Here is a 56433-nt window from a genome sequence, read left to right as displayed (position 1 = left end):
CATTCCGTGGTGTCGGTCGAGCGGGCACGCCGCATCGGCGCCATGATGCTGACCTGCGGCCACTATGACGGCTCCGGTGATTTTGCCTTCCGCGTCGGCATTCCGGGCAAGAGCGGCGTCGGCGGCGGCATATTGGGCATCGTGCCCGGCGTCGCCTCGCTCGCCGTCTGGTCGCCCGGCCTCAACGCCAACGGCAATTCCAAGCTGGGCTCGATCGCCCTGGAAAAGCTTGCCAGGATGATGAACTGGTCGATCTTCGCGCCGTAACGTTCCGGCAAACCGGATATGAAAATCCCGCGCCGTCTTTCGACCGGCGCGGGATTTTTTTTATTCAGGAAGTCAGTTCAAAGGGCTGAAATCTCAGAAGAAACCTTTCCGCTGCCACCAGCCGGCGCGCTTCGGCTTCTCTTCGGTCTTGGTTTCCGGCTCTTCGGCGACGGTCGAGGAAACCACCGGCACGATCGGCGCATCGATGGCCGCCGGCTTGCGTCGTGACGGACGGGCCTTCGGTGTTTCCTCGGCGGTCGCTGCCGCCGCCTCGTCCGATGCCGTGGCTGGCGTCTCGGCGGGTGCCGGAACGGCCAGTTCAGCGATCGGCTCCTCGGCGACAGCCTCGGCGGCTGCCTTCTTCGGCTTGGCTGCGCGCCGCGGCTTCTTGGGCTTCTCGGCGGTCGTCGCCTCGTCGCTCACTGGAGCCACCGGCTCTTCCGCAGCCACGACGGTTACCGGCTCGATCGCAGGCTCGCTTTCGGAAGCATCGACCCCGGAAGGTTCGGTCGCTTCATCGGCGCTTGCCTCGGCCTCGCCTTCGCCGTCCTCGCGCCGGTTGCGTTTGCCGCCGCGCTTGCCGCGGCGACGCTTCTTGCCCTGGCCCTCGTCGGATGCTTCCGCCGTTTCGGCAGTTCCGGCCGCGGGGACCGGAGCCTCGTCGCCGGCTTCCGCCTCGTCACGGCTCACCGGGCTTTCCGATGTGGACAACTCGTCGGCCTGCGCCGACACGGAAGCACCGTCGGTGTGGCCATGTTCTCGATCGCGATCCTTGCCGCCGCGGCGTCTGCGACGCTTGCGGCGCTTGCGGTCGCGGCCTTCGCCCTCTTCGCCGGGCCTCTGCTGGTGCTGACCTTGCTGCGGCTGACGCGGCTGTTCGGCCTGGGCCGGTGCTTCGTCTTCCTCCTCGACGATGGTCTCATCCTCGGGCTCTTCCGGTTCGACATAGGCCGGCAGGGTGCGTGCCTCGACGAAGCCTTCAGGCTTTTCGGCCAGCGCGCCGCGGAAGATCGCATAATGCTGCGAACCGACCGTGTCGTCGGCCTCGAGCGTGATGGTCAGGCCGAAGCGGCTTTCCAGTTCCACCAGCGTGCCGCGCTTGTGGTTGAGCACATAGAGCGCGGTCGCCGCGGGCGTGCGAACCGTGATGTGGCTGCGCGAATCCTTGAGCAGGAACTCCTCGATCGCCCTGACCACCATCAGCGCGACAGACGAATCGGAGCGCACATGGCCGGTGCCGCCGCAATGCGGGCAAGGCTTCATGGTCGATTCCAGCACGCTGGCGCGGATGCGCTGGCGCGACATCTCCATCAGGCCGAAATGCGAGATGCGGCCGACCTGGATGCGCGCGCGGTCGTTCTTGAGATGATCCTTCAACCGCTTCTCGACGGCACGGTTGTTGCGGTTCTCCTCCATGTCGATGAAGTCGATGACGATCAGGCCGGCAAGGTCGCGCAGCCTGAGCTGGCGGGCGACTTCCTCCGCCGCTTCCAGATTGGTGTGGAGCGCGGTGTCCTCGATCGAGTGCTCCTTGGTCGAGCGGCCCGAATTGACGTCGATGGCGACCAGCGCCTCGGTCTGGTTGATGATGATGTAGCCGCCGCTCTTCAGCGTCACTTGCGGCTGCAGCATGCGGTCAAGCTGCGCCTCGATGCCATTGCGCACGAAGATCGGCGTCGTATCGCGGAACGGCTGAACCACCTTCGCGTGGCTCGGCATCAGCATGCGCATGAAGTCCTTGGCCTCGCGGTAGCCCTCTTCGCCGGAGACGAGGATCTCGTCGATGTCCTTGTTATAGAGGTCGCGCACCGAACGCTTGATCAGGCTGCCTTCCTCGTAGACGAGGGCAGGGGCCGTGGACTGGAGCGTGAGATTGCGCACGTTCTCCCAAAGCCGCATCAGATATTCGTAATCGCGCTTGATCTCGGCCTTGGTGCGGCTCTCGCCTGCGGTGCGCAGGATGACGCCCATGCCTTGCGGCACTTCGAGATCGGCGACCACTTCCTTGAGGCGCTTGCGGTCCACAGCACTGGTGATCTTGCGCGAAATTCCGCCGCCGCGCGCCGTGTTCGGCATCAGCACGGAATAGCGGCCGGCAAGCGACAGATAGGTGGTGAGCGCTGCGCCCTTGTTGCCGCGCTCTTCCTTGACAACCTGCACCAGCAGGATCTGGCGGCGCTTGATCACTTCCTGGATCTTGTACTGGCGGCGCATCGGCTTACGGCGGTTGCGCGCTTCCTCCAGGGCATCCTCGGCGCCGACCGATTCGACCTCGTGATCGTCCGGATGCGAAGACTGAACCTCTTCCAGCATGCCGCGATCATCGTCGCTGGATTCACTGCCCTGTTCCGTCAGCGGGACGGGTTCGGAAATCACATCGGCGTCGACGGAGGCGGCGATCGACGTCGGGCCGCCCTCGCGGGTCTCGCCTTCGTCCTGCCCAGAAGATTCGTCGCCCTGCTCGGGGGAGGCTTCGCCACGATTGGATGCATCCGCGGCCTGTTCCGGGATATCGGCCGCATGTTCGATGGTTTCCGAACCGTGGGAAGTGTTCTCCGAGACGGCGTCATTGCCATTGTCGGCGTCGCCTGCCTCGCCGGCCGTTTCGGTTGCCTCGTCGGCATCGGCCCTGCTCGCATCGCGCTTGTGTTCTGCGCGGTCGCGGCCCTTGCCGCCGCGCCGGCGCCCGCGCCGGCCGCGATCGCGGCTCTGGCGGTCGTCGCCTTCGCCGTCCTCATCGTCCTCGTCCTCGGCTTCCTGCGCTTCGGCGCGCAGCAGCGCCTGACGGTCGGCGACGGGGATCTGGTAGTAGTCGGGGTGTATTTCACTGAAGGCGAGGAAACCGTGACGGTTGCCGCCATATTCGACAAAGGCTGCCTGAAGGGAGGGTTCGACGCGCGTTACGCGGGCGAGATAGATGTTTCCTTTGAGCTGCTTCTTGTCCTGTGATTCAAAGTCGAATTCTTCGATACGATTACCGCGTACGACGACAACGCGTGTTTCCTCCGGGTGGGAGGCGTCTATCAGCATTTTGTTGGGCATTATTTCGTTTCCCCCCGGCAGCCGTCAGCCGCAGCTTGCGGCGCAAGGGCCGCTGCTGTGTGTCTGGATGAATGTGGGTGCCGGATGTCTGAATGTCCGCCGGACGGTGCCTGCGCGCCATGGCGGTGCCGCCCGCAGCCATATTGGCGCGGTTTGATGCGGACCTTTCCATGATTGCGCTTGAAGCCATCGTCACCAGCAGAACCTTTTGAACCAAAGCCCGGAAACCGGACCAGCTTGTTTGCTCATACAGAGCCGGCGCGGGACAAACCCGGCCGTTTTCCTCACGCAGGCGATTCCCCCGCCACGGGCGCACACCTGCGAAATTCGTCGCGATCACCTGAACCCTTCTCGCATGGAGCGAAAGGAGCCGCCTTTCGTCTCACCTGTAGCGGGAAGCTGCGGAGGAGGGCGGTTCCAGGATTGCAGTGATCCACTATCGCTTTTATGATTTGGCGGGTTGGAAGGCAACCCCGATTTCCGACGCCGGCAAAAGCGGTTCCGCCACGTAAGCACGGGTCCGGGCCTCGCGTGAAAAGGCTTGGTTAACCTTCTCTGGATACCAATCGTTAATCGAGTTCGCGGCCTAACCGGCACTTCGACTACATGACCGGGCGCCTTGGCGCCAAACCGGGAGCGACTGCAAAGAGATGGGACTGGCAGGCTTCACAGACAAGGGCAGTCGTGCCGGCGGCCGTTTGCTCGCGATCTTCTGCCTCCTGCTGTCGATGACCATCTCGTTGGTCGCCAACGCCGCCGATGCCCCGCTCACGGCAACCGGTTACAAGATGGCGGGCGATGCCACCAAGATGCGCATCGTCATGGATTTCGACCGCGAGCCCGACGTCAAATGGTTCCTTTTGCGCGGGCCCAATCGTCTGGTCATCGATCTGGCGAATACGAAGTTAGCCATCGATGCCAAGGATTTGAAGCCTCGCGGGCTGGTCAAGGGCGTGCGCCTGGGTGAGTTGGAGGCAGGCGTGTCGCGGCTGGTTCTCACCGGGAAGGGGCCGTTCGCGGTCGACAAGCTCGATGTTCTCAAGAACGAGGACGGCGCGGGCTACCGCATCGCCATCGACATGTCGGCGGCCTCCGAACGCGAGTTCGACACTGCCCTTGCCAATCAGGCGCTGACCACCGGTTCCACGGTTTCGACCGACAAGGGCGGGCGGGTCGGCACCGGGCCGGTCTCCAATCCGGGCCATCGCTTCACCGTCGTCATCGATCCGGGCCATGGCGGCGTCGATGGCGGTGCCGAGGGCCTGAACGGCACCGTCGAAAAGAACGTCACGCTGGCTTTCGCCACGGAACTGCGCGACAAGCTCGCCGCCGTCGGCAGATACGATGTCTTCATGACGCGCGACACCGACGAATATTTGCGGCTGGACGACCGCGTGCGCATCGCTCGCCAGCATGAGGCCGACCTGCTCATCTCCATTCATGCCGACACCATCAGCCTCAAGGGCATCCGTGGCGCGACCGTCTATACCGTTTCCGACAAGGCTTCGGATCCGGAAGCGCAGGCGCTTGCCGACCGTGAAAATCTCTCGGACCAGTTCGCCGGCATGGTGATCAAGGACGACAACAAGGAAGTCACCGATATCCTGATCGACCTGATCCGCCGCGAGACCCACACCTTTTCGATGAGTTTCGCCCACACGCTGGTCGGCCAGTTGTCGACCAGCGTCGGCCTCATCAACAATCCGCAGCGTTCCGCGGGATTCAAGGTGCTGAAAGCGCCTGACGTCCCCTCCGTGCTGGTCGAACTAGGCTATCTCTCGAATGCCAAGGACGAGGCGCAACTGCTCGACGCCGACTGGCGCGGCAAGGCGGCGCAAAGCATCACCAACGCCGTCGCGCTGTTCGCTTCCGCGCGTGCCGGAACGGGAACCGGGGGCTGAAATGCCTGACGACGCCTGCAACCACAGGCAGCGTTGCGCGGCGACAACACCCGACGCTTTTATTTCCGACTCACGGCCGCGAAATCCGGCCTTGCCGTATTTTGCCCACATGGTAGCGACATGGGTTTTCGATTACGGGTTGGGACCGGCTCGAATGCTTGCGCGGAAGGCGGCTTCGTTTAGGAAATTCCCGAACCAAGGACTGGAGCGGGCATGATTCGTCTCATTGGCTATTTCTTCGGTATTGGCACGACGCTGGCCCTGCTGGTCGCGGCGGGGGTTGCCATCTATATCGGGCATTTGTCCAAGGATCTGCCCGACTATGAGGTGCTGGCCAAGTACGAGCCGCCGGTGACCACCCGAATCCATGCCTCGGACGGCGCGCTGATGGCCGAGTACGCGCGCGAACGGCGCCTGTATTTGCCGATCCAGGCCATCCCCGACCGCGTCAAGGCGGCCTTCCTGTCGGCCGAGGACAAGAATTTCTACAACCACCCCGGCATTGACGTGACCGGCCTGGGCCGCGCTATCATCGTCAACCTGCAGAATTTCGGCTCGGGCAGGCGTCAGGTTGGCGCCTCGACGATCACCCAGCAGGTGGCGAAGAATTTTCTGCTGACCTCGGACCAGACCTACGAGCGCAAGATCAAGGAAATGATCCTCGCCTTCCGCATCGAGCAGGCCTATTCCAAGGACCGCATTCTCGAACTCTACCTCAACGAAATCTTCTTCGGTTTCGGCGCCTATGGCGTGGCGGGTGCCGCGCTCACTTATTTCGACAAGTCGGTGAACGAGCTGACCGTGGCCGAGGCCGCCTATCTGGCCTCGCTGCCCAAGGGGCCGAACAATTATCACCCCTTCAAGCATGCCGACCGCGCGCTTGAGCGCCGCAACTGGGTCATCGACCAGATGGTCGAGAACGGCTACGTTACGCGCGAGGAAGGCGACAAGGCCAAGGCGGAGCCCCTCGGCGTCACACCGCGCCGCAACGGCACCTATCTGTTCGCCGGCGAATACTTCACCGAGGAGGTGCGCCGCCAGATCATCGCCCGCTACGGCGAGAACGCGCTCTATGAAGGCGGCCTGTCCGTCCGCACCACGCTCGACCCGAAGATCCAGCTCATCGCCCGCAAGGCGATGCAGAACGGCTTGATCAAATACGACACGCTGCGCGGCTACCGCGGGCCGCTAAAGACGATCGACGTGTCCGGCGACTGGGGTGTGCCGCTGGGCAATGTGAAGGGACTGGAAGACGTTCCCGAATGGAAGCTCGCAGTCGTGCTCGACAGTTCGGCATCCGGCCTGTCGATTGGCTTGCAGCCGGCACGCCAGGCGTCGGGCGACATCGTCAAGGAGCGCGTCGAAGGCACCGTCAGCAAGGAAGACATGGGCTTTGCCATGCGCCATGTGGTCGGCGGCAAGACGGTCAGGGCCAAGTCGCCGGCCGATGTGCTCAAGCCGGGCGACGTCGTCTTCGTCCAGAAGAACGAAGGCTCCGACGACGCCTACAGCCTGCGCCAGGTCCCCGAAGTGGAAGGCGGCCTGATCGCCATGGATCCACACACCGGCCGCGTGCTGGCCATGGTCGGCGGCTTCTCCTACGCGCAGTCGGAGTTCAACCGCGCCACCCAGGCCATGCGCCAGCCCGGCTCTTCGTTCAAGCCGATCGTCTATTCCGCGGCGCTCGACAATGGCTATACGCCGGCATCGGTGATCATGGACGGGCCGATCACCATCCAGAGCGGCAACACGACCTGGACGCCGAAGAACTACGACGGCACGGTCGCCGGTCCGGCAACCCTGCGCTCCGGCATCGAAAAGTCGCGCAACCTGATGACTGTGCGCCTCGCCAACGACATGGGCATGAAGCTGGTCGTCGAATATGCCGAGCGCTTCGGCGTCTATGACCATCTGGCGCCGTATTTGCCGATGGCGCTGGGTTCCGGCGAGACGACGGTGATGCGCATGGTCTCGGCCTATTCGATCATGGCCAATGGCGGCAAATCGATCAAGCCGACATTGATCGACCGCATCCAGGACCGCTACGGCAAGACCGTCTTCAAGCAGGACGAACGCGGCTGCGAAGGCTGCAACGCGGCCGAATGGCAGAACCAGCCGGAACCGGAGCTTGTCGATAATTCCGAACAGGTTCTCGATCCGATGACCGCGTACCAGATCACCTCGATGATGGAAGGCGTCGTCCAGCGCGGCACCGGCGCCACCATCGCCGAGCTCGGACGCCACATCGCCGGCAAGACTGGCACCACCAACGACGAAAAGGACGCCTGGTTCATCGGCTACACGCCGAACCTCGTCGTCGGCCTCTATATGGGCTACGACACGCCGCGCGGCCTTGGCCATGGCGCCACCGGCGGCGGCCTCGCCGCTCCTATCTTCAAGGATTTCATGCGCGTGGCGCTGGATGGCACGCCCAATGTCGACTTCAAGGTTCCCGAAGGCATGAATCTGGTCGCCATCAACCGCAAGACCGGCATGCGGGCCAATTCGGGCGATCCCGGCACCATCATCGAGGCCTTCAAGCCGGGCACAGGCCCAGCCGACAGCTATTGGGTGATCGGCATGGGCGCCGACGGCTCCAATGCCTCCGGCGGCGCGCTGTCGCCTCAGGCCAACCAGGCCATCCAGTCGGGCGGCGGCGGCCTCTACTGACGGGTATGCATGCAGGATTGGGCCGGCCCTGGGCCGGTCCAATTTGCTTTACAGGCGGCGGCGCCGTCCCTATGTATCGCGCCGACCAGGCGTCACTTTCAGCAACAGGATAAAACACCAGGCCATGCGCGCGGAAACGCAGAATATTGTCGACGAGATCAGGCAGGCGATTACCCTGCTGAGGAGGCATCTTTGACTGGGATCAGGCCATAAAGCGGCTTGAATATCTCAACGTCCGCGCCGAGGACGCCAGCCTCTGGAACGAACCGCTGGAAGCGCAGAAGCTGATGCGCGAGCGCCAGGGCCTCGAGGAAGGCATCGCGGCGGTGAGGGGCCTGACCCAGGCGCTGGAAGACAATATCGGCCTGATCGAACTCGGCGAGGAGGAGGGCGACGAGAGCGTCGTTGCCGAGGCAGAGGCCGCGATCCGCTCGATGCAAGGCGAGGCGAAGGCCCGCCAGGTCGAGACGCTGCTGTCGGGCGAAGCCGACGCCAACGACACCTATCTCGAAATCCACGCAGGCGCCGGCGGCACCGAAAGCCAGGATTGGGCCTCGATGTTGCTGCGCATGTACACGCGCTGGGCCGAGCGCCGCCGCTTCAAGGTAGAGGTGCTGGAAGTGCATGACGGCGAAGAAGCCGGCATCAAGTCCGCGACGCTGCTGATCAAGGGCCACAATGCCTATGGCTGGCTGAAGACGGAGTCCGGCGTCCACCGGCTGGTGCGCATTTCACCTTATGACAGCAACGCGCGCCGGCACACATCCTTCGCCAGCGTCTGGGTCTATCCCGTCATCGACGATACGATCGAGATCGACGTTTCCGAATCCGACGTGCGCATCGACACCTATCGTTCGTCCGGTTCAGGCGGCCAGCACGTCAACACCACCGATTCGGCGGTGCGCATTACCCATCTCGCAACCGGCATCGCGGTCGCCTGCCAGGCCGAACGCTCGCAGCACAAAAATCGGGCAAAGGCCTGGGAGATGCTGCGCTCGCGGCTTTACGAGGAAGAGCTGAAGAAGCGCGAAGCCGTCGCCAACGCCACCGAAGCATCGAAGAGCGACATTGGATGGGGTCACCAGATCCGCTCCTACGTGCTGCAGCCCTATCAGCTGGTGAAGGATCTGCGCACAGGTGTCGAAAGCACCAGCCCGTCGAGCGTGCTCGATGGCGACCTCGATGACTTCATGGAAGCCTCGCTGTCGCAACGCATCGAGGGTGGTGCTGGGGAAGCGGTGGCGGACCTGGATTAGGGCCGGCGCCTACAGTGCCACACATTTGGATTGGATGATGGCTCGCAAGCTTGTTGGAAAGTGCTTCTGCGGCGCGGTGCACTATGCGGTCGCTGACGAGTTCCTGTACGCGGCGAATTGCCATTGCTCGAACTGCCGGCGCACGACAGGTTCGGCTTTCAAGCCCTTCGCGGGCATCGAACGCGCCAAGTTTGTCCTGACCAAGGGCCACGACATGTTGCTGGTCTTCGGCGACGACAACGGCCATGACGCGCACTGCAAGCCGTGCGGTTCGCTGCTCTATTCGGTCGTGCGCCAGGGCGCCTTCGTCCATGTCGCGATGGGAACGCTCGTCGACGACCCGAGCATCCGCCCGACCGAGCATATCTTCGTCGGTTCCAAGGCGCCGTGGTACACGATCAGCGACGGCCTGCCGCAGTATGACGAACACGTGATCACAGGACCTGCTGGCGAATAGGCCGGAACTTCTCTCGCTGAATCTCGTTATCTGCGATCCCGTCTGCTGGGCATGGTTGTGCCTGCCTATCCAATCGAGAGACGGCGCCTGTTTTCTGTTGCCGATGCGCGGCATTCAGCCTGCGACATCGGCATGCAGTGGTTTCTTGCGCCGACTCACAAATCGGCCCACCATCCATGGTCGAGGGGAGACAAAAGCATCTATGGCCGGGCGCGGCAGAAATGCCTGCTGACGATCCGGCCGCTGGGAAGACACGTTTCAGGAACGGGCAAGCGAAACGCTTGATGCTCGTCGAAAGGAGCGCTTCCATGTCTGCTGCCCCATCAAAATCGGCTCGGGCCGCGGTGGGCCGACTCATGCTCTGCCTGCTTGCAATCGCAGCGATTGCGTTGCCGATGGCGCCTGCCTTCGCCCACGACGCCAAGCCTACAGCGGCGAAGCCGCTGGGTTGGAGCTATCCATTCGCATGCTGCGCTAACTACGATTGCCGCACGGCCCATACTGGCGAGGTTTTGGAAAAACCCGAGGGTTATGTGATCGCCGGCACGGGGGAAGTTGTCCCGATGACCGACAAGCGTGTGAAGGACAGCCCGGACGGCGAATTCCACTGGTGCGCGCATCAAGCGGGTCTAGACGCCGGTAAGACGATCTGCCTGTTCGTGCCGCCGCGCTCCTACTAAGCCCGGGAGGCGCAGCGGCGACCGGCCCGGACCGCGATGTGCGGGGGCCTGCTGACGGACGGTTGCCAGGACCGCTCCTTTGTGTTGCGTTGCCTGCGGGCGGCGGACAAGGGAGAGGTGACGTCCATGATCATCAAGGGAAGCTGCCACTGCAAGGCGACGATATTCGAGGTTTCGCAAGCACCGCAGACGCTGACGCAGTGCACTTGTTCGTTCTGCTCGAAACGCGGCTCGCTTTGGGCCTACTACACTCCTGCGCAGTTCAAGCTGCTCACGCCGCAGAAGAATGTTTCCTTCTATCAGTGGGGATCGAAGACCGTTAAGCACGGTTTTTGCGACACCTGCGGCTGCGGGACCTTCACCGAAACACCGGACTGGTCGAGCGGAGAGCCGGATTTCGACAATCCCAAGATCAGCGTCAACTCGCGGTTGTTCGACGATTTCGATCTGGACAAGGTCGAAGTGGTGGCCATCGACGGCCGGAATCTCTGGTAGATTCCTGGACGCCCAATCGGGAAATCGTGCCCCGGGGAAAAGCCGTTGCCGGTGTTTTTCCCGTTCCGCTTTTCGCCGCATTTCATGGTACAAGTCGCGCGAAGGGCTGATTTGGCGCCACCGCAAGGCGTGACTTGGAGAGGGACAATCCTATGAAGAAGACCGTGCTCGTCGTCGTGGCGACGGCTGTGCTGGTGAGCGCCTGCACCACCACCGATCCGTATACCGGCGACCAGAAAATTTCCAACACGGCGGCCGGTGCCGGCCTCGGCGCCCTGGCCGGCGCCAGCCTTGGCCTGCTTGCGGGCGGCAATGATCGTCGCAACGCGCTGATCGGCGCCGGCATCGGGGCGCTGGCCGGCGGCGCCATCGGCGCCACCATGGACCAGAACGAAGCCGAACTGCGCCGGCAGTTGGAGGGCACAGGCGTCAGCGTCACCCGCTCCGGCGACCAGATCATCCTCAATATGCCGTCCGATATCACCTTCAACGTCGATCAGGATGCGGTGAAGCCCGGCTTTTACCAAGTGCTGAATTCGGTCGCGCTGGTGCTGAAGAAGTTCAAGCAGACCACGGTCGACGTGTTCGGCCATACCGATTCGACCGGCGGCGACCAGCATAATTTCGATCTGTCGCAGCGCCGCGCGCTGGCGGTCGCCAACTACCTGGCTGGCCAGGGCGTCGATTCGCGCCGCTTCGCCGTCACGGGATTCGGCAAGACCCGTCCGGTAGCGTCCAATGCCACCGCCGAGGGTCGCGCTCAAAACCGTCGCGTCGAGATCCAGCTTTCGCCGCTCACCTGAGCAGCATCGATCAGAATGCAAAAACGGCCTCGCAAGGGGCCGTTTTTGTTTGCAAAATGCGACCGACGGCCAGGCCTGCGGCCCCCGGGTTCTTCCATGATGTTACGGTGAGGTCGGCTTATCGACCGTCGCTCGTTGGGTCAGGCGCTGCCGCCGGACGACATGGGCAACGATCAGTCCATGAATGAGCAGCCCGACCGTAAGTCCAAGGATATGGAAGCCCGTTCCCGAACCGGAAAGCGTCAGGATCGACCAGATGGATGCGGGTACGAACAAGACAATTGCGGTGATGAGCCCGGGGTTGTAGCTGCGCATCCTGATGGCCTGCGCGACGTGAACCAAAGCGTTGATCAAGGTGGTGTAGGCGGCGATCAGCCCTATCCCGGCATTGACCGTGACAGCGAGGGTGAAAACCAGGGAATAGATGCCCCATACACCCGGTACGTTGATCACAAAGACATCGAAGCGGGTAAGCAGCGGCGCCCCGCCGCCGAGCATCTTGTTGACGAAAAGCCGGAACCGGTCCTCGGCATGCTCCTCGTATTGGTGGAGCATGTAAATCGGAATCAAGGAAGACGGCGAGCTCGGCTGTCTCCAATCGAGCGGCCAGCCCGATCGCCACCACGCACAGGGTGAGGCCGGCGAGCACGCCACCATAGACCCAATCTTCCACCAGACGCTTCATCACGCCATCTTCGGCGAGGCCGTGCGTCCTTGCAACACACCACGATATCAGACCTTGGCGACCATGCGTATGAAGGCCGGTGTGTCGTAGCCGAAGCCAACGGTGGCGTCGCTTGGCGATGACGGCAACAGCTTCACCGGCCGCGACCGGCCGCGCTCAGATTGAGATTGGCGTGCCAGAGAATTAGCCAGTCCTAAATAAGCGCTTTCCCGCAGCCATGGAAAGGAATAGCATCGTCGCTGTTCCGGAGGGGATGAGGCGGTACACTTGGCCGCGCAATAAGCATTTTCTTTTTCAGCCTCGGTCTTGCACGGCCAGATCAAAAAAATCTGGGAGGAATGCATGACAAGAACAGCCAGCCTCGGGCGCTGCGGCGTCTTCGCTTTAACAGGTCTTGTAAGCGCATGGTTGGGCGTCGCGGCGGCTCGAGCCGAGGATGCCAACAAAGCTGACATCGAGGCCTTGAAAAAGTCGCTCGCCAAATATGAGGACTACACCGCCGCCGTCCGCGACCTTTATCTGTCGACGGTCGGCTGCGTCTACTATAGCGGAGAAAAGATATCCGGAGCGATGTACTACCCGAAAGGCGCCATGGGCATCCATTTCGTCAACGTCCCAAGTGTCGGCCAAAAACTCGACCCGATGCGCCCCAATGTGCTGATCTACGAGCCGACGAAAAACGGTCTGCGCCTGGTCGGGGCGGAATGGCTGGTGCCGCTGACGCCGGACCTCAAAGAGCCGCCGAAGCTGTTTGGCCAAACCTTCATGGGTCCGATGGAGGGACACTATCCGCTCATCCCGAGGGAGTTCGTCCACTACGATCTTCACGCCTGGCTGGGTGATAATCCGAACGGCATGTTCAGTCCGACGAACCCGAACGTGAAATGCAACAAGGCCGAGTTTCCGATGTTGGAGAAACCGACCAAGATGATGCCTGGGCCGATGTAACGGCCAGCCCAGCCAGGAGCTTGCCGGGAGGGCAAGCCGGATGGCCGTCTTGTCTTGGAACCACTCGTCGGTCAGCCCTTGGCGACGATGCGCATGAAGGCGGGCATGTCGTCGCCGAAGCCAACGGTGGCGTCGTTTTCGTCTTCTCGGTTGCGGGCAGGGCGACGGTCATCGCGCTGGGGCCTGGTGTCGCCACGTTCCGGTGCACGTCGCTCGCTGCGCGCCGCGGAGCTCTTGCGCTCGGAATTTTCCGAGCGGATAGCGTCCTTGCGCGTGCGCCGCTCACCAGTGTCGGCGACCGTTTCCTCGGCCGCGACCGGCTGTTCCTCGCGCACGGTTTCCGGTGCCGCGTCTTCGCCATGCTTGGCCTGGCGTCCGCCTCTCTTGCGCTCGCCCCTGTCCTTGCGGTCGTCGTCCTTGCGGCCGGCACGACGCGGTGCACCGCGGCCACGGCGCGGAGCTTCGTCCTCGCCTTCGCTGGCCACCACCGTCGACAGGTCACCGTCATGCCACTCGATCTTGGTGCCGATCAGCCGTTCGATGGCGTCGATATACTTGGTGTCGGACTTGGTCGCGATGGTGAAGGATTTTCCGGAGCGCCCGGCGCGGCCGGTACGGCCGATTCGGTGGACGTAATCCTCGGCATGGATCGGGACGTCATAGTTGAAGACGTGGCTGACATCGGGAATGTCGAGGCCGCGCGCGGCCACGTCGGAGGCGACCAGATACCGCAGCTTGCCGTCGCGGAAATTGGCCAGCATCTGCATGCGCGCGCGCTGGTCCATGTCGCCATGCAGCGCGCCGGCGTCGAAGTCATATTTCAGCAGCGAGCGGAACAGCTCCGACACCTCGATCTTGCGGTTGCAGAAGATGATGGCGTTCTTCAGTTCTGCATCCTCGGCCTTGATCAGGTTGCGCAGCGTCTCGCGCTTGTCCCAGGGTTTGGAACCGGACTTCACCAACCGCTGGATGATGTTGGTCGCGGCGGAGGCGGCCTTGGAGACCTCGACACGCACCGGCGCGTGCAGGAATTTTTCGGTGAGCTTGGTGATCTCGGGCGGCATCGTCGCCGAGAAGAACAGCGTCTGCCGGGTGAAGGGGATCATCTCACAGATACGCTCGATATCGGGAATGAAGCCCATGTCGAGCATGCGATCGGCTTCGTCGATGACGAGGATCTCGACGCCGTTGAGCAAGAGCTTGCCGCGCTCGCGGTGGTCGAGCATGCGGCCGGGCGTCGCGATGAGCACGTCGGCGCCACGCTCCAGTTTCTTGTCCTGTTCGTCGAACGACACGCCGCCGATCAGCAGTGCGATGTTGAGCTTGTGGTTCTTGCCGTATTTGATGAAGTTTTCCTCGACCTGCGCCGCAAGCTCGCGGGTCGGCTCCAGGATCAGCGTGCGGGGCATGCGGGCGCGGGCGCGGCCCTTTTCCAGTCGTGTCAGCATCGGCAGCACGAAGGAGGCCGTCTTGCCGGTACCGGTCTGTGCTATGCCAAGCACATCCTTGCCCAGAAGCGCGTGCGGAATGGCGCCGGCCTGGATCGGCGTCGGCTTGAGGTAGCCGGCGTCGGTGACTGCGGAAAGGACCTTCGGCGATAGGCCGAGGTCCGCGAAAGTCAACGCTTCTTGAGCGGTCTGGGTGTCTGAGGACAAGTTCTGGCTGTCTTTGGCTGTTCGGGGAAGCGCAACGGCATCCGTCGCGGCAGGCGCCGCGCGCCCGCAAGATCATCACTGCAACTAGGCGCAAGCCCGCGATTTGTCAACACAAACGGCCGGCAATGGCTCGATTGTGAAGTCGTAACCTTAATTACTATGTCTGATCCGGCCGCTTATCCGCGCGCCGGCTCAATATCGGCTCAATAACGGAACTGTTCCGCCAGTATGCGTTCGTTCCAGGAGTGATTGGGATCGAACAGCAAAGTTGCGGTCGCCGTCGCAGATTCCCTCACCGTCACGGAAGCTACGGCCTTGACCTCCGTATGGTCGGCGGCGGCGTTCACCGGCCGCTTTTCCGCCTCTAGTATATCGAAGCGCACGGTTGCCTTGTTGGAAAGCAAAGCGCCGCGCCAGCGGCGCGGGCGAAACGGGCTGACGGGGGTAAGCGCCAGCAGCGGCGCGTCGAGCGGCAGGATGGGCCCATGCGCCGAAAGATTGTAGGCGGTGGAGCCAGCCGGCGTGGCGATCATCACGCCGTCGCAATTCAGTTCCTCGAGCCGTACCTGGTCATCTATGGTGATGCGGATCTTGGCCGTCTGATAGGACTGGCGCCATAACGCCACTTCGTTGATGGCCAGCGCCGAGACGGTTTCGCCATCCGAGGTAACGGCCTGCATCTCCAGCGGACGGATCGTTTCGGCGACCGCGGCCGCGATGCGCTCGGCGAGACCTCCGGAACGATATTCGTTCATCAGGAAGCCGATGGTGCCACGGTTCATGCCGTAGACCTTTTTGCCGGTTCCCATTGTATCGCGCAAAGTTTGCAGCAGGAAACCGTCGCCGCCCAGGGCCACGACGACATCGGCTTCCGCGACCGAATGCTGGCCATAGCGCGCCGACAGGCTTTCCAGCGCCGCTTTGGCGTCAGGCGTGCCGGACGAGACGAAGGCGATGCTGTTGGCGGCTTTGCTCATGGCTCCCCGACGGTGACCGGTTGGCGGCTGGGCCGGGGTAGCATGGGCGGGCCTGTGTGCAAAGAGAGCCCGCAGACGTGCGGTTCGAACCGGCAGTCGCGAATCATATCAGGGAACGAGCCAATGTGATGGTTAAGGCCGGGCTTAAACTCTCGTAAAGCCGCATCGATCATGTTAGCCGGCATGGTGGCGTGGGGGCGCCCACAGCGATTTTATGCCTTTCAGGATACGAAAGACGCTGTGGCACTTTTGATCGTGCGTGAATCCTTCGAGAGTCGAGCCCGATTCCGGGGACACGCGCCAGCCGGGACCAACATATTGCTGGTAACACGCCTGATCATCATCTCCGTCGTGCTGGGAAGCTTCGCGCTTGTCTTCGCCGAACTGGTGCGCCGCTCGGAAGAAACAAGCCTCAGGCCCTTGCCCACGGCCTCGCGCTGCGGCGATGCTGCCGGAATGCCTTGTCCGCAAAGGGCGCTGTAGGTCAAAACAAGCTGACTGCTAGGAGCGTGGTTGCAGATGGCAGCCGGCCTGGCGTTTCTGTGCCAGATACTCGTCGATCAGCTGGCGATAGCGCACCTTGCCGAAACTCGGGAAATGGCCGCCATGCACGACCGAGACGTCGAGGCCGCGCATGGCAAACATCGTCCCCAAATAATCACCGATATCGGAATGGTAGACGTCGTCGATCAGCGGGCCGTCATAGATGATGTCGCCGGAAAGCAGGATGCCGGTCTTCTTCTCGTACAGCGCGATGCCGCCTGGCGAATGGCCGGGCGTGTGGATCACCTCGAAGGCGCGATCGCCGAGGTCGACGATGTCGCCATGTTCGAGCAGGCGGTCCGCCGGGGCGGGCATGATGCGATAGCGCGCCGTGTCCCAACCTTCCGGCTGGCGATCGAACATCTCTTCATTGGCGTAGCGGTCAGCCACCGTCCATTTGTTGCGCGGATCGGCGAGGATTTCAGCCTCGGCCGCATGCACGCAACGTTCGGGAAATTCATGGTGGCAGCCTATATGATCGAAATGCGTGTGGCTGGCGACGCAGGTGAGCTTGCGCTCGCTGACCAGCGGCACATGGCGCCTGAGGCTGAAATGGCCAAGCCCGGTATCGAACAGCAGGTCGCGGTCGCGGCCGCGCACATGCCACATATTGCAGCGGAAGAACGGTTTGATCCATGGCTCGTGGATCAGCGTGACACCGTCGCCCATGCCGATGGTTTCGTACCAGTCAGGTGCGTCGACGACCGCAAGCATGCCCATGTTCAATCCGTCAGCAGGATGATCTTGTCTGTATCGCAGGAAACCGAGACCGTGTCGCCCGGCTGCACGACGGACGTCGCGGGCAGTTTGGCGATGAATTGCAGCGTGGCGTCTTCAGCGGAGACCGCGAGCACGCGCTTGAAGCTGCCCTGGAAAACGACATCGCTGACCTGCGCCTTGCCCAGCTTTGTGGCGCCTGAGGTCGCGCCCAGGGCAAGGTGCTCCGGCCGGATGGCCAAGGCAACCGCCGATCCCACCGGCAACGCTCCGGACGCCGAGACCGGCCCGACCTGTGTCGCGACAGTGCTTGTCCTGTCCATCATCTCCGCCACCGTTCCGCGAAGAATGGTGCTCTCGCCCATGAAAGTCGCCGAAAAGCGTGTCTTTGGGCGCGCATAGACGCGTTCGGGCGGCCCTTCGTCCTCGATGCGGCCGTCACTCATCACCACGCAGTGGTCGGCCAGCGCCATCGCTTCTTCCTGGTCGTGGGTGACATGGATGAAGGCGGTGCCGACGCGCTTTTGGATCGCTTTCAATTCGTCCTGCATCTGCCGGCGCAGTTTGAGGTCGAGCGCGCCGAGCGGCTCGTCGAGCAGCAGCACGGCGGGCTCGATCACCAGTGCGCGCGCCAGCGCTACGCGCTGCCGCTGGCCGCCGGAGAGCTGGTGCGGCTTCTTGTCGAAGGCGGCATCCAGCCCGACCAGCGCCAGCGTCTCACGCGCCCGCGCGGCGCGTGTCGCGCCATCGACGCCTTGCATGCGCAGGCCAAAACCGACATTGCCGCCGACGCTCATATGCGGAAACAGCGCATAATCCTGGAACACCGTCGTTGTCGGGCGCTTTGCCGGCGGAACGGCGGTGCAGTCCTCGCCTCGGATGAACACCTTGCCTTCGCTCGGTGTGACGAAGCCGCCCAAAATCGACAAAAGCGTCGTCTTGCCGGAGCCCGACGGTCCGAGCAGGATGGTGTAGCTACCGGGCTCTATCCGCAGCGATACGTCTTTCAGCACCGCCAGCTGGCCGAAACGGTGCGAGACCCCGCGGATGTCGACCAGGGGCGCGCTCATGCCGGCTTCCTCCGCAGCAATGTCAATTCGAACAGCACCACCAGCACGATGGAAACGGCGAACACCAGCGAGCCGACTGCGTTGGTCTTGGGGTTGAGGCCAGAGCGCAGCAGATTCCAGATTTCGACCGGCAGCGTGGTTTCGAAGCGTGTCAGCAGGAAGGAGATCACGAATTCGTCCCAGGAAAAGGTCATCGACAGGAAGAAGCCGGCGAAGATGGCCGGCGCCATGACAGGCACAGTAATCAAGAGCAGCACTTTCCATTCCGGCGCGCCGAGATCGCGCGCGGCGCGCTCGATGTTGATCTGGTGGTCGCCCATCTGGCTGTAGACGATGGCGAAGCAGAGCGGCAGGTTGATCACGACATGGCCGATGCCGGCGGCCATCAGCGATTTCGGCACGCCGGCCCAGTTGAACAGCACCAGCAGCCCCATGCCGATGATGAGATAGCTGACGGTAAGCGGTAGCGTGATCAACCCTCGCAGCAGGGCCGAACCCGGCAGCACGAAGCGCGCGAACGCCCAGGCGCTGAGGAAGCCGAGCGTGACGGCCGCGAGCGACGAAAGGACGGCCACCAGCAGCGAGTTCACCAGCGCCGAGGTCAGCCGCGTATCGGACAGGACGGCCTGGTACCAGCGCAGCGACGGGCCGGTGAAGGGCGGGATGGGGAAGGAGGTTGCCTGCAGCGAGAACAGCACGAGCACGATCACCGGCAGGAAAATGAAGGCATAGATGGCGATCGCGTAGAGACAGGAAGCGGTTCGGACGATCAGGCGCATCTCAGGCCCGCTCGATCTTCAGCCAGCGGGCGCAGGCGAGATAGGCGATGGTCACGACCGCCATCAGGATAATCGACAGGGCGGAGGCCAGCGGAAAATCGCCGCGCCGGCCGATCTGCATCATCACCAGCTGCGGCATGACCAGCTCGTTGTTGCCGCCGAGGATCTGCGGCGTGATGTAGTCGCCGATGCACAGCACGAAGGTCAGGAAGGCGCCGACCATGATGCCGGGCAAGGTCAGCGGCAGGATGACATGCAGGAAGGTGCGCACCGGCCCGGCGCCGAGATCAGCGGCGGCCTTGCGGTAGCTCGGACTGAGCTGCTTCAAATTGGCGAAGATCGTCAGCGTCAAAAGCATGACGAAGAAATGCACGAAGCCGGTCACGGTGGCGAAGCGCGTATTGGCGAGCTGCAGCGGTTCGCTGGTCAAGCCGATGCCGGTCAGCGTCCGGTTGATGACGCCGTTCTGCGCCAGCACCAGAAGCCAGGAATAGGAGCGCACGACATAGGACGTCCAGAACGGCAGCACGGCCAGCATCAGCGCCAGCCGCTGCCAGCGTTCCGGCACCTGTTCGGCCAGGATCCAGGCGAAAGGATAGGCGAGCAGCACCGAGACCACGGTGACGATCGCCGTCACCTCCAGCGAATTCACCATCGCTTGCCAATAGGCAGGATTGGTGAAGAACTGGCTGTAATTGGCTGATGTGAAGCCGCCGCCCTCATGCGACGTCAGGCTGGAAAGCCCCATGGCGATGAAAGGCAACACGAAGAACAGCAAGGTCCAGCCGAGCGCCGGCGTAACCAGCGCCCAGGGCAGGGCCTTGTTCGCGGTGCTGCTCACGACGGCCGTCTACTGCGCCTGCAGCATCTCGGTCCACATGTCCTGCATCTTCTTGTCGAGATCGGCATTCGGCGCCGGATAGGCCTGGGCGCGGGCAAGGAATTCGGGCTGCTCGTCGAAGCGCAGGATCTTCTTCTGGTCGTCGGTGAGTGCCGCCTTGCTGTTCGCCGGCATGCCCCAATAGCAGGACGAGGTGGCAAGCCGCGCCTGGCCTTCCGGGCTCATGATGTATTGGATGAATTTCAGCGCCACGTCCTTGTTCTTGGAGTCCTTGAACATGGCCAGCGACTGCGACCACAGCACCGCTCCCTCCTTGGGGATCGAGAAGTCCAGCGCCGGGTTCTCCTTGGCCAGGCCCGCCGTCACCCATTCGCCGCCGCCGACCAGAATATCGACTTCACCGGTGGCGAGCGCTGTCTGGCTGGCGGTCACCTCGCCGACCAGCTTGGCGTTGGCCTTCATCTTGAGCAGTTCGGCCTTGAGGGCGGGAAGATCGGCCTCGGTGAGTTCAGCCGTTTTCTTGCCGATGGCGAGTGCCGCCATGCCGATGACCGGCAGGTAATAATCGTAGATGGCGACCTTGCCCTTGTACTTGTCGCTTGTCAGCGACGCCAAGGATTGCATGTCGGCCGGGTCGACCTTGGTCTTGTTGAAGCCGATCGTGTTGTAGCCGAACTTTTCGGTGATGCCGTAGCGCTTGCCGCCGACCACGGTAGAGTTGTCCATCTTCACCTGCGGAAAGAGGTCGCCCAACGGCAGCTTGTCCTCCGGCAGCGGCTCGAACAGGCCTTTTTCCACGCCGCGCGGCACGTCGATGCTGTCGATCACCATCACGTCCCAGTCGCCGGGTTGCGACTGTTCGACGATGGCGAGCCCCGCGCCGGTGCCCTCGAATTCCTTGACGTTGACCTTGACGTTGTTGGCCTCTTCGAAGGGCTGCAGCAGCGCCGGGTCGGCATGATCGCACCAGATCAGGGCGTTGAGATCGGCGGCCTGGCTGGCGCCGGCTGCTGAGAGCACCAGCGCCGTGGCGCCGCAAGCGGCGCCCAGATGTCTCTTCAGGATTGAAAGCGGATTGTTGGCTGCGGATCGTGCGGACATCGAGTGTTCTCCCTTGCCTTTGTGGCTTCTTGCAAAAAGTTGAACCAATTCTAAAATTGAGTCAATTCTGTTTTTGTGGCAGACAGCCGGTATGAATGGATTGAGGGCAAGGCAAAAGGCCGACCGGCACCGCCGCATCATCGAGGCGGCGGCCGAGCTTTTCCGCGAGGCCGGCTATGAAGGCGCCAAGATCGAGGTGATCGCGGCCCAGGCCGAAGTGTCGATCGGGACGATTTACAATTACTACCAGAATAAGGGCGACATCCTCGGCGCCATCGTCTCCATGGAGGTCAACGAGGTGCTGAATGCCGGGCGAGGCGTGGTCGACAGCCCACCGGCCAATGTCGGCGATGCGCTGGACACGCTGATCGGCATCTATATCGAGCACTCCTTGCACTATCTCAGCAAGGAGATGTGGCGCCAGGCGATGGCGATCTCGACGCAACTGCCCGACAGCCCGTTCGGCCAAGCCTACACGGCGCTCGACCGCGCTCTGACGCAACAGATCCGTGCCCTGATCGCAAGGCTGCAGGAGATCGGCCTGGTGCGGCGCGACATCGACGGGCAGGCGGTGGGTGAGCTGGTCTTCAACAACATGAACATGATGTTCATCGAGTTCGTGAAGCGCGACGAGGCAAGGATAGCGGAACTGCGCGCGGCGATCCGACGGCAGAACCGGATCCTGGTGGCGGCGATCGGGGTGTGAGGATGGAAGCGACCGCGGCATGAAACCAGCTTCCGCTGCCAGTGTGACTGACGATGAGTGCCAACGGCGGCGCCCGTCTACACCGCCGGGCCCCGCGCACGGTATGGCCTAGCGGCTTGACGTTGGGGGGGATTGACAGCGTAGCCGGTGGACCTAGCGATCCCTTCGAAGCATCGACTGAAGGGAAAGCAGACGCGCGGCCGCAGTGGCGCAGGTAAAATCAGTGATCGGTCGGATCGATCTTTGTCAGGCGCTCTCGCGCTTCGGTCACGCGCCGCTGCGCGGACCTTATCCTGCTGCAGAGCGCGAGATTGATGCCGACGCCACAGTCTCCGTCCAGCATTTCTTCCGCTCGTTTGAGGGCGAGTTCCGCTCGGCCAATTCGCTGCCTGGCTCTGGCCAGTTCTATGTCCAAGAGTTCGATCATTGTTCCGCTACAGAGTTTGCGGTCCCTTCGATCGTTAACCGTCTCCGGCCGGGTTTGGTTCCGGGTTGGGGCTCGAGACTCAGGACAGCAGGAGAAAGTCGCCGCTTCGGCACCGACCTCATTGCACGCGAAGTCGCCTCTTGAGTTGAATTTGAAATCTGATACAACTTATAGGAGTGCGAAGGGGAGAGGTTAATGGGGACGTTTTCAATCTGGCATTGGGCGATCGTACTGCTGATCATCGGCGTGCCTGTTTTCTTTGCGGTTCGCTCAGCCGTGAAGCCGTCACAGGGCCCGGCGGCTCTTGTAGGATTCGGTGGCTGGCTTATGCTGCTTGCGATCGGTCAGGTTTTGTCGCCGCTGCGCACGCTCGCCGACTTGGCCAATTCGGTCGAGGGTTACCGGCAACTCTTGCCCCTGCCAAATGGGCTGCTTGCGGTGTATAGCGAGGTTGCCCTCAATCTGGCATTTCTGGCGCTTCAACTGGTTGTGCTCATTTCGATGCTGCGGCGAAGCCGACGCTTTCCACAATTGTTTCTGTTTCAGTGGATTGCGATACCGGTTGTGCTCGTCCTGGACACGATCTTGATCTCATCAACTCTAGGCGTCCCGGTGAGCCAAATCTTTGCTGGAGATGCGCTGATGACACCCGTTCTGTCGTTCATCCTCACCGGAGCCTGGGTCGCCTACGTCTACAAATCCGTCAGGGTGAAGAACATGTTCTGCGGCGAAGTGGCAGCCGGCCAGGTCGCGACGGCCGCCTAGCGAGAGTCCGCTGGGTTTCGGAGGACACTTCTTCGTTTCGCGAGATCTGGTGTTCTTATAACGGGCTCTGGGTGGCCTGCCACCCGAAGCTCGAAGAGCGAAGGGTGGTGCCCCCGGCAGGAATCGAACCCGCGACCTTCGGTTTACAAAACCGCTGCTCTACCAGCTGAGCTACAAGGGCATGCGGCACCGGTTAGCCATATTTGCGGCGCCAGTAAAGACAAATGTCGGTTTTGAGGCGCTCATGAACGCTGCCGGGCAACAGACACGGCATCCTGAAAACGGCCAATTCGCTTCCTATATCTCTGGCAGGTGCAATCGCTTGGGCGAGGCTGTCGCATGATCAGATTCGTCATCATCCTGCCGATCGTCGTCATAGCCTGGATGCTGCTGGTGAAGGTCATCAGGAACCTCAAGAACGCCAATATCGACTGGACCGGCGTCACCACCATCATCGGCTTCATCGCGCTCGCCTTCTGGCTGCGCCATGTCACGGGCATGGGGTGGTGAATAGTAGTCAGTAGTCAGTAGTCAGTAGTCAGTAGTACTCACTACTCACTACTCACGATTCATCCCATCTCCGGCCTTGCCGAAAAAAATCTCCTCCACCTTTCGAACCTTTTCCCGCGCCGCGCCGACTGATGGTCAGAGGCGAATGGGTCGCCTCGATCAAAAGATCCAGGAGATCATCATGTTCCAGCGCACTCTCGTTTCAGGCCTCGTTGCCATTTTCGTCGCCACCGGCGCGCTCGCCGGCACCGTCGGCACGTCGTCGGCCCACGGCATGCACGGCCACCATCATCACCACAACCATCACAAGAAGCACTTCAAGAAGTTTTGGTGGAAGCACCACAACCATCATCACCACAAGCACGGCAAGGTGATCATCTTTCTTTGATGGAGGGACCCAATTCTCCCGAAAGGGCGGCTTCGGCCGCCCTTTTTCGTTGGGCGAAATGGGACGGTCATCAATGTCTAGCCAGGCCCTTGCAGGCCGCCGTCAGCATGACCTCCTTGGTTCACGTTCAAAAAAGATTTGAACCTTTTTCTTGTGCCGAACGACAGATGATCAAGAGGCGGATGAGTCGCCTCTCCAAACGAAGCAAGGAGATCGTCATGTTCAAGCGCGCACTCGTTTCCGGCCTCATCGCCACCGCTGTCGCCGCCACCGCACTGGTCGGCACCGTCCAGCCCTCGGCGGCTCATTCGCATCACCACCACCATGGCATCGGCATCGGCATTGCCGCCGGCGTCGGCGGTTTTGTCCTGGGCAGCCTGCTTGCCCAGCCCCGCACCGTCTACGTCGACGAGGGCGGCGGCTCGTGGCACGTCCGCCGCTGCTTCGATCGCTATTCGAGCTACGATCCGGACTCCGACACCTACATCGGTTACGACGGCTATCGCCATTACTGCCGTCTCTGAGAGGAGGAGCACCGTTCAGCACCAGAAGAGGGGCTCAGGCGAGCCCCTTTTCTACGCTTGGATGGCGGCACACCTGTTGGATTAGCCGACTTTCACGGAGACGCCTGAACCCTCGGTCATCGGCTTTTGTCGATGCGATCGGCAATGTACAGGCATTTCCCGAAGGCCTAATCTGCTGGGCGATAATCTGCGGGCGATATGGGGGAGGGTGATCCTTGGACGAGCAGGACCCGAAAGAGGAACAGGTCGAAATCATTTTCCGCAACGGCACGGTCACGGCCGTTGGCATCCTGCTGGCGTTTTCCCTGGGCTTCATCACGCATTGGGCCGCCAATCCGATCCCGTGGCAGACCTATCATCTCGTCGCCGTGCTGCCGATCCTGGCCGGCATCGCCTTGCAGATGCGGGCATTGTCGCTTCTGCTCGACACAAAGTGCCTGCGGCTGAGCGCCTATGAACGCGCCAACCGCATCTTCATCACCGGCCTCGTCTTCACCGCCTGCGGTGTCGGCATGGCGATCCTGCTCGATTTCTTCGATCTTGCGAGCAGAAGCGCGCTGCCCGGAGCAGGTTGATCATCCGGTTTGCACGCCGCCGATCATCTTTGTGACCTCGGCCGCGGCGCTGTGCACCAGCGGGCCGATCTCGGCCAGCCGTTCAGGCGTCACCCGAACCGTCGGGCCCGACACCGAGACTCCGCCGATCGGCTCGCCGAATTCGTTGAAAATGGCTGATGCCACGCAGCGCATGCCTGGATGCCGTTCCTCGTCATCGACCGACCAGCCGCGCAGCTTGATCGTCGCGAGATCATGCGCGAGGGCAGGGATGTCGGACAGCGTCCTGTCGGTAAAGCGCTGCAGGCCGGCCTTGCGCAGGATGGCTCCGACGCGCTCCGGCTCGAGATGGGCCAGCACCGCCTTGCCGATGCCGGAGGCATGAAAAGGGCTGCGCGTCCCCGGTCGGAAGAAGGCGCGAATTGCCTGGTGCGTCTCGACCTGGCTGACGAACACCACGCAATCGTCCTCGGCGACGCCGAGATTGGCGGTCTCGCCGGTTTTCTCCATCAGCTCCTGCATGACGATGCGCGCGCGGTCGACCAGCTTGCGGCGGCGCAGGAACGCCGCGCCCATCCGATAGGTCTCGACGCCGATCGACCAAAGCTGGTCCGAACTGTCGAACTCGACCATGCCGTGGTTTTCGAGCGTCGTCAGCATGCGGTAGGCGGTAGAGGCGGCCAGACCGCTTTGCGCGGATATCTCGCTCAGCGATAGGCCGCTGCCTTCGGCAACGATGGCCAGGATGCGCAAGGCCCGGTCCAACGACTGCACCGAAGCCGCTTCCGAGGGGCCGTTGAAGGCGCGCGGCCGGCCGCGCTGGCGTTTTTCAGCGGTTTCCATTTACGCCATCATGCACGATTTTCCCGAACGGACAATGAAAAAGTTTTTCACGCGTTCTGCATTGCCACTTTTTGGAAAACAAAAAGAGAAAGGAAATCAATTGGCAACGGCAGCTTCCTAGAAATGAAAAAATATTCTGAAAAAATTGAAAAATAGCCGGCTTGCTGACATTCTCGGTCATCCAACAATCACAACCCTGTGGAGGGTCGGAACAATGGCCAGGATGCGCGCTGTCGATGCTGCGGTTCTCGTTCTCGAAAAGGAAGGCATCGCCTGCGCCTTCGGTGTGCCGGGCGCGGCGATCAATCCGCTCTACTCGGCCCTGAAGGCGAGGGGCACGATCCGCCATGTGCTGGCCCGTCATGTCGAGGGCGCGTCGCACATGGCCGAAGGTTTTACCAGGGCCAAGGCAGGCAATATCGGGCTCTGCATCGGCACGTCTGGCCCAGCCGGCACCGACATGATCACCGGGCTCTACTCGGCCGCAGCCGATTCCATCCCGATCCTCTGCATCACCGGCCAGGCGCCGCGGGCGCGGCTGAACAAGGAGGATTTCCAGGCCGTCGACATCGCCGCTATCGCGTCGCCCGTCGCCAAATGGGCGGTCACCGTCATGGAGCCTTATCTCGTGCCGATGGCGCTGCAGAAGGCATTCCACCTGATGAGGTCTTCGCGCCCGGGACCGGTGCTGATCGACCTGCCGGTCGACGTCCAATTGGCCGAGATCGAGTTCGACATCGACGCCTACGAGCCGCTGGCGCCGTTCAAGCCGGCGATGACGCGCGCCCAGGCCGAAAAGGCTCTGGCGATGCTCAACGCCGCCGAAAAGCCGCTGATCGTCGCCGGCGGCGGCATCATCAATGCCGATGCGTCGGACCTGCTGATAGAATTCGCCGAGATTACCGGCGTGCCCGTCATCCCGACGCTGATGGGCTGGGGCGCGATCCCCGACGACCATCGGCTGATGGCCGGCATGTGCGGCCTGCAGACCTCGCACCGCTATGGCAACGCGACGATGCTGGAAGCCGACTTCGTCTTCGGCATCGGCAACCGCTGGGCCAACCGCCACACCGGTTCGGTCGATGTCTACACCAAGGGAAAAAAGTTCATCCATGTCGACATCGAGCCGACGCAGATCGGCCGTGTGTTCGCCCCGGATCTCGGCGTCGTCTCGGATGCGGGGGCTGCGCTGAAGATGCTGCTCGACGTCGCCACCGAGTGGAAAACGGCCGGAATACTGCGCGACTGGTCGGGCTGGGCGAAGGAATGCCAGGACCGCAAGAAGACCATGAAGCGCAAGACGCATTTCGACCAGGTGCCGCTCAAGCCGCAGCGCGTCTATGAGGAGATGAACAAGGCGTTCGGGCGCGACGTCACCTACGTCACCACGATCGGCCTGTCGCAGATCGCCGGCGCGCAGTTCCTGCATGTCTACAAGCCCCGCAACTGGATCAATTGCGGCCAGGCCGGCCCGCTCGGCTGGACACTGCCGGCAGCCCTTGGCGTGCGCGCCGCCGATCCCGACCGCACCATCGTGGCGCTGTCGGGCGACTATGACTTCCAGTTCATGATCGAGGAACTGGCGGTCGGCGCGCAGCACAAACTGCCCTACATCCACGTCGTCGTGAACAATGCCTATCTCGGCCTGATCCGCCAGGCGCAGCGCGGCTTCTCGATGGATTACGAGGTCAGCCTTGCTTTCGAGAACATCAACCGATCGGACGATCCCGAGGCCGGCTACGGCGTCGACCACGTCGCTGTTGCCGAGGCGATGGGCTGCAAGGCGGTCAGGGTGCGCAAACCGGAAGAATTCGCCGGTGCCTTCATGGAGGCGCAGCGGCTGATGAAGGAGCATCAGGTTCCCGTAGTGCTCGAATTCATCCTCGAACGCGTCACCAATATTTCGATGGGCACCGAGATCGACAAGATCACCGAATTCGAAGACCTTGCCGAACATCAAGAGGATGCCCCGACAGCGATCGTCATGCTCGACTAGGACGGAAGAAGGACAAAAAAATGCCGCGTTTTTCAGCCAATCTTTCGATGCTCTTTGGCGAGCATGACTTCCTCGAACGTTTTGACGCAGCTGCCCGCGCGGGCTTCAAAGGCGTCGAATATATAGGCCCCTACGACCATGCCCCCGAGGTGGTGGCCGCGCGGCTGAAGAAGAACGGCCTGACACAGGTGCTGTTCAACCTGCCGGCGGGCGATTGGGGCAAGGGCGAGCGCGGTATCGCCGTTTTGCCGGACCGAGTGCCGGAATTCCGCCAGGGCATCGCCAAGGCGATCACCTACGCGCAGGCGCTCGGCTGCTCACAGGTCAATTGCCTGGCCGGCATCGCGCCCGCCGGTGTCGACCGCAAGGTGCTCGAGGATGTCTTTGCCGAGAACCTCGCCTTCGCGGCGGAGAAACTGGAGCAGGCCGGTATCAAATTGCTGATCGAGCCGATCAACACGCGCGACATTCCAGGCTTCTTCCTCAATTATTCCGACCAGGCGCTGGCGCTGATCGACCGCGTCGGCTCGAAGAACCTGTTCCTGCAATACGACATCTACCACATGCAGATCATGGAGGGGGATCTCGCCCGTACCATCGAGGCAAACCTCGGCCGCATCGCGCATATCCAGCTTGCGGACAATCCCGGCCGTCACGAGCCGGGGACGGGCGAGATCAACTATCCCTTCCTGTACGAGCATATCGACCGCATTGGTTATTCCGGCTGGGTCGGCGCGGAATACAAGCCGAAGGCCGGAACTGAGCAAGGGTTGGGGTGGTTCCGGGAACTGGCCGGGCAGGGAAGCGCGGCGGCTTAGCTGTCGAAATCGAACTCGCGTTCCTTCACGCCCTCCTCTGGCCTGTCGGCCATCTCCCCCACCAAGGGCGGAGGTTGGATGTCACCGGCGGCTTCGCTAAATTTTGAACCGGGAAAGTTGGGGCCAGCGCCGAAACTGCCAATCTCCCCACCTGTGGGGGAGATGGCCGGCAGGCCAGAGGGGGGCGTGAAGGAACGCAACCTCAACAAGACGGAGAACCACAATGGAAACCATCGGCTTCATCGGCCTTGGCATCATGGGCGCGCCGATGGCGGGACATTTGCTGGACGCCGGCTACACGGTGATCGCCAGCGACCACCGCTCCAGGCCACAGGCCGAACTGGTGGCCAAGGGACTGAAAACTGTCACCGGCCATGCCGCCGTGGCGAAGGCCGCCGATATCATCATCACCATGGTGCCCGACACACCGCAGGTGGCCGAGGTGCTGTTCGGCGACAACGGCGTCGCATCAGGTCTTTCCAAAGGCAAATTGGCCATCGACATGAGCTCGATCTCACCGATCGAGACCAAGGTCTTCGCCAAAAAAATCAACGAACTGGGCTGCGACTATCTCGATGCGCCGGTCTCGGGCGGCGAGGTGGGAGCCAAGGCCGCATCGCTGACCATCATGGTCGGCGGCGAGGAGAAGGCCTTCGAGCGCGCCAGGCCCGTTTTCGAGAAGATGGGCAAGAACATCACCCTGGTCGGACCGAACGGCGTCGGCCAGACCACCAAGGTCGCCAACCAGATCGTCGTCGCGCTGACCATTGAAGCCGTCGCCGAAGCGCTTGTTTTTGCTTCGAAAGCCGGCGCCGACCCCGCCAAGGTCAGGCAGGCGCTGATGGGCGGGTTGGCCGCCTCGCGCATCCTCGAAGTCCATGGTGAGCGCATGGTCAGGCGCACCTTCGCGCCGGGTTTCCGCATCGAACTGCACCAGAAGGATCTCAACCTTGCGCTGGAAGGGGCAAGGGCGCTCGGCGTCTCCCTGCCCAACACGTCGACCACCCAGCAACTGTTCAACTCCTGCGCCGCCAATGGCGGCGCCAAGGAGGATCACTCGGCCCTGGTCAGGGCGCTGGAGCGGATGGCCGGGCATGAGGTAGGGCAGTAGGGGCAGTAGGGCAGTGGGAGCCGCCCGTTCCGGGCGGATTGGAAACCCTACTGCCTTATTGCCGTACTGCCCTACTGCCTCAGGAATTTCCGTGCCGCATAAAGGCTTACCGCCGCCGCGTTCGACACGTTGAGCGAGCGGATCGCGCCGGGCATGTCGAGGCGGGCCAGTGTCGTCACCGTCTCGCGCGTCTTCTGGCGCAAGCCCTTGCCTTCCGCGCCCAGCACCAGGGCAAGCTTGTCGCCGGCAAAGCTCGTTTCGAGTTCGGCCGGGCCGTCCGAATCGAGACCGATTGTCTGGAAGCCGGCCTCGTGCAGTTGCGCGAGCGCGTCGGCCAGGTTCTTGACCTCGATCTGGTCGATATGTTCGAGCGCGCCCGAGGCTGATTTCGCCAGCACGCCCGATTCCTGCGGGCTGTGGCGCGCCGTGGTGATCAGCGCGCCGGCATCGAAGGCGACCGCCGAGCGCAGGATGGCGCCGACATTGTGCGGATCGGTGATCTGGTCGAGCACCAGCACCAGCTTTGTATCGCCGAGAGCGTCGAGTCGCTTGGGCTTCAGCGGCTCGGCCTCGATCAACGCGCCTTGGTGCACGGCATCCGAACCCGTGATCTTGTCGATGTCCCTGGGTTCGACCAGTTCCGCCTTGAAGGGAAGAGCCGCGAGGTCGGCCAGTCCCAGCCGCTCGGCGGCATTGCGCGTCACCAGCATTTTCCGGATCTTGCGGCGCGGATTGTCGAGTGCCGCGCGCACCGTATGCAGGCCATAGAGCCGCACCAGCCCGTGGGCTGCGTTCTCGCCCGGCGGCATGGGCTGGCGCGGCCGGAACGCCGGCGCGCCGCCGCTCTTTTCGTCGCGGTGTGCACGACGCAGCTTGGCGTAGTGGGTGTCTTTCGGGGTGCCGGTCTTGTTGCTCATGGCCGGCTTCTATAGCGGTCTCCGGCGGCCAGGGATATGGCCCGTCGCCGCAGCCGGCGAACAACATCGAAAAACCCTTCCCACGCGGTTGACACCCACTGACCTTGCCGCCATAAGGCGCTTCGCTGATTTCGGAGAAGTGATACTCGGGTCCGGATCGGCAAGAATGCCTCGTTGCATGGCTCCGGCGGCAGACTGGAGAGGTGCCCGAGTGGTTAAAGGGGACGGACTGTAAATCCGTTGGCTTAGCCTACGTTGGTTCGAATCCAACCCTCTCCACCACTGCCGGCCCGGAAGCCCTGAAACGTGAAAGCATCGGAGGCGAAAAGCGCATGGCGCTTCTCCTTGGAATCCGGTACTTCAGTGCACGGCGCGGGTATAGCTCAGTGGTAGAGCAGCAGCCTTCCAAGCTGAATATGCGGGTTCGATTCCCGCTACCCGCTCCAGATTTCCAACCCACGCCATCGGCAAGCTGAAACACTGCGCGGCCAGGTCGCGCAGCGCTCCAGAGGATGGCTGTCCACTGGCTTCAGCTGTTGAAGGCCGACGCGACCTGATGTTGCTGCGGCACCTGGCCGTTCGGCGTCAGCTTGTCGACGATGCCAGGCAAGGCTGCGGACAATTGCTTGAGCAGTTCCTGCTCGTCGAGCCCCGTCCGTTGCGCGATCTCGTGGATGACCTGCGGTCCGATCGCGTTGCCCAGGTCGTTGGCGTTGATCGGTTGGTTCTGGCCGGTGCCGACCCAGGAATCGGCGACGTTGCCGTGGCCGGAGTTCTTCAATTTGTCGAGCAGGCCGCCCAGTCCGCCAAGCAGGCCGCCATCGCCGGCCGTGGTTTCACCGGACTCGGCCGGTACGGGAGCTTGGGGTTGCTCCGGCTGTTCGGCACTCCTGCCGCTGAGCATCTTTCCGACCAGCAGCGCGCCAAGCGCGATCATCAGGGGTTTGGTGATGTTGCCGCCCGGAACGGCATTGTCAAACAGTCCCATCTTGGATCTCCTTGTCAACCAAGCCCGTCCCATCCTCACAATGACGCAATCGGGCGGAATTTCAAGCTGGCTTGAGCTTTTGACAATCATATGAAAATGATGGACGCGGCAGGGGATTGGAGAGGAAAAATGTCAATCATCAGCTGGATTATTCTGGGAGTCATCGCCGGCTTTCTTGGCAGCAAGATCGTCAACAAGAGCGGCCAGGGCATGATCATGGATATCGTGCTCGGCATTGTCGGCGCCATTGTCGGCGGCCTGATCTTCAGCGCTTTCGGCGCGTCGGGCGTGACCGGTCTCAACATATACAGCCTGATCGTCGCGGTGGTGGGCGCCGTGGTCGTGTTATGGGCTTACCACCAGTTCGCCGGCAAGCGGACTATTTAGCACCAGTCCCATTCCGAAGGTTCGGGATGGGATTTTATCCGTTCGCTTGTCCATGACCTTTCCCGAAACCGGATCCCGCCTTTCGGGTCATGCGCCCTCGTCTGTCCATCATCGGCGGTGTTTGCCACCGCGGAGCGCCGTCTGGCGCGTCCTATCTGACCCTCTTGAGGATCTCGCGGGCAGCGTGTTGAGCTTTGCGGCGAGACCCCCGGCGATAATCGGCCGCAACTGGAGCCGACTTAGGCCACGACAGTCAGCCGGCGCTTGCGCTGGTCGAGCGAGACGATGGCCAATCCGCTACCGACAACCAGAAGGATGCCGCAAATCGCCAGCGCGTTTGGGAATTGTCCGAACACCAGCAGGCCCGAAATCATCGCCCAGACGGTGAAGCAGTAGTAGAACGGCGCCACTGCGCTGGTCGGCCCGACGCGATAGGCCATGAAGATGAAGAAATGGCCGAAGATCAGGAAAAACCCGGCTCCGGCCATGAGCAGCAAATGATGTGCTCCGGGCATGATCCAGCGCTCTGAAACCAGGTGTGCCGCACCGGCGCCGATCAGCACCACGACGACGGCGGAGATCGCCACGATCATTCCCGGCACCTCGGCCGGAACCCGCCTGCCGGTGAGATCGCGCGCGGCCGACAATGCCGCATTGCCAAGCGCCAGCAAGGCGTAGACCGAGATGCCCTGCATGGTCGGTTGCGCCACCATCAGCGCGCCGATGAAGCCGAGACCGATCAGCGCCATGCGCTGGCCGCCGATCCGCTCGCCGAACAGGATGGAGGAGCCGACCAGCATCAAGAGCGGCGTGACCTGTCCGAGGGCGGTGGAATCGGCGATCTGCATGTTGGCGAGCGCCACGACGTAACAAAGGATGGCGGCCAGTTCGAGCAGGTTGCGGTGCAGCACGCGCTTGTCGAAGATCAGCGGGATCTGTTTGCCATAACCAAGCGCAAACAGCAGCGGAAAGCCCCAGAGCGCTGCCGCCGCGCCGCGCAGGAACAGCACTTCATAGGACGGCAGGCCCGCCGTGGCGAGCTTCATCATCGTATCGTTGACGAGATACGACCCGGTCGAGACGATCATGAACAGAGGGCCGCGAACGGCTGTCGGGATGAAATGCATCGGTGCAGGAAATCAGAGCGGGAACACCGCCGCAATGGGCCATGAAGCGCCGACAAATCCGACAGCGACCGACGAGCGGGGCGCGGGAGGCCGGCGCGATTGCGCAGGGGTTTAGGCCATTCCATTTCACGCGACACGTTCCTATATCAGCGCCATATCCCCGCAATCGGATCACGGGTTCGGGCCGAGTGAGAAGGCGCCCGGGCAAAAGACGCTTGTGTTTTTTGGCCTTTGTCGCTAATCGCCCCGCATTCGACTGAACTGAAGGTCCAGGCCGTCCAAGGAAAGAGACTATGGCAAAAGGTAAATTCGAGCGCACCAAGCCGCATGTGAACATCGGCACGATTGGCCACGTTGATCATGGCAAGACGTCTTTGACGGCAGCGATCACCAAGTATTTTGGCGAATACAAGCGCTATGACCAGATTGACGCGGCGCCGGAAGAGAAGGCGCGCGGCATCACGATTTCGACGGCTCACGTTGAGTACGAGACGGAGAACCGCCACTACGCCCATGTCGACTGCCCCGGCCACGCCGACTATGTGAAGAACATGATCACCGGTGCCGCGCAGATGGACGGCGCGATCCTGGTTGTGTCGGCCGCCGACGGCCCGATGCCGCAGACCCGCGAGCACATCCTTTTGGCCCGCCAGGTCGGCGTGCCGTCGATCGTGGTGTTCTTGAACAAGGTCGACCAGGTCGACGACGCCGAGCTGCTTGAGCTGGTCGAGCTCGAGGTTCGCGAATTGCTGACCAAGAACGAGTTCCCCGGCGACGACATTCCGATCGTCAAGGGTTCGGCGCTGGCGGCTCTGGAAGATTCGGACAAGAAGATCGGCGAGGACGCGATCCGCGAGCTGATGGCTCAGGTCGACGCCTACATCCCGACGCCGGTCCGCCCGCTCGACAAGCCGTTCCTGATGCCGATCGAAGACGTGTTCTCGATCTCGGGCCGCGGCACGGTCGTGACCGGTCGCGTCGAGCGCGGCGTGGTCAAGGTCGGCGAGGAGCTGGAGATCATCGGCATCCGTCCGACCACCAAGACGACCTGCACGGGCGTCGAGATGTTCCGCAAGCTGCTCGACCAGGGCCAGGCGGGCGACAACATCGGCGCGCTGCTGCGCGGCGTCGACCGTGAAGGTGTCGAGCGCGGCCAGGTTCTGGCCAAGCCCGGTTCGGTGAAGCCGCACAAGAAGTTCGTGGCCGAAGCCTACATCCTGACCAAGGACGAGGGCGGCCGTCACACGCCGTTCTTCACCAACTACCGTCCGCAGTTCTACTTCCGCACGACCGACGTGACCGGCATCGTGTCGCTGCCGGCCGGCACCGAGATGGTGATGCCTGGCGACAACATCACGGTCGATGTCGAGCTGATCGTGCCGATCGCCATGGAAGAGAAGCTGCGCTTCGCCATCCGTGAAGGCGGCCGCACCGTCGGTGCCGGCATCGTCGTCACCATCAAAGAGTAATCGACACCGGCATCAGCCGGATCGAGAAGGAAGGGCGGTCCTCGGGCCGCCCTTTTTGTCGGCGACCGAAGGTCAGCCGTTGGCATGCCGGGGCCGACACGCGGTCGAACGGTAGCCGCGTCATCGAACTGGCCATCGAGGCAGGTTGAGGCTTGCTCGATTTTTCCGCTATCGTCGCTGCAGGCGGCGCTGGGCGGAGGTCAAGTATGAGCCAGGATGTTCCGACACTGTACGAATGGGCCGGCGGCAGCGAAGCGCTCAACCGGCTGACGCAGACCTTCTATGACAAGGTGGCGCAGGATCCGGTCGTCGGGCCGGTGTTCAAGCATATGTCGCCCGACCATCCCGCCCATGTCGCGGCCTTTATCGGCGAGGTTTTCGGCGGGCCGAAAACCTACAGCGAAAAATTCGGCGGCCACCGCGAGATGGTGATGCATCACCTGGGCAAGCATTTGACGGAGGAGCAGCGCCGCCGCTGGATCAACCTGCTGGCCGATGCCGCGGATGCCGTCGGGCTGCCTGACGATCCGGAGTTCCGTTCCGCCTTCATGGGCTATGTCGAGTGGGGATCGCGGCTCGCCAGGATGAATTCCAATCTCGGCGAAACGTGCGACCCGGAGACCGAGCCGATGCCGGCCTGGGGCTGGGGCGTGCCCGGCGGGCCTTACCGGGTCCCGGACACCAAATAGCGTCCAACGGATACACGGGCCGGCAGGCAAGATCTCCGCGAACAGCATGCCGGCGCACTCGAGCATGAAACCGGAGATCGATGGCGGCGGGCTGGTCGTCGACCATCCCGATTTCCGGGAAAGGGGATGAAGGCGCGTTTGCTTGCAAACCGCTCTTTACAGAGCGCGCGGAAGCTTTTAGGAAGCCCCTGCTGCGCCGAGGCGCACGTGTACGGGCATAGCTCAGTTGGTAGAGCGGCGGTCTCCAAAACCGCAGGTCGTAGGTTCGAGCCCTGCTGCCCGTGCCATTTCAAGAAATGGCACGTCAAACAAAAACTCAGCCATTTCCTAAATGGCCGTCAGAAACGATATTTCTGCGGGCCGCCCTTTGAAAATCGACGACCGGCTTGCCATATTAAGCTGATTGAGGCATAAGGGCGCCATAGCCGGGACGGAACGACTGGATGGTTCCGAGGCGGTGTTTGGTCATAAAGCGGACACTTGCCACTTGCGTGGATCAAGAATCGGTTTTATGTAGACGAAACAGACACGCGACGCGTGGAGCTGGGAAGCCGGCTTTACGCGTCTGATTTGCATGGGCGAAATGATTGCGCTGATTCGGCGCGAAAATGGACCCAGGCGGCACGTCCCGGCCAGCGGGATCATCCAGGAGACCCGGCCAACGGGTCTTGAAGACAGAGCGGCATATGGCTTCGAAAACCACAAATCCTTTCGTCTTTCTCCAGCAGGTTCGCGCGGAGACCGCCAAGGTGACTTGGCCGTCGCGACGCGAAACGATGATCTCGACAGTGATGGTTCTGGCTTTCGCTGTGATCGCGATGATCTTTTTCTTCACCGCCGATCAGCTCATGGGCCTCGCGGTCGAACAGATTCTGGGCATTGGACGCTAAGTCCGGCGATTACGGAGAAGTCGTGAAATGACTACGCGCTGGTACATCGTCCACGCCTATTCGAACTTTGAGAAGAAGGTCGCCGAGGACATCGAGAACAAGGCCAAGCAGAAGGGCCTGTCCGCCGATATCGAGCAGATCGTCGTGCCGACCGAGAAGGTCGTCGAGGTTCGTCGCGGCCGCAAGGTCGACGCCGAGCGCAAGTTCTTTCCGGGCTATGTGCTCCTGAAGGCCAACTTGACCGACGCCGTGTTCTCTCTGGTCAAGAACACGCCGAAGGTGACCGGGTTTTTGGGCGACTCCAAGCCGGTGCCGATCACCGAGGCCGAGGCGCAGCGCATCCTGAACCAGGTGCAGGAAGGCGTCGAGCGGCCGAAGCCCTCGGTTACTTTCGAGATCGGCGAGGCGATCCGCGTCTCGGATGGCCCCTTCGCGTCCTTCAACGGCTTCGTCCAGGAAGTCGACGAGGAGCGGGCGCGGCTCAAGGTGGAAGTTTCGATCTTCGGGCGCGCCGTGCCTGTCGATCTGGAATTCGGGCAAGTCGAAAAAGGCTGATCCGAAATCCCTGGCGCCGTTCCGGTGGTCAGGGGAGGCGGCGCGGCAACGCGCGGCCTGAGAACGGTGGGAGGCGAATGCGGCTTTAGCCGGCCGCAGGAACCGCACCACCAGACTGCAACAGCCGGTGTTTTCCCAGATCGAGGGGCCGGCATAGACAAAGGCAGGAATAGAGATGGCTAAGAAAATTGCAGGCCAGCTCAAGCTCCAGGTTGCCGCGGGCTCGGCTACGCCGTCGCCCCCGATCGGCCCGGCGCTTGGTCAGCGCGGCATCAACATCATGGAGTTCTGCAAGGCGTTCAACGCGCAGACCCAGGAAATGGAAAAGGGATCGCCGATTCCGGTCGTCATCACCTACTACCAGGACAAGTCGTTCACCTTCGTCATGAAGACGCCGCCGGTGAGCTACTTCCTGAAGAAGGCCGCGAACCTGAAGTCGGGCTCCAAGGAGCCGGGCAAGGTCAAGGCCGGCACGATCGGCCGCGACAAGGTGCGCGCCATCGCCGAGCAGAAGATGAAGGATCTGAACGCAAACGACGTCGAGGCGGCCATGCGCATGGTCGAGGGCTCCGCCCGCTCGATGGGTCTGGAAGTGGTGGGCTGAGATCATGGCAAAGATTGCAAAGCGTGTATCGAAGACCCGCGAAGGCATCGATCCCAACAAGGCTTATACCTTGGGTGACGCGCTGAAGCTGCTCAAGGATCGCTCCACGGTCAAGTTCGACGAGACGATCGAAGTCGCGATGAATCTCGGCGTTGATCCTCGCCATGCCGACCAGATGGTCCGCGGCGTGGTCAACCTGCCGAACGGCACCGGCCGCTCGGTCCGCGTCGCCGTGTTCGCCCGTGGCGACAAGGCCGAGGAAGCCAAGGCCGCTGGCGCCGACATCGTCGGCGCGGAGGACCTGGTCGACATCGTCCAGAAGGGCACGATCGATTTCGATCGCTGCATCGCCACGCCGGACATGATGCCGCTCGTCGGCCGTCTGGGCAAGGTGCTCGGCCCGCGCGGCATGATGCCGAACCCGAAGGTCGGTACCGTCACCACCGACGTCGCGGCCGCCGTCAAGGCATCGAAGGGCGGCGCTGTGGAGTTCCGCGTCGAGAAGGCCGGCATCGTTCACGCCGGCGTCGGCAAGGTCTCGTTCGACGTCAAGGCGCTGGAAGAAAACGTCCGCGCCTTCGCCGATGCGGTGACCAAGGCAAAGCCGGCTGGTGCCAAGGGCAACTACGTCAAGAAGGTGTCCGTCACCTCGACGATGGGCCCGGGCCTCAAGCTCGACGTCTCGACGCTCGCGGCGTCCTGATTAACCGTTTGGATCGGCCGCTGAACGGGCCGATCCGTAAGTGAATTCCGGGCCTGGATCGTTCTGGGCCCGGTACCGGGAGCCGAAAGGTTTCCGGACATCCTGTCCGAGATTGCAGGCGGCCCGGCCTTGATTGAAAAGGGGGGGCCTTAATTCATGTGGGCCTGCATGAGACGGGTGAAGACCCGACAAAGGAGCAAGCGCTCCAATGAAAGGTTCGAACCGTGTTTGCCTTTTGTCTGCGCATCGTCCGGCTTGCCGGCGGTGTGGCGAAAGGGGGCAGGATCCTCGAGCGCTGTTCGGGAGATCCGTTACTGGATGGCCCGGCCGGCAAAAGGCAACCCGACGCCTGTCCTCGTGAATGGGAATGTTCCCGTTAGCAGGGTGGGGGTCAACTGGAGATAGGCAGTGGACAGAGCGGAAAAACGCGAACTCGTCACGGGCCTGAACGATGCGTTCTCGAACGCGGGTTCAGTGGTCGTGGCCCACTATGCCGGTATCACCGTCGCGCAAATGAACGACCTCCGGTCGAAAATGCGCGCTGCCGGTGGCACCGTTAAAGTCGCGAAGAACCGTCTCGCCAAAATCGCTCTTCAGGGCACGGACTCCGCATCGATCATCGATCTGTTCAAGGGACAGACGCTGGTCGCCTATTCGGAGGATCCGATTGCGGCGCCGAAGGTCGCGTCCGATTTCGCCAAGGGGAATGACAAGCTGGTCATTCTCGGCGGCGCAATGGGCACCACCTCGCTTAACGCCGACGGTGTGAAGGCACTCGCCACACTCCCGTCGCTCGACGAGCTGCGCGCCAGGCTGGTTGGCATGATCGCCACGCCGGCAACCCGGATCGCCCAGATCGTCAATGCGCCCGCGGCTTCGGTCGCGCGTGTCATCGGCGCTTACGCCCGGAAGGACGAGGCGGCATGAGGCCGTTCCTCGCTATCACAAACACACGTTCGAACCTTATGAAGGAATACAACAATGGCTGATCTCGCAAAGATCGTAGACGACCTTTCGAAGCTGACCGTCCTCGAGGCGGCTGAGCTGTCGAAGCTTCTGGAAGAAAAGTGGGGCGTTTCGGCTGCTGCTCCGGTGGCTGTTGCCGCTGCCGGCGGCGCTGCCGCTGCCGCTGCTCCGGTCGAGGAAAAGACGGAATTCGACGTCGTCCTCACCGATGCCGGCGCTCAGAAGATCAACGTCATCAAGGAAGTCCGCGCCATCACCGGCCTTGGCCTCAAGGAAGCCAAGGACCTGGTCGAAGCGGCTCCGAAGCCGGTCAAGGAAGCCGTTTCCAAGGCCGACGCCGACAAGTTCAAGGCCCAGCTGGAAGCAGCCGGCGCCAAGGTCGAGCTGAAGTAAGCGTAACAATCGGCGGACGGTCTCGCGCCGTCCGCCACTCCCTCGGGCGACCTGGGGAGGCTGCGTAGCGCGAGATGCACGAAAACCTCTTTCCTGAGGGCCGAAAACCGGCCCTCAGGAAACGGGTTTTCTCCCGTTTTAGCCGGCCGCCGCCAAGTAGTTTGGTAATGGGGCCGGAGAACAGACAGAGAGCCGCTGCCCAGGCGGTTCGGATGCAAGGCGAGCCGCGGCGAGGCTCGCCCCGAGTTTAGAGCTAAGGAGCGACGATGGCCCAGACCCAGACTTTCAATGGCCGCAGACGCGTACGCAAGTTCTTCGGAAAGATCCCTGAAGTTGCGGAGATGCCGAACCTCATCGAGGTTCAGAAGGCGTCCTATGACCAGTTCCTGATGGTGGACGAGCCTAAGGGCGGACGTCCGGACGAGGGACTGCAGGCTGTTTTCAAGTCGGTCTTCCCGATCTCCGATTTTTCCGGCTCCTCGATGCTGGAGTTCGTGAAGTACGAGTTCGAAGGACCGAAATTCGACGTTGACGAATGCCGTCAGCGCGACCTCACCTATGCCGCGCCGCTGAAGGTGACGCTGCGCCTGATCGTGTTCGATATCGACGAGGATACCGGCGCGAAGTCGATCAAGGACATCAAGGAGCAGGACGTCTACATGGGCGACATGCCGCTCATGACCTCGAACGGCACCTTCATCGTCAACGGCACCGAGCGCGTCATCGTCTCGCAGATGCACCGCTCGCCGGGCGTCTTCTTCGACCATGACAAGGGCAAATCGCACTCGTCGGGCAAGCTCCTGTTTGCCGCGCGCGTCATCCCCTATCGCGGTTCGTGGCTCGACATCGAGTTCGATTCCAAGGACGTCGTGCACGCCCGCATCGACCGTCGCCGCAAGATTCCGGTGACGTCGCTGCTGATGGCGCTCGGCATGGACGGCGAAGAGATCCTGTCGACCTTCTACAACAAGATCACCTACAAGCGCGCCGGCGATCACTGGCGCATTCCGTTCAACGTGGATCGTTTCCGCGGCCTCAAGGCCGTCGGCGACCTGGTCGACGCCGACACGGGTGAGGTCGTTGTCGAGGCCGGCAAGAAGATCACCGCCCGCCAGGCCCGCCAGCTCGGCGAAAAGGGCCTGAAGGCGATCAAGGCGACCGACGAGGACCTGCTCGGCAACTATCTCGCCGAGGACATCGTCAATTACGCCACCGGCGAGATCTTCCTTGAGGCCGGCGACGAGATCGATGACAAGACGCTGAAGGTGCTGCTTGGCACCGGCGAGGACGAGATCCAGATACTCGACATCGATCACGTCAATGTCGGCGCCTACATCCGCAACACGCTCGCCGTCGACAAGAACGAGAGCCGCCAGGACGCGCTGTTCGACATCTATCGTGTCATGCGCCCCGGCGAGCCGCCGACGCTCGAAACCGCCGAAGCCATGTTCAACTCGCTGTTCTTCGACAGCGAGCGCTACGACCTGTCCGCCGTTGGCCGCGTCAAGATGAACATGCGCCTCGAACTCAAGGCCGAGGACACCGTGCGCGTGCTGCGCAAGGACGACATCCTGGCCGTGGTCAAGACGCTGGTCGAACTGCGTGACGGCAAGGGCGAGATCGACGACATCGACAATCTCGGCAATCGCCGCGTGCGTTCGGTCGGCGAGCTGATGGAAAACCAGTACCGCGTCGGCCTGCTGCGCATGGAGCGCGCGATCAAGGAGCGTATGTCCTCGATCGAGATCGACACGGTCATGCCGCAGGACCTGATCAACGCCAAGCCGGCGGCTGCCGCCGTGCGCGAGTTCTTCGGTTCCTCGCAGCTGTCGCAGTTCATGGACCAGACCAATCCGCTGTCGGAGATCACCCACAAGCGCCGTCTCTCCGCGCTTGGACCGGGTGGTCTGACCCGCGAGCGCGCCGGCTTCGAGGTGCGCGACGTGCACCCGACGCATTACGGCCGCATCTGCCCGATCGAGACGCCGGAAGGCCCGAATATCGGCCTGATCAACTCGCTCGCCACCTTCGCGCGCGTCAACAAGTACGGCTTCATCGAGAGCCCGTACCGCAAGATCGTCGACGGCAAGCTGACCAATGACGTCGTCTATCTGTCGGCGATGGAAGAGGCCAAGCACCATGTCGCGCAGGCCAATGCCGAGCTCGACAAGGATGGCCGCTTTGTCGACGAATTCGTCATTTGCCGCAGTGCCGGCGAGGTGATGATGGCGCCCCGCGAAAACGTCGACCTGATGGACGTTTCGCCCAAGCAGATGGTGTCGGTGGCCGCGGCCCTGATCCCGTTCCTTGAGAACGACGACGCCAACCGCGCGCTGATGGGCTCGAACATGCAGCGCCAGGCCGTGCCGCTGGTGCGCGCCGAAGCGCCGTTCGTCGGCACCGGCATGGAGCCGATCGTCGCCCGTGATTCGGGCGCCGCCATCGGCGCCCGCCGCGGCGGCATCGTCGACCAGGTGGACGCGACGCGTATCGTCATCCGCGCAACGGAAGACCTCGATCCGGGCAAGTCCGGCGTCGACATCTACCGGCTGATGAAGTTCCAGCGTTCGAACCAGAACACCTGCATCAACCAGCGTCCGCTGGTGCGCATGGGCGACCGGGTCAACAAGGGCGACATCATCGCGGACGGTCCTTCGACCGAGCTCGGCGATCTGGCTCTCGGCCGCAACGTGCTGGTCGCGTTCATGCCGTGGAACGGCTACAACTACGAGGACTCGATCCTCCTGTCCGAGCGCATCGTCGCCGACGACGTCTTCACCTCGATCCACATCGAGGAGTTCGAGGTCATGGCGCGCGACACCAAGCTCGGACCGGAGGAAATCACGCGCGACATTCCGAACGTCTCGGAAGAAGCGCTGAAGAACCTCGATGAAGCCGGCATCGTCTATATCGGTGCCGAAGTTCAGCCGGGCGATATCCTGGTCGGCAAGATCACGCCGAAGGGCGAAAGCCCGATGACGCCGGAAGAAAAGCTTCTGCGCGCCATCTTCGGCGAAAAGGCATCCGATGTGCGCGACACCTCGATGCGCATGCCTCCGGGCACCTTCGGCACCGTCGTCGAGGTGCGCGTGTTCAATCGCCACGGTGTGGAGAAGGACGAGCGCGCCATGGCGATCGAGCGCGAGGAGATCGAACGCCTCGCCAAGGACCGTGACGACGAGCAGGCGATCCTGGATCGCAACGTCTACGCGCGCCTTTCCGACGTGCTCGTCGGCAAGGAAGCGATCGCCGGACCGAAGGGCTTCAAGAAGGGCTCGACGCTATCGAAGGACACGCTCGACGAGTATCCGCGTTCGCAGTGGTGGCAGTTCGCCGTGGAGAACGAAAAGCTCCAGAGCGAACTGGAAGCCCTGCGCGGCCAGTACGACGATTCCAAGAAGGCACTCGAACAGCGCTTCATGGACAAGGTCGAGAAGGTGCAGCGCGGCGACGAAATGCCTCCGGGCGTCATGAAGATGGTCAAGGTCTTCGTGGCGGTGAAGCGCAAGATGCAGCCGGGTGACAAGATGGCCGGCCGTCACGGCAACAAGGGTGTCGTGTCGCGCATCGTTCCGGTCGAGGACATGCCTTTCCTCGAGGACGGCACGCATGCCGATATCGTGCTCAACCCGCTGGGTGTGCCGAGCCGCATGAATGTCGGCCAGATCCTGGAAACGCATCTGGGCTGGGCTTGCGCCGGAATGGGCAGGAAGATCGGCGAGATGATCGACGCCTACAAGTCTGCCGGCGACATCAAGCCGCTGCGCAAGACGCTGGAGAGCTTCATGCCCGCCAACGACCGCAATGAGCCGGTCCGCGAGTATGACGACGAGAGCATCGTTCGCCTGAGCGAGCAGATGCGCCGCGGCGTCTCGATCGCGACCCCGGTGTTCGACGGCGCGCACGAGGCCGACATCAACGTCATGCTGGAGCAGGCGGGCCTGCACACCAGCGGTCAGTCGCAGCTCTATGACGGACGCACCGGCGAGCCGTTCGATCGCAAGGTGACGATGGGCTACATCTACATGCTCAAGCTTCACCACCTCGTGGACGACAAGATCCACGCGCGTTCGATCGGTCCGTACTCGCTCGTCACCCAGCAGCCGCTGGGCGGCAAGGCGCAGTTCGGCGGCCAGCGCTTCGGTGAAATGGAGGTCTGGGCGCTGGAAGCGTACGGCGCCGCCTACACGCTGCAGGAAATGCTGACGGTGAAGTCGGACGACGTCGCCGGCCGCACCAAGGTCTACGAGGCGATCGTCCGCGGCGACGACACCTTCGAGGCCGGCATTCCCGAGAGCTTCAACGTTCTCGTCAAGGAGATGCGGTCGCTCGGCCTCAACGTCGAATTGGAGAACACCAAGCTCGACGAAGCCCCGGTTCGGCTGCCCGACGCAGCGGAATAAACAAGACACCCGGTCGCGGGAGAGGCTCCCGCGACCGGGTGCACCAAATTCTTCGGCCGGTGGGCCGACCACTCAGCGGGCATTTGCCCCGCATCAGATGCAAGGGGTTTTCGAGGACCCCGAAAGGAGAACGGCATGAACCAAGAGGTCATGAATCTCTTCAATCCCCAGGCGCCGGCGCAGGTGTTCGATTCCATCCGGATATCGCTCGCCAGCCCTGAGAAGATTCTGTCCTGGTCGTTCGGCGAGATCAAGAAGCCGGAGACCATCAACTACCGCACATTCAAGCCGGAGCGTGACGGTCTGTTCTGCGCGCGCATTTTTGGCCCGATCAAGGACTACGAGTGCCTGTGCGGCAAGTACAAGCGCATGAAGTACAAGGGCGTCATCTGCGAAAAGTGCGGTGTCGAAGTCACGCTGTCGCGCGTTCGCCGCGAGCGCATGGGCCATATCGAGCTGGCGGCACCCGTCGCCCATATCTGGTTCCTGAAGTCGCTGCCCTCGCGCATCGGCACGCTGCTCGACATGACCCTGAAGGACATCGAGCGCGTCCTCTACTTCGAGAACTACATCGTCACCGAACCCGGCCTCACCGCGCTGAAGGAGCACCAGCTGCTCAGCGAGGAAGAGTACATGATCGCCGTCGACGAATATGGCGAGGATAGCTTCACCGCCATGATCGGCGCCGAGGCCATTCATGACCTTCTGGCCGGCATGGACCTGGAGAAGATCGCCGGCGACCTGCGTTCGGAGCTGGCTTCGACCACGTCCGAGCTGAAGCAGAAGAAGTATCTGAAGCGGCTCAAGGTCGTCGAGAACTTCATGGAGTCCGGCAACCGTCCGGAATGGATGATCATGAAGGTGGTTCCGGTGATTCCGCCGGACCTGCGCCCGCTCGTCCCGCTGGACGGCGGACGTTTCGCGACGTCGGACCTCAACGATCTCTATCGACGCGTCATCAACCGCAACAACCGTCTGAAGCGGCTGATCGAGTTGCGTGCCCCCGGCATCATCGTGCGCAATGAAAAGCGCATGCTGCAGGAAGCCGTCGACGCGCTGTTCGACAACGGCCGCCGTGGCCGCGTCATCACCGGCGCCAACAAGCGTCCGCTGAAGTCGCTCTCGGATATGCTCAAGGGCAAGCAGGGCCGGTTCCGCCAGAACCTGCTCGGCAAGCGCGTCGACTATTCCGGCCGTTCGGTCATCGTCACCGGTCCGGAGCTCAAGCTGCACCAGTGCGGCCTGCCCAAGAAGATGGCGCTCGAACTGTTCAAGCCCTTCATCTACGCCCGCCTCGACGCCAAGGGTTACTCCTCGACCGTCAAGCAGGCCAAGAAGCTGGTCGAGAAGGAGCGTCCGGAAGTCTGGGATATCCTCGACGAGGTCATCCGCGAGCATCCGGTGCTCTTGAACCGCGCGCCGACGCTGCACCGCCTCGGCATCCAGGCGTTCGAGCCGATCCTGATCGAAGGCAAGGCGATCCAGCTGCATCCGCTGGTCTGCACGGCCTTCAACGCCGACTTCGACGGCGACCAGATGGCGGTCCACGTGCCGCTGTCGCTGGAAGCACAGTTGGAAGCCCGTGTGCTGATGATGTCGACCAACAACATCCTGCACCCGGCTTCGGGCGCGCCGATCATCGTGCCGTCGCAGGACATGGTTCTGGGTCTCTACTACCTCTCGATCGTCAACCAGAACGAGCCGGGCGAGGGCATGGTGTTTGCCGACATGGGCGAACTCCAGCACGCGCTCGAGACCAAGGCGGTGACCCTGCACGCCAAGATCAAGGGCCGCTTCCGCTCGGTCGACGCCGAAGGCAAGGTCGTGTCGAAGATCTACGACACCACGCCTGGCCGCATGATCATCGGCGAGCTTCTGCCGAAGAACGTCAACGTGCCTTACGAGACCGCCAACCAGGAGATGACCAAGAAGAACATCTCCAAGATGATCGACACCGTCTACCGCCATTGCGGTCAGAAGGAGACGGTCATTTTCTGCGATCGCATCATGGCGCTCGGTTTCGCCCATGCCTGCCGTGCCGGCATTTCGTTCGGCAAGGACGACATGCTGATCCCGGATACCAAGATCAAGCTGGTGTCGGACACCGAGGCCTTGGCCAAGGAATACGAGCAGCAGTACAATGACGGCCTGATCACGCAGGGCGAGAAGTACAACAAGGTCGTCGACGCCTGGGCCAAGTGCTCGGAAAAGGTCGCCGACGAAATGATGGCCCGCATCAAGGCGGTCGAGTTCGAGGACAATGGTCGTCAGAAGCCGATGAACTCGATCTACATGATGTCGCACTCCGGTGCGCGCGGCTCGCCCACCCAGATGCGCCAGCTCGCCGGCATGCGCGGCCTGATGGCCAAGCCGTCGGGTGAAATCATCGAGACGCCGATCATCTCGAACTTCAAGGAAGGCCTGACCGTGCTCGAGTACTTCAACTCGACCCACGGCGCCCGCAAGGGTCTGGCGGACACCGCCCTGAAGACGGCGAACTCGGGCTATCTCACCCGTCGTCTGGTCGACGTGGCGCAGGACTGCATCGTCAACTCCGTGGACTGCGGCACCGACAAGGGCCTCACCATGCAGCCGATCGTCGATGCCGGTCAGGTCGTCGCTTCGGTCGGCCAGCGCGTGCTGGGCCGCACCGCGCTCGACGACATCAACCATCCGGTGACCGGCGAATTGCTGGTCAAGGCCGGAACGCTGATGGACGAGCGCGACGTGGAGCAGATCGAGAAGGCCGGCGTGCAGTCGGTCCGCATCCGCTCGGCGCTGACTTGCGAAGTCAGGGTCGGCGTCTGCGCGGTCTGCTACGGACGCGATCTGGCCCGGGGCACCCCGGTCAACCAGGGCGAGGCCGTCGGCGTTATCGCGGCGCAGTCGATCGGCGAGCCGGGCACCCAGCTCACCATGCGTACCTTCCACATGGGCGGTACGGCGCAGGTGGTGGATAGCTCGTTCCTTGAAGCCTCCTATGAGGGCAAGGTCGAGATCCGCAACCGCAACGTGGTGCGCAACTCGGACGGCCAGCAGATGGTCATGGGCCGCAACATGGCGGTGCTGATCCTCGACGAGGCCGGCAAGGAGCGCGCCACGCACCGCGTCACCTATGGTTCGCGCATCTTCGTGGACGATGGCGACAAGGTGAAGCGCGGCCAGCGCATCGCCGAATGGGATCCTTACACCCGCCCGATCCTCACCGAAATCGAGGGCAAGGTGGCGTTCGAGGATCTGGTCGACGGCATTTCCGTCCAGGAAACGGCCGACGAGTCGACCGGCATCACCAAGCGCGAGGTCATCGACTGGCGTTCGACGCCGCGCGGCAACGACCTGAAGCCGGCGATCGTCGTTCAGGACGCCAAGGGCAAGGTCGGCAAGCTGTCGAAGGGCGGCGATGCCCGCTTCCTGCTCTCGGTCGAGGCCATTCTCTCGGTCGAGCCGGGTGCTCAGGTTCGCCCTGGCGACGTCCTGGCGCGTATCCCGATGGAAAGCGCCAAGACCAAGGACATCACCGGCGGTCTGCCGCGTGTTGCCGAGCTGTTCGAGGCCCGTCGTCCGAAGGATCACGCCATCATCGCAGAGATCGATGGTACGATCCGCTTCGGCCGCGACTACAAGAACAAGCGCCGCATCATCATCGAGCCGCATGACTCGACGCTTGAGCCTGTCGAATACCTGATCCCGAAGGGCAAGCCGTTCCATCTCCAGGACGGCGACGTCATCGAGAAGGGCGACTACATCCTCGACGGCAATCCGGCGCCGCACGACATCCTGGCGATCAAGGGCGTGGAGGCGCTTGCGTCCTACCTCGTCAACGAGATCCAGGAGGTCTACCGTCTGCAGGGCGTGTCGATCAACGACAAGCACATCGAGGTGATCGTTCGCCAGATGCTGCAGAAGGTCGAGATCACCACGCAGGGCGACTCGACCTATATTCCGGGCGACCACGTCGACGTGATCGAACTGGAAGAGGTCAACGAGCGCCTGGTCGAGGACGGCAAGAAGCCGGCCGAAGGCCAGCCGGTGCTGCTCGGCATCACCAAGGCCTCGCTGCAGACGCCGTCCTTCATCTCGGCCGCCTCCTTCCAGGAGACGACCAGGGTGCTGACGGAAGCCGCGGTTGCCGGCAAGACCGACATGCTGCAGGGCTTGAAGGAAAACGTCATCGTCGGCCGGCTGATCCCGGCCGGTACCGGCGGCACGATGAGCCAGATCCGCCGCATCGCCACCTCGCGCGACGAACTGATCATCGACGAGCGCCGCAAGGCCTCCGGTGTCGAAGTCGCCGAGCCGATGCTGGCCGACATGACAACCGCCGCGCAGTAGGCGCGGCGGCAAGAAATCTCAGGCAACAAGGCCGCCGGGGCAACCCGGCGGCCTTTTCGTTTCAACGAACAATCGAGGAAGGCAGATGAGCACGAAAACCTGGACGGCTGTCGATAACTACATCGTTTCCTTGCTCTTCGAGGCGGATCCCGTTCTCGACGCGGTCCTGGCGGCCAACCGCGACGGTGGCTTGCCGGCGATCGACGTCTCGGCGGCGCAAGGAAAGCTGCTCTCGCTGCTGGTGCGCATTCGCGGCGCGAAAAAGGTGCTCGAGATTGGTACGCTGGGCGGTTATTCCACCATCTGGATGGCGCGGGGATTGCCGGCCGGCGGCAAGATCGTGACGCTCGAACTCGATCCGCACCACGCCAAGGTCGCGCGTTCGAATTTCGAGCGGGCAGGGGTTTCCCGACGGGTCGATCTGCGGGTCGGGCCGGCGCTGCAGTCTCTCACTGCTCTGGGCGCCGAAAACGCCGGGCCGTTCGACCTCGTTTTCATCGACGCCGACAAGCCTAACAACCCCAACTATCTCTCCTGGGCCATGCGGCTCTCGCGCTCGGGAACGGTCATCGTCTGCGACAACGTCATCCGTGACGGCGCGGTGCTCGTTGAGGATGGTCGCGACGCCAATGTCGAAGGTGCACGCGCTGCATTCTCTTTCATCGGTGCCGACAAGCGCCTGGACGGCACCGCGATCCAGACTGTCGGCGCCAAGGGCTATGACGGGTTTGCCATAGCGATTGTCGATTGAGTTGTTGCGATGGCGGTCGGATCCGAGATCCGGGCGACAGTCGCTGTTCAGTCGAAGAACGCTTCGACCACATTGCGCTTGCCGAGCATGAAGGCGTCGGCGACATGCTGGAGCGGCGCCAGGTCGACATCGGAGATACCGGCGCGCACGATCTCGGCGAAACGCCTGTAGAGTTCAGGATATTCCGCTTCCGGTTCTTCATGGACGACGCGGCCGTCGATGGCGAGTTTCGAGCCACCGCCCGAGAGCACCATCTTGCCGGTATCGGTATCGGCAAGAATGTCCCAGCTCTGCGGTCCGGTCTGGAGCCAATCGAGATCCATCGTCACCGCCGAACCATTCGCCGCACGGAAGGCGACCTGGGCTGCGATCGGCGCGTCGCGGTTCTCCGGGAAATCGAGCGCGGCCGAGGTGATGTACATGGCGGGCAGGATGTAGGTCGCGATCGACAGCGCGTTGATGCCTGGATCGAAGACGCCGAAGCCGCCAGGTTGCCAGATCCAGTCCTGGTTCGGGTGCCAGCGGCGCACGTCTTCCTTCCAGACGATCGCCGCTGATCTGATCTTCGTCGATGCCAAGAATGTCCGTGCCGCTTCCACCGCCGGAGCATAGCGCGAATGCCAACTGGCGAACAGCGACACGCCCTGTTTCGCCGCCAGCGCCTTCAGGTCCTCGACCTCGCTGACCGTGGCGCCGGGCGGCTTTTCCAGGAACACGTGCTTCTTCGCGTCGAGTGCGATGCGCGCGGCATGGTAGCGGAATTGCGGCGGCATACAGAGTGAGACGGCGTCGAGTTCGGGAACGGCGCCAAGCATCGTCTCGATATCGGGAAAATTCTGGATGTCTTCAACCTTGCCATGCCGGCTGGCAGCGGCGAGCAGCCGGTAGTCCCGGTCCTTGGCGAGCGCCGGAAGGTGCTGGTCGCGGACGATCTTGCCGACACCGACAATACCTATCTTGATGGGCTGGGACACGGCCGCTCCGTCTGTGGATGATGGTGAGCGCTTCTTATCAGAACACTTGCCCCGGACAAGCCGAAGCCGAAAGGTCAACTCCGTCTTTGCCGGAGCTGCAGCGTGGGCCTTTCACTCGTTGGAAGGCTTCAGCGGCGATTCGAACGGCAAGGGCCGGCACGCTTTCAGATCGGCACGTCAAAGGTCACGATCGATACTTCGCCTTCGAGCGCGCCCTGGAAGGCCGAAAGATGCGGCTCCTCGTCGGGCTCGCCCTCCATGTCGCCGATCTGGTCGAGCTCGGCTTCGGCGTAACCCTCCGCCGCCAGCGATTCGAGCGCACGGCGCACCGCCGAATCGTCATCAGGCGCAACCAGCATGACGTGCACGCCTTCCGGCTTGCCGCCTTTTCTCTTCCACACCCGGCCGGTGATGATGGTGACCGGGCGTTCCTCGTTGTCGTTCACGGGCCGATTCCTTCGCGGCGAGGGGCTTTGACTGTTCATGCGGCTTTTTCGCATGAAGCCGCGCCGCGCAACAGCCAAAACCCGGTCACTTTCTTCCTCGCCCTTGCAAAATGACGAAAGAAAATTACCTGCGGTTTACGCATGGCTGCCAAGCCCCGGCTTCAATGCAATATTTGCCGCTCCGGGGTTGACGGTACGCGGGCTTGCGAGTAGAAGCCGCCCAGTCAGAACCGATGTGAGGCTCTCCCTTCCGAAGCGACACGCTTTGGAGTTTGCCTCAAACAGGGTTCGTTTTACGAGCGAAAAGACATTTCCGGCGTGCATGAAGCGGTATCCGCTTCCTCTGCGATTTGTTCGGGCAAGACCGCAAGGCGCGGTTTGTGGCCCGAATTTGCGTATGGAAATGACGCTTTGAGCGAGCCTTGACCGGCACGAGACACGGAATTGAGAGACAAGAGGGTTTAATGCCTACCGTCAACCAGCTGATCCGCAAGCCGCGCATTGCGCCGGTGAAGCGCAACAAGGTCCCGGCCATGCAGCAGAACCCGCAGAAGCGGGGCGTCTGCACGCGCGTCTACACAACGACGCCGAAGAAGCCGAACTCGGCGCTGCGCAAGGTGGCCAAGATCCGCCTGACCAATGGTTTCGAGGTGATCGGTTACATCCCCGGCGAAGGTCACAACCTTCAGGAGCATTCCGTGGTCATGATCCGCGGCGGCCGCGTCAAGGACCTTCCGGGTGTCCGTTACCACATCATCCGCGGTGTGCTCGACACGCAGGGTGTGAAGAACCGCAAGCAGCGCCGTTCGAAATACGGTGCCAAGCGTCCGAAGTAAGGTTTTCCGGCTTCGGCGCTTTTTTGATTGCGCCGGGCTATGAGAGATTGAGAGACAAAAGCCATGTCCCGTCGTCACAGTGCAGAAAAGCGTGAGATCAATCCGGACCCCAAGTTCGGCGATCTGATCGTCACCAAGTTCATGAACGCCGTCATGTATGACGGCAAGAAGTCGGTTGCCGAGACCATCGTCTACGGCGCGCTCGACCAGGTCCAGTCGAAGACCAAGCAGGAGCCGGTCACCGTCTTCCATCAGGCGCTCGACAATGTCGCGCCGCATGTGGAAGTGCGTTCGCGTCGCGTCGGCGGCGCCACCTACCAGGTTCCGGTCGACGTGCGCCCCGAGCGCCGTCAGGCGCTGGCCATTCGTTGGCTGATCGCCGCGGCCCGCAACCGCAACGAGACCACCATGGTCGACCGCCTTTCCGGCGAGCTGATGGACGCGGCCAACAACCGCGGCACCGCAGTGAAGAAGCGTGAAGACACCCACAAGATGGCTGAAGCCAACCGCGCCTTCGCGCACTACCGCTGGTAAAGCGCGAAAGAGACTGAGAGGCAGTTACGATGGCTCGCGAATATAAAATCGAAGACTACCGCAATTTCGGTATCATGGCGCATATCGACGCCGGCAAGACGACGACCACCGAGCGCGTCCTCTATTACACGGGCAAGTCGCACAAGATCGGCGAAGTGCACGACGGCGCCGCGACCATGGACTGGATGGAGCAGGAGCAGGAGCGCGGCATCACGATTACGTCGGCCGCGACCACGACCTTCTGGAAGGGCCGTGACGGCAAGATGCACCGCTTCAACATCATCGACACGCCCGGACACGTCGACTTCACCATCGAGGTCGAGCGTTCGCTGCGCGTGCTTGACGGCGCCATCGCGCTGCTCGACGCCAATGCCGGTGTGGAGCCGCAGACGGAAACCGTCTGGCGCCAGGCCGACAAGTACCGCGTGCCGCGTATGATCTTCTGCAACAAGATGGACAAGACCGGCGCCGACTTCTACCGCTCGGTCGAGATGATCGGCTCGCGCCTCGGTGCGCAGGCTGTCGTCATGCAGCTGCCGATCGGCGCCGAGACCGAATTCAAGGGCGTCGTCGACCTGGTCGAGATGAACGCGCTGGTCTGGCGCGACGAGACGCTGGGCGCTGCCTGGGACGTCGTCGAGATCCCGGCCGACCTCAAGGCCCGCGCCGAGGAATACCGCGAGAAGATGATCGAGGCCGCCGTCGAGATGGACGAGACGGCTCTTGAGAACTACCTCGAAGGCAAGATGCCGTCGAATGACGAGATCCGCGCGCTGATCCGCAAGGGCACCATCGCGGTCAAGTTCTTCCCGATGTTCTGCGGCTCGGCATTCAAGAACAAGGGCGTGCAGCCTCTGCTCGACGCCGTCGTGGAATACCTGCCGTCGCCGGCCGATGTGCCCGCGATCAAGGGTGTCGATGCCAAGACCGACGCCGAGATCGAGCGTCACGCCGACGACAACGAGCCGCTGTCGATGCTGGCGTTCAAGATCATGAACGACCCGTTCGTCGGTTCGCTGACCTTTGCCCGTATCTATTCGGGCAAGCTCACCAAGGGCATCTCGGTCGACAACACCGTGAAGGGCAAGAAAGAGCGCATCGGCCGCATGCTGCAGATGCATGCGAATTCCCGTGCCGACGTTGAAGAGGCCTATGCCGGCGACATCGTCGCTCTCGCAGGTCTCAAGGACACGACCACCGGCGATACGCTGTGCGATCCGCTTCATCCGGTCATCCTCGAGCGTATGGAATTCCCCGATCCGGTCATCCAGATCGCGATCGAGCCGAAGACCAAGAACGACCAGGAAAAGATGGGCCTCGCGCTGCATCGCCTGGCTGCCGAGGATCCGTCCTTCCGCGTCAAGACCGACGAGGAAAGCGGCCAGACCATCATTTCCGGCATGGGCGAGCTGCACCTCGACATCATCGTCGACCGCATGCGCCGCGAGTTCAAGGTCGAGGCCAATGTTGGTGCGCCGCAGGTGGCTTATCGCGAGACGATCACCCGCAGGCACGAGCAGGACTACACGCACAAGAAGCAGACCGGTGGTACCGGGCAGTTCGCCCGCGTGAAGATCGTGTTCGAGCCGAACCCCGATGGCGAGGATTTCGTGTTCGAATCCAAGATCGTCGGCGGCGCTGTGCCGAAGGAATACATCCCGGGTGTCGAGAAGGGCCTGCTGAGCAAGATGGGTTCCGGCCCGTTTGCCGGGTTCCCGATGATCGGCGTCAAGGCTACCTTGATCGACGGCGCTTTCCACGACGTCGACTCTTCGGTGCTCGCATTCGAAATCGCTTCCCGCGCTTGCTTTATGGAAGCTTCGCCGAAGCTCGGCGTGCAGCTGCTCGAGCCGATCATGAAGGTCGAGGTCGTGACGCCGGAAGATTATGTCGGCGGTGTCATCGGCGACCTCAACGGCCGTCGTGGCCAGATCCAGGGCCAGGAAGCCCGCGGCGTGGCAGTCGTCATCAACGCGATGGTGCCGCTCGCCAACATGTTCAAGTACGTCGACAATCTGCGCTCGATGAGCCAGGGCCGTGCGGCCTACACGATGCAGTTCGACCATTACGAGCCGGTCCCGACCGCGGTCGCCCAGGAAGTCCAGAAGAAATACGCGTAACCCGGCAGGGTGCTGCGGCAACTTAATTAAGAGCCCGTACGGGCGAGCAGGAATGGAGACATCACATGGCAAAAGGTAAATTCGAGCGCACCAAGCCGCATGTGAACATCGGCACGATTGGCCACGTTGATCATGGCAAGACGTCTTTGACGGCAGCGATCACCAAGTATTTTGGCGAATACAAGCGCTATGACCAGATTGACGCGGCGCCGGAAGAGAAGGCGCGCGGCATCACGATTTCGACGGCTCACGTTGAGTACGAGACGGAGAACCGCCACTACGCCCATGTCGACTGCCCCGGCCACGCCGACTATGTGAAGAACATGATCACCGGTGCCGCGCAGATGGACGGCGCGATCCTGGTTGTGTCGGCCGCCGACGGCCCGATGCCGCAGACCCGCGAGCACATCCTTTTGGCCCGCCAGGTCGGCGTGCCGTCGATCGTGGTGTTTTTGAACAAGGTCGACCAGGTCGACGATGCCGAGCTGCTTGAGCTGGTCGAGCTCGAGGTTCGCGAATTGCTGACCAAGAACGAGTTCCCCGGCGACGACATTCCGATCGTCAAGGGTTCGGCGCTGGCGGCTCTGGAAGATTCGGACAAGAAGATCGGCGAGGACGCGATCCGCGAGCTGATGGCTCAGGTCGACGCCTACATCCCGACGCCGGTTCGTCCGCTCGACAAGCCGTTCCTGATGCCGATCGAGGACGTGTTCTCGATCTCGGGCCGCGGCACGGTCGTGACCGGTCGCGTCGAGCGCGGCGTGGTCAAGGTCGGCGAGGAGCTGGAGATCATCGGCATCCGTCCGACCACCAAGACGACCTGCACGGGCGTCGAGATGTTCCGCAAGCTGCTCGACCAGGGCCAGGCGGGCGACAACATCGGCGCGCTGCTGCGCGGTGTCGACCGTGAAGGTGTCGAGCGCGGCCAGGTTCTGGCCAAGCCCGGTTCGGTGAAGCCGCACAAGAAGTTCGTGGCCGAAGCCTACATCCTGACCAAGGACGAGGGTGGCCGTCACACGCCGTTCTTCACCAACTACCGTCCGCAGTTCTACTTCCGCACCACCGACGTGACCGGCATCGTGTCGCTGCCGGCCGGCACCGAGATGGTGATGCCTGGCGACAACATCACGGTCGACGTCGAGCTGATCGTGCCGATCGCCATGGAAGAGAAGCTGCGCTTCGCCATCCGTGAAGGCGGCCGCACCGTCGGTGCCGGCATCGTCGTCACCATCAAAGAGTAATTTGGACTTAAACCGATCTGTCGCGGGCGCGGGTGCCCGCGCCGCGCCAGAACAAGGAAGTGACGCATGAACGGACAGAATATCCGCATCCGCCTGAAGGCGTTTGATCACCGGGTGCTCGACGCCTCGACGCGCGAAATCGTGTCGACGGCCAAGCGCACCGGTGCCAACGTCCGCGGCCCCATTCCGCTGCCGACGCGGATCGAAAAGTTCACGGTCAACCGGTCGCCTCACGTCGACAAGAAGAGCCGCGAGCAGTTCGAGATGCGCACGCACAAGCGTCTGCTCGATATCGTCGATCCGACCCCGCAGACCGTCGATGCTTTGATGAAGCTCGATCTGGCCGCCGGTGTCGACGTCGAGATCAAGCTCTAAGGGAATGAGAGCGCGGTAAGGGGCGGTGCCCCTGGCCCGGAACTCTAAAGGAATTGAACCGATGCGTTCAGGTGTGATTGCAAAGAAGGTGGGAATGACCCGCATCTACAACGATGCCGGGGAACATGTTCCCGTCACCGTTCTCCAGATGGAGAACTGCCAGGTCGTGGCGCAGCGCACGCAGGAGAAGAATGGCTACACCGCCGTTCAGCTCGGCGTTGGCCTTGCCAAGGTGAAGAACACGTCGAAGGCGATGCGCGGCCATTTCGCGACCGCTTCCGTCGAGCCGAAGGCCAAGCTTGCCGAGTTCCGCGTCTCCGCCGACAACATGATCGATGTCGGCGCCGAGATCACCGTCGAGCATTTCGTCGCCGGCCAGAAGGTCGACGTCACCGGCACGACGATCGGCAAGGGTTTCCAGGGCGTCATCAAGCGCCACCACATGGGTGGTGGCCGCGCGACCCACGGTAACTCGGTCTCGCACCGCACGCACGGCTCGACCGGCCAGCGCCAGGACCCCGGCAAGGTGTTCAAGGGCAAGAAGATGGCCGGCCACATGGGCGACACGCGCGTCACCACACAGAACGTCGAGATCGTCTCGACCGATGCCGACCGCGGCCTGATCCTGATCCGCGGCGCGGTTCCCGGGTCGAAGGGTGCGTGGATCCTGGTTCGCGACGCCGCCAAGGTGGCGCTTCCGGCCAATGCGCCGAAGCCCGCCGCGATCCGCCCAGTTGCTGCCGGTATGGGCACGAAGAATGAGGCTCCGGCCACAGAGGGAGCGGAATAATGGATCTCAAGATCACAACGCTGGGCGGCAAGGACGCCGGCAAGGTGAAACTCTCCGAGGAGATTTTCGGCCTTGATCCGCGCGAGGACATTTTGCAGCGCGTCGTGCGCTGGCAACTCGCCAAGAAGCAGCAGGGCACGCACAAGGCCAAGGGCCGCGCCGAGATCGCGCGCACCGGCGCCAAGATGTACAAACAGAAGGGTACGGGCCGGGCCCGTCACCATTCGGCACGCGCTCCGCAGTTCCGCGGCGGCGGCAAGGCTCATGGACCGGTCGTTCGCAGCCACGAGCACGAGCTGCCGAAGAAGGTCCGCGCGCTCGGCCTCAAGCATGCTCTCTCGGCCAAGGCCAAGAGCGCGTCGATCATCGTCATCGACGAGCTGAAGCTGACCGAGGCAAAGACCAAGGCGCTGA

The 56433-nt window shown here is 62.5% G+C and carries 54 protein-coding genes and 4 tRNA genes (2 of these 58 only partly in view); 42 read left to right on the top strand and 16 right to left on the bottom strand.

Annotated features, from left to right (window positions below; all coding sequences use genetic code 11):
• Positions 1-267 carry the end of a glutaminase gene (locus FJ946_RS23780; protein ID WP_140517635.1) on the top strand. The gene continues 663 nt to the left of window position 1, outside the view, so only the last 267 of its 930 coding nucleotides appear in the window; the start codon falls outside the window, past its left edge; its stop codon occupies positions 265-267.
• A 93-nt stretch (positions 268-360) separates the two neighbouring features.
• Here FJ946_RS23780 and FJ946_RS23775 read toward each other — a convergent pair whose 3' ends face one another.
• On the bottom strand, positions 361-3309 hold the full coding sequence (locus tag FJ946_RS23775; protein WP_140564622.1) for a ribonuclease E/G: 2949 nt from the start codon (positions 3307-3309) through the stop codon (positions 361-363).
• 650 nt (positions 3310-3959) lie between these two features.
• On the opposite strand from FJ946_RS23775, the gene FJ946_RS23770 reads away from it, so the two are divergent.
• The 7 genes from FJ946_RS23770 to FJ946_RS23740 all read left to right on the top strand — a co-directional run bounded on the left by FJ946_RS23770 (position 3960) and on the right by FJ946_RS23740 (position 11571).
• Positions 3960-5210, top strand: a complete 1251-nt coding sequence (locus tag FJ946_RS23770) for an N-acetylmuramoyl-L-alanine amidase (RefSeq protein WP_140493640.1) — start codon at positions 3960-3962, stop codon at positions 5208-5210.
• Between the two features lie 213 nt (positions 5211-5423).
• On the top strand, positions 5424-7880 hold the full coding sequence (locus FJ946_RS23765; protein ID WP_140493638.1) for a penicillin-binding protein 1A: 2457 nt from the start codon (positions 5424-5426) through the stop codon (positions 7878-7880).
• 124 nt (positions 7881-8004) lie between these two features.
• Positions 8005-9136, top strand: a protein-coding gene (gene prfB, locus FJ946_RS23760) for a peptide chain release factor 2 (protein WP_140493636.1) whose coding sequence is annotated in 2 segments (ribosomal slippage) — positions 8005-8070 and positions 8072-9136 — 1131 coding nt in all. Because the reading frame shifts where the segments join, the coding sequence is not laid out codon by codon here.
• A gap of 37 nt (positions 9137-9173) precedes the next feature.
• Positions 9174-9593: a GFA family protein gene (locus FJ946_RS23755; protein WP_140564620.1), complete on the top strand. Its 420-nt coding sequence runs from the start codon at positions 9174-9176 to the stop codon at positions 9591-9593.
• A 308-nt stretch (positions 9594-9901) separates the two neighbouring features.
• Complete coding sequence (locus tag FJ946_RS23750; RefSeq protein WP_140493631.1) at positions 9902-10273, top strand: hypothetical protein; 372 nt, start codon at positions 9902-9904, stop codon at positions 10271-10273.
• 126 nt (positions 10274-10399) lie between these two features.
• Positions 10400-10768: a GFA family protein gene (locus tag FJ946_RS23745; protein WP_140564618.1), complete on the top strand. Its 369-nt coding sequence runs from the start codon at positions 10400-10402 to the stop codon at positions 10766-10768.
• Positions 10769-10920: 152 nt separating this feature from the next.
• Positions 10921-11571, top strand: coding sequence for an OmpA family protein (locus FJ946_RS23740; protein WP_140493627.1), 651 nt, complete (start codon positions 10921-10923; stop codon positions 11569-11571).
• Between the two features lie 102 nt (positions 11572-11673).
• Here FJ946_RS23740 and FJ946_RS23735 read toward each other — a convergent pair whose 3' ends face one another.
• Positions 11674-12228 carry an HXXEE domain-containing protein gene (locus FJ946_RS23735; protein WP_140564617.1) on the bottom strand — a complete coding sequence of 185 codons (555 nt, stop codon included), beginning with the start codon at positions 12226-12228 and terminating at the stop codon, positions 11674-11676.
• Positions 12229-12598: 370 nt separating this feature from the next.
• Between FJ946_RS23735 and FJ946_RS23730 the strand changes: the two genes are divergently transcribed.
• The gene (locus FJ946_RS23730) at positions 12599-13204 is read left to right on the top strand and encodes a hypothetical protein (RefSeq protein ID WP_140564732.1); all 606 of its coding nucleotides are present in this window, start codon (positions 12599-12601) and stop codon (positions 13202-13204) included.
• 71 nt (positions 13205-13275) lie between these two features.
• Here the strand turns inward: FJ946_RS23730 and FJ946_RS23725 are convergent, their stop codons facing one another.
• Positions 13276-14859: a DEAD/DEAH box helicase gene (locus FJ946_RS23725; protein ID WP_181165113.1), complete on the bottom strand. Its 1584-nt coding sequence runs from the start codon at positions 14857-14859 to the stop codon at positions 13276-13278.
• A 203-nt stretch (positions 14860-15062) separates the two neighbouring features.
• Entirely contained in the window at positions 15063-15836 is a 774-nt protein-coding gene (locus FJ946_RS23720) for an NAD kinase (RefSeq protein WP_140493621.1), read from the bottom strand.
• A 318-nt stretch (positions 15837-16154) separates the two neighbouring features.
• Between FJ946_RS23720 and FJ946_RS30840 the strand changes: the two genes are divergently transcribed.
• The gene (locus tag FJ946_RS30840; RefSeq protein WP_181167386.1) at positions 16155-16319 is read left to right on the top strand and encodes a hypothetical protein; all 165 of its coding nucleotides are present in this window, start codon (positions 16155-16157) and stop codon (positions 16317-16319) included.
• Positions 16320-16337: 18 nt separating this feature from the next.
• Here FJ946_RS30840 and FJ946_RS23715 read toward each other — a convergent pair whose 3' ends face one another.
• From FJ946_RS23715 to FJ946_RS23695, 5 genes are read right to left on the bottom strand one after another with little or no spacing between them, the layout of a single operon-like run.
• A complete protein-coding gene (locus FJ946_RS23715) occupies positions 16338-17099 on the bottom strand; it encodes an MBL fold metallo-hydrolase (RefSeq protein ID WP_140564615.1) in 762 nt (253 codons plus the stop codon).
• A 2-nt stretch (positions 17100-17101) separates the two neighbouring features.
• Positions 17102-18166, bottom strand: a complete 1065-nt coding sequence (locus FJ946_RS23710; protein ID WP_140522146.1) for an ABC transporter ATP-binding protein — start codon at positions 18164-18166, stop codon at positions 17102-17104.
• Positions 18163-18945, bottom strand: a complete 783-nt coding sequence (locus tag FJ946_RS23705; RefSeq protein WP_140517632.1) for an ABC transporter permease — start codon at positions 18943-18945, stop codon at positions 18163-18165. The genes FJ946_RS23710 and FJ946_RS23705 overlap by 4 nt, the downstream gene beginning before the upstream one ends.
• Position 18946: 1 nt before the next feature.
• Positions 18947-19786: an ABC transporter permease gene (locus tag FJ946_RS23700; RefSeq protein WP_140517631.1), complete on the bottom strand. Its 840-nt coding sequence runs from the start codon at positions 19784-19786 to the stop codon at positions 18947-18949.
• A 9-nt stretch (positions 19787-19795) separates the two neighbouring features.
• The gene (locus tag FJ946_RS23695; protein ID WP_140558699.1) at positions 19796-20887 is read right to left on the bottom strand and encodes a spermidine/putrescine ABC transporter substrate-binding protein; all 1092 of its coding nucleotides are present in this window, start codon (positions 20885-20887) and stop codon (positions 19796-19798) included.
• 91 nt (positions 20888-20978) lie between these two features.
• Between FJ946_RS23695 and FJ946_RS23690 the strand changes: the two genes are divergently transcribed.
• The 3 genes from FJ946_RS23690 (at position 20979) to FJ946_RS23680 (ending at position 22785) form a co-directional block, all read left to right on the top strand.
• Positions 20979-21593, top strand: a complete 615-nt coding sequence (locus tag FJ946_RS23690) for a TetR/AcrR family transcriptional regulator (protein WP_140564614.1) — start codon at positions 20979-20981, stop codon at positions 21591-21593.
• Between the two features lie 223 nt (positions 21594-21816).
• Positions 21817-22164, top strand: a complete 348-nt coding sequence (locus FJ946_RS30835; RefSeq protein WP_181167570.1) for a hypothetical protein — start codon at positions 21817-21819, stop codon at positions 22162-22164.
• Between the two features lie 51 nt (positions 22165-22215).
• The gene (locus FJ946_RS23680) at positions 22216-22785 is read left to right on the top strand and encodes a DUF2569 family protein (RefSeq protein WP_140517627.1); all 570 of its coding nucleotides are present in this window, start codon (positions 22216-22218) and stop codon (positions 22783-22785) included.
• A 105-nt stretch (positions 22786-22890) separates the two neighbouring features.
• Here the strand turns inward: FJ946_RS23680 and FJ946_RS23675 are convergent.
• Positions 22891-22966: transfer RNA gene (locus FJ946_RS23675), tRNA-Thr, on the bottom strand.
• 158 nt (positions 22967-23124) lie between these two features.
• On the opposite strand from FJ946_RS23675, the gene FJ946_RS23670 reads away from it, so the two are divergent.
• The 4 genes from FJ946_RS23670 (at position 23125) to FJ946_RS23655 (ending at position 24782) form a co-directional block, all read left to right on the top strand.
• A complete protein-coding gene (locus FJ946_RS23670) occupies positions 23125-23295 on the top strand; it encodes a hypothetical protein (RefSeq protein ID WP_140564612.1) in 171 nt (56 codons plus the stop codon).
• 181 nt (positions 23296-23476) lie between these two features.
• Positions 23477-23683 (top strand): hypothetical protein, encoded by a 207-nt coding sequence (locus FJ946_RS23665; RefSeq protein WP_140564611.1) that lies wholly within the window; start codon positions 23477-23479, stop codon positions 23681-23683.
• 218 nt (positions 23684-23901) lie between these two features.
• Positions 23902-24207 carry a BA14K family protein gene (locus tag FJ946_RS23660; protein ID WP_140525532.1) on the top strand — a complete coding sequence of 102 codons (306 nt, stop codon included), beginning with the start codon at positions 23902-23904 and terminating at the stop codon, positions 24205-24207.
• A gap of 215 nt (positions 24208-24422) precedes the next feature.
• Positions 24423-24782 carry a hypothetical protein gene (locus FJ946_RS23655; protein WP_140493579.1) on the top strand — a complete coding sequence of 120 codons (360 nt, stop codon included), beginning with the start codon at positions 24423-24425 and terminating at the stop codon, positions 24780-24782.
• Here FJ946_RS23655 and bhcR read toward each other — a convergent pair whose 3' ends face one another.
• Positions 24783-25604, bottom strand: a complete 822-nt coding sequence (gene bhcR, locus FJ946_RS23650; protein ID WP_140517623.1) for an HTH-type transcriptional regulator BhcR — start codon at positions 25602-25604, stop codon at positions 24783-24785.
• A 214-nt stretch (positions 25605-25818) separates the two neighbouring features.
• Here bhcR and gcl point away from each other — a divergent pair, with 214 nt between their 5' ends.
• The 3 genes from gcl to FJ946_RS23630 all read left to right on the top strand — a co-directional run bounded on the left by gcl (position 25819) and on the right by FJ946_RS23630 (position 29529).
• A complete protein-coding gene (gcl, locus tag FJ946_RS23645; RefSeq protein WP_140564609.1) occupies positions 25819-27600 on the top strand; it encodes a glyoxylate carboligase in 1782 nt (593 codons plus the stop codon).
• Between the two features lie 20 nt (positions 27601-27620).
• The gene (gene hyi / locus FJ946_RS23640; protein WP_140564607.1) at positions 27621-28418 is read left to right on the top strand and encodes a hydroxypyruvate isomerase; all 798 of its coding nucleotides are present in this window, start codon (positions 27621-27623) and stop codon (positions 28416-28418) included.
• A 223-nt stretch (positions 28419-28641) separates the two neighbouring features.
• The gene (locus FJ946_RS23630) at positions 28642-29529 is read left to right on the top strand and encodes a 2-hydroxy-3-oxopropionate reductase (protein WP_140525529.1); all 888 of its coding nucleotides are present in this window, start codon (positions 28642-28644) and stop codon (positions 29527-29529) included.
• 71 nt (positions 29530-29600) lie between these two features.
• Here the strand turns inward: FJ946_RS23630 and FJ946_RS23625 are convergent, their stop codons facing one another.
• Positions 29601-30446, bottom strand: a complete 846-nt coding sequence (locus tag FJ946_RS23625) for an RNA methyltransferase (RefSeq protein WP_140564605.1) — start codon at positions 30444-30446, stop codon at positions 29601-29603.
• Positions 30447-30643: 197 nt separating this feature from the next.
• Between FJ946_RS23625 and FJ946_RS23620 the strand changes: the two genes are divergently transcribed.
• Positions 30644-30728, top strand: a tRNA-Tyr gene (locus FJ946_RS23620).
• 90 nt (positions 30729-30818) lie between these two features.
• A tRNA-Gly gene (locus tag FJ946_RS23615) sits at positions 30819-30892 on the top strand.
• A gap of 83 nt (positions 30893-30975) precedes the next feature.
• Here FJ946_RS23615 and FJ946_RS23610 read toward each other — a convergent pair.
• Positions 30976-31434 (bottom strand): YidB family protein, encoded by a 459-nt coding sequence (locus FJ946_RS23610; protein ID WP_140564603.1) that lies wholly within the window; start codon positions 31432-31434, stop codon positions 30976-30978.
• Positions 31435-31563: 129 nt separating this feature from the next.
• On the opposite strand from FJ946_RS23610, the gene FJ946_RS23605 reads away from it, so the two are divergent.
• Positions 31564-31821 (top strand): GlsB/YeaQ/YmgE family stress response membrane protein, encoded by a 258-nt coding sequence (locus tag FJ946_RS23605; protein ID WP_140493554.1) that lies wholly within the window; start codon positions 31564-31566, stop codon positions 31819-31821.
• A gap of 239 nt (positions 31822-32060) precedes the next feature.
• Here FJ946_RS23605 and FJ946_RS23600 read toward each other — a convergent pair whose 3' ends face one another.
• The gene (locus tag FJ946_RS23600) at positions 32061-32948 is read right to left on the bottom strand and encodes a DMT family transporter (protein ID WP_140517617.1); all 888 of its coding nucleotides are present in this window, start codon (positions 32946-32948) and stop codon (positions 32061-32063) included.
• A gap of 293 nt (positions 32949-33241) precedes the next feature.
• Here FJ946_RS23600 and tuf (FJ946_RS23595) point away from each other — a divergent pair, with 293 nt between their 5' ends.
• The 12 genes from tuf (FJ946_RS23595) to FJ946_RS23540 all read left to right on the top strand — a co-directional run bounded on the left by tuf (FJ946_RS23595) (position 33242) and on the right by FJ946_RS23540 (position 48703).
• Positions 33242-34417, top strand: coding sequence for an elongation factor Tu (gene tuf / locus FJ946_RS23595; protein WP_140515452.1), 1176 nt, complete (start codon positions 33242-33244; stop codon positions 34415-34417).
• A 206-nt stretch (positions 34418-34623) separates the two neighbouring features.
• A complete protein-coding gene (locus FJ946_RS23590; protein ID WP_140564602.1) occupies positions 34624-35106 on the top strand; it encodes a group II truncated hemoglobin in 483 nt (160 codons plus the stop codon).
• A gap of 211 nt (positions 35107-35317) precedes the next feature.
• A tRNA-Trp gene (locus tag FJ946_RS23585) sits at positions 35318-35393 on the top strand.
• Positions 35394-35792: 399 nt separating this feature from the next.
• Positions 35793-35996 (top strand): preprotein translocase subunit SecE, encoded by a 204-nt coding sequence (gene secE, locus FJ946_RS23580; protein ID WP_013531408.1) that lies wholly within the window; start codon positions 35793-35795, stop codon positions 35994-35996.
• Positions 35997-36023: 27 nt separating this feature from the next.
• Positions 36024-36551 carry a transcription termination/antitermination protein NusG gene (nusG, locus tag FJ946_RS23575; RefSeq protein ID WP_140501620.1) on the top strand — a complete coding sequence of 176 codons (528 nt, stop codon included), beginning with the start codon at positions 36024-36026 and terminating at the stop codon, positions 36549-36551.
• Positions 36552-36726: 175 nt separating this feature from the next.
• Complete coding sequence (gene rplK / locus FJ946_RS23570; RefSeq protein WP_140501622.1) at positions 36727-37155, top strand: 50S ribosomal protein L11; 429 nt, start codon at positions 36727-36729, stop codon at positions 37153-37155.
• 4 nt (positions 37156-37159) lie between these two features.
• Positions 37160-37858 carry a 50S ribosomal protein L1 gene (rplA, locus tag FJ946_RS23565; RefSeq protein ID WP_140501624.1) on the top strand — a complete coding sequence of 233 codons (699 nt, stop codon included), beginning with the start codon at positions 37160-37162 and terminating at the stop codon, positions 37856-37858.
• Between the two features lie 408 nt (positions 37859-38266).
• Entirely contained in the window at positions 38267-38785 is a 519-nt protein-coding gene (gene rplJ / locus FJ946_RS23560) for a 50S ribosomal protein L10 (protein ID WP_140515456.1), read from the top strand.
• Between the two features lie 54 nt (positions 38786-38839).
• Positions 38840-39217: a 50S ribosomal protein L7/L12 gene (gene rplL, locus FJ946_RS23555; RefSeq protein ID WP_027146630.1), complete on the top strand. Its 378-nt coding sequence runs from the start codon at positions 38840-38842 to the stop codon at positions 39215-39217.
• 266 nt (positions 39218-39483) lie between these two features.
• A complete protein-coding gene (rpoB, locus tag FJ946_RS23550; protein WP_140501628.1) occupies positions 39484-43620 on the top strand; it encodes a DNA-directed RNA polymerase subunit beta in 4137 nt (1378 codons plus the stop codon).
• Between the two features lie 135 nt (positions 43621-43755).
• Positions 43756-47952 (top strand): DNA-directed RNA polymerase subunit beta', encoded by a 4197-nt coding sequence (gene rpoC, locus FJ946_RS23545; protein ID WP_140561040.1) that lies wholly within the window; start codon positions 43756-43758, stop codon positions 47950-47952.
• 85 nt (positions 47953-48037) lie between these two features.
• Positions 48038-48703 carry an O-methyltransferase gene (locus FJ946_RS23540; protein ID WP_140564600.1) on the top strand — a complete coding sequence of 222 codons (666 nt, stop codon included), beginning with the start codon at positions 48038-48040 and terminating at the stop codon, positions 48701-48703.
• 47 nt (positions 48704-48750) lie between these two features.
• On the opposite strand, the gene FJ946_RS23535 is transcribed toward FJ946_RS23540, so the two are convergent.
• Positions 48751-49677 (bottom strand): Gfo/Idh/MocA family oxidoreductase, encoded by a 927-nt coding sequence (locus tag FJ946_RS23535; protein WP_140564598.1) that lies wholly within the window; start codon positions 49675-49677, stop codon positions 48751-48753.
• 164 nt (positions 49678-49841) lie between these two features.
• Positions 49842-50123: a transcriptional regulator gene (locus FJ946_RS23530; protein WP_140501636.1), complete on the bottom strand. Its 282-nt coding sequence runs from the start codon at positions 50121-50123 to the stop codon at positions 49842-49844.
• A gap of 464 nt (positions 50124-50587) precedes the next feature.
• Between FJ946_RS23530 and rpsL the strand changes: the two genes are divergently transcribed.
• The 7 genes from rpsL to rplD form a co-directional block, all read left to right on the top strand.
• Positions 50588-50959, top strand: a complete 372-nt coding sequence (gene rpsL, locus FJ946_RS23525; protein WP_006333356.1) for a 30S ribosomal protein S12 — start codon at positions 50588-50590, stop codon at positions 50957-50959.
• A 63-nt stretch (positions 50960-51022) separates the two neighbouring features.
• Positions 51023-51493: a 30S ribosomal protein S7 gene (gene rpsG, locus FJ946_RS23520; RefSeq protein WP_008875664.1), complete on the top strand. Its 471-nt coding sequence runs from the start codon at positions 51023-51025 to the stop codon at positions 51491-51493.
• 29 nt (positions 51494-51522) lie between these two features.
• A complete protein-coding gene (gene fusA / locus FJ946_RS23515; RefSeq protein WP_140501638.1) occupies positions 51523-53613 on the top strand; it encodes an elongation factor G in 2091 nt (696 codons plus the stop codon).
• A 65-nt stretch (positions 53614-53678) separates the two neighbouring features.
• Positions 53679-54854, top strand: a complete 1176-nt coding sequence (gene tuf / locus FJ946_RS23510) for an elongation factor Tu (RefSeq protein ID WP_140515452.1) — start codon at positions 53679-53681, stop codon at positions 54852-54854.
• Positions 54855-54920: 66 nt separating this feature from the next.
• On the top strand, positions 54921-55229 hold the full coding sequence (gene rpsJ / locus FJ946_RS23505) for a 30S ribosomal protein S10 (protein ID WP_006205468.1): 309 nt from the start codon (positions 54921-54923) through the stop codon (positions 55227-55229).
• A 61-nt stretch (positions 55230-55290) separates the two neighbouring features.
• Complete coding sequence (gene rplC / locus FJ946_RS23500; RefSeq protein ID WP_140501257.1) at positions 55291-56019, top strand: 50S ribosomal protein L3; 729 nt, start codon at positions 55291-55293, stop codon at positions 56017-56019.
• Positions 56019-56433 carry the 5' portion of a 50S ribosomal protein L4 gene (gene rplD / locus FJ946_RS23495; protein WP_140501259.1) on the top strand. The gene runs 206 nt beyond the window's last position, so only the first 415 of its 621 coding nucleotides appear in the window; its start codon is at positions 56019-56021; the stop codon falls past the right edge of the window. Before rplC ends, rplD begins: the two co-directional genes overlap by 1 nt.

This window comes from Mesorhizobium sp. B2-4-7, assembly GCF_006442685.1.
Taxonomy (GTDB): Bacteria; Pseudomonadota; Alphaproteobacteria; order Rhizobiales; family Rhizobiaceae; genus Mesorhizobium.
The sequence above is the reverse complement of the archived record's forward strand: the minus strand, read 5'-3'. Positions and strand labels throughout refer to the sequence as shown.

What these genes read in the sequence shown, in the direction of transcription:
- FJ946_RS23775 (WP_140564622.1), bottom strand. Translation starts at nt 3,309, where the DNA reads ATGCCCAACAAAATGCTGATAGACGCCTCCCACCCGGAGGAAACACGC.
- FJ946_RS23770 (WP_140493640.1), top strand. Translation starts at nt 3,960, where the DNA reads ATGGGACTGGCAGGCTTCACAGACAAGGGCAGTCGTGCCGGCGGCCGT.
- FJ946_RS23765 (WP_140493638.1), top strand. Translation starts at nt 5,424, where the DNA reads ATGATTCGTCTCATTGGCTATTTCTTCGGTATTGGCACGACGCTGGCC.
- FJ946_RS23755 (WP_140564620.1), top strand. Translation starts at nt 9,174, where the DNA reads ATGGCTCGCAAGCTTGTTGGAAAGTGCTTCTGCGGCGCGGTGCACTAT.
- FJ946_RS23750 (WP_140493631.1), top strand. Translation starts at nt 9,902, where the DNA reads ATGTCTGCTGCCCCATCAAAATCGGCTCGGGCCGCGGTGGGCCGACTC.
- FJ946_RS23745 (WP_140564618.1), top strand. Translation starts at nt 10,400, where the DNA reads ATGATCATCAAGGGAAGCTGCCACTGCAAGGCGACGATATTCGAGGTT.
- FJ946_RS23740 (WP_140493627.1), top strand. Translation starts at nt 10,921, where the DNA reads ATGAAGAAGACCGTGCTCGTCGTCGTGGCGACGGCTGTGCTGGTGAGC.
- FJ946_RS23735 (WP_140564617.1), bottom strand. Translation starts at nt 12,228, where the DNA reads ATGGTGGCGTGCTCGCCGGCCTCACCCTGTGCGTGGTGGCGATCGGGC.
- FJ946_RS23730 (WP_140564732.1), top strand. Translation starts at nt 12,599, where the DNA reads ATGACAAGAACAGCCAGCCTCGGGCGCTGCGGCGTCTTCGCTTTAACA.
- FJ946_RS23720 (WP_140493621.1), bottom strand. Translation starts at nt 15,836, where the DNA reads ATGAGCAAAGCCGCCAACAGCATCGCCTTCGTCTCGTCCGGCACGCCT.
- FJ946_RS23715 (WP_140564615.1), bottom strand. Translation starts at nt 17,099, where the DNA reads ATGGGCATGCTTGCGGTCGTCGACGCACCTGACTGGTACGAAACCATC.
- FJ946_RS23710 (WP_140522146.1), bottom strand. Translation starts at nt 18,166, where the DNA reads ATGAGCGCGCCCCTGGTCGACATCCGCGGGGTCTCGCACCGTTTCGGC.
- FJ946_RS23705 (WP_140517632.1), bottom strand. Translation starts at nt 18,945, where the DNA reads ATGCGCCTGATCGTCCGAACCGCTTCCTGTCTCTACGCGATCGCCATC.
- FJ946_RS23695 (WP_140558699.1), bottom strand. Translation starts at nt 20,887, where the DNA reads ATGTCCGCACGATCCGCAGCCAACAATCCGCTTTCAATCCTGAAGAGA.
- FJ946_RS23690 (WP_140564614.1), top strand. Translation starts at nt 20,979, where the DNA reads ATGAATGGATTGAGGGCAAGGCAAAAGGCCGACCGGCACCGCCGCATC.
- FJ946_RS23680 (WP_140517627.1), top strand. Translation starts at nt 22,216, where the DNA reads ATGGGGACGTTTTCAATCTGGCATTGGGCGATCGTACTGCTGATCATC.
- FJ946_RS23670 (WP_140564612.1), top strand. Translation starts at nt 23,125, where the DNA reads ATGATCAGATTCGTCATCATCCTGCCGATCGTCGTCATAGCCTGGATG.
- FJ946_RS23665 (WP_140564611.1), top strand. Translation starts at nt 23,477, where the DNA reads ATGTTCCAGCGCACTCTCGTTTCAGGCCTCGTTGCCATTTTCGTCGCC.
- FJ946_RS23660 (WP_140525532.1), top strand. Translation starts at nt 23,902, where the DNA reads ATGTTCAAGCGCGCACTCGTTTCCGGCCTCATCGCCACCGCTGTCGCC.
- bhcR (WP_140517623.1), bottom strand. Translation starts at nt 25,604, where the DNA reads ATGGAAACCGCTGAAAAACGCCAGCGCGGCCGGCCGCGCGCCTTCAAC.
- gcl (WP_140564609.1), top strand. Translation starts at nt 25,819, where the DNA reads ATGGCCAGGATGCGCGCTGTCGATGCTGCGGTTCTCGTTCTCGAAAAG.
- hyi (WP_140564607.1), top strand. Translation starts at nt 27,621, where the DNA reads ATGCCGCGTTTTTCAGCCAATCTTTCGATGCTCTTTGGCGAGCATGAC.
- FJ946_RS23630 (WP_140525529.1), top strand. Translation starts at nt 28,642, where the DNA reads ATGGAAACCATCGGCTTCATCGGCCTTGGCATCATGGGCGCGCCGATG.
- FJ946_RS23625 (WP_140564605.1), bottom strand. Translation starts at nt 30,446, where the DNA reads ATGAGCAACAAGACCGGCACCCCGAAAGACACCCACTACGCCAAGCTG.
- FJ946_RS23610 (WP_140564603.1), bottom strand. Translation starts at nt 31,434, where the DNA reads ATGGGACTGTTTGACAATGCCGTTCCGGGCGGCAACATCACCAAACCC.
- FJ946_RS23605 (WP_140493554.1), top strand. Translation starts at nt 31,564, where the DNA reads ATGTCAATCATCAGCTGGATTATTCTGGGAGTCATCGCCGGCTTTCTT.
- FJ946_RS23600 (WP_140517617.1), bottom strand. Translation starts at nt 32,948, where the DNA reads ATGCATTTCATCCCGACAGCCGTTCGCGGCCCTCTGTTCATGATCGTC.
- tuf (WP_140515452.1), top strand. Translation starts at nt 33,242, where the DNA reads ATGGCAAAAGGTAAATTCGAGCGCACCAAGCCGCATGTGAACATCGGC.
- FJ946_RS23590 (WP_140564602.1), top strand. Translation starts at nt 34,624, where the DNA reads ATGAGCCAGGATGTTCCGACACTGTACGAATGGGCCGGCGGCAGCGAA.
- secE (WP_013531408.1), top strand. Translation starts at nt 35,793, where the DNA reads ATGGCTTCGAAAACCACAAATCCTTTCGTCTTTCTCCAGCAGGTTCGC.
- nusG (WP_140501620.1), top strand. Translation starts at nt 36,024, where the DNA reads ATGACTACGCGCTGGTACATCGTCCACGCCTATTCGAACTTTGAGAAG.
- rplK (WP_140501622.1), top strand. Translation starts at nt 36,727, where the DNA reads ATGGCTAAGAAAATTGCAGGCCAGCTCAAGCTCCAGGTTGCCGCGGGC.
- rplA (WP_140501624.1), top strand. Translation starts at nt 37,160, where the DNA reads ATGGCAAAGATTGCAAAGCGTGTATCGAAGACCCGCGAAGGCATCGAT.
- rplL (WP_027146630.1), top strand. Translation starts at nt 38,840, where the DNA reads ATGGCTGATCTCGCAAAGATCGTAGACGACCTTTCGAAGCTGACCGTC.
- rpoB (WP_140501628.1), top strand. Translation starts at nt 39,484, where the DNA reads ATGGCCCAGACCCAGACTTTCAATGGCCGCAGACGCGTACGCAAGTTC.
- rpoC (WP_140561040.1), top strand. Translation starts at nt 43,756, where the DNA reads ATGAACCAAGAGGTCATGAATCTCTTCAATCCCCAGGCGCCGGCGCAG.
- FJ946_RS23540 (WP_140564600.1), top strand. Translation starts at nt 48,038, where the DNA reads ATGAGCACGAAAACCTGGACGGCTGTCGATAACTACATCGTTTCCTTG.
- rpsL (WP_006333356.1), top strand. Translation starts at nt 50,588, where the DNA reads ATGCCTACCGTCAACCAGCTGATCCGCAAGCCGCGCATTGCGCCGGTG.
- rpsG (WP_008875664.1), top strand. Translation starts at nt 51,023, where the DNA reads ATGTCCCGTCGTCACAGTGCAGAAAAGCGTGAGATCAATCCGGACCCC.
- fusA (WP_140501638.1), top strand. Translation starts at nt 51,523, where the DNA reads ATGGCTCGCGAATATAAAATCGAAGACTACCGCAATTTCGGTATCATG.
- tuf (WP_140515452.1), top strand. Translation starts at nt 53,679, where the DNA reads ATGGCAAAAGGTAAATTCGAGCGCACCAAGCCGCATGTGAACATCGGC.
- rpsJ (WP_006205468.1), top strand. Translation starts at nt 54,921, where the DNA reads ATGAACGGACAGAATATCCGCATCCGCCTGAAGGCGTTTGATCACCGG.
- rplC (WP_140501257.1), top strand. Translation starts at nt 55,291, where the DNA reads ATGCGTTCAGGTGTGATTGCAAAGAAGGTGGGAATGACCCGCATCTAC.